A 57,671-nucleotide genomic window follows, 5' to 3' on the forward strand; every position below is an offset into this window, starting at 1 on the left:
AGCAGCGCCCCTCCTCCGGGTGGGGCACGGTCGAGCAGATCACCGACCCCGAGTACTCCACCACCGCCTTCCTGAAGGGTTTGAAGCAGGTGGAGGGCTGGCAGGAACTGCCGTTGACCGAGGCCGCGCAGAAGGTCCAGGTGTCGGCGTACCCGTTCCACTACGCCCAGTGGGAGACCCAGGCCGCCGACCTGGTGGCCGAGCACTGGACCAGCTGACCCCACCACAGCACCACAAACCCCCACCCGAAGACCTGACCCACACAAGGGGGGAAAGAAACTGTTGGTCGGCACCCGAACCGGGTGCCGGCCAACAGCCGTCTCCGGATGCCCTGGACAGCTAACTACTGCCCCCTGCGCCCATCGATGCACTCGCGAAGAAGGTCGGCGTGCCCCAGGTGGCGGGCGTACTCCTCGATCAGGTGGACCAGGACCTCACGTAGCTCCACATCGTCTTCCCCCCGGGCGTCCAGCTCCGTTCGCGCGACGAACTCATCGGCGGCATCGCACTGCCGTTGCCATTCCTGGAATGCCGCCTCGACGTCGGAGTCCGCGGGCATCGGAAAGCTGAACTCTTCGCTGTGCACCCCGTTGGGGCGGAAGGGGCGAGGACCGTTGTCGCCCTGCATCACCCGCTGAAACCACCCGTGCTCGACCGCGGCCAGGTGCCGGACAAGCCCCAACAACGTCAGCTCCGACGGCGGCACCACGGGGCTCGCAAGCTGCTCGGGTGTCAGCCCCGCACATTTGAGCCGCACCGTCTGCCGCTGAAAACTCAGGTAGCGGAGGAGCACGTCTCGCTCGCCATGGACGGTCTCCTGGTCCCGCGGGTCCTGGGCGGGCGGGACGAACATGTTCTGCCAGCCGAAGCCCTTCCCTGCCCATTGATCAGTCATGCAGGGAGTCTGCCGATTGGTCAGGGGCGGTGCAACGCGGTATGCCGAGCGCCCGTCCCCTCGGCTCGGCATGACCCTGTGCGCCACCGGCGTCAAGGTCAGGAGGTGGCGCGCTGGATGAGGGTCGCGGCCCCGGCTCCGGTGAGCTCGTCGGGGGCGACCGGCCGACCGGAGACCGCGAGCAGGAGAGCGAGGGCCGTCCCACGCACCTCGGATCCGACTCCACTGTCTACTGAAGCGTCCGAGGTAACCAGTCGCAGCCCACTCGCGCGCTCCCTGCCGCCGCCCAGCTGCACCGTCGTCCGTAGTTGGAAGGTCAGTGCCGCCGCCACCTGCTCGACCGGGTAGTCGCCGCTGAGCCCCACTGCCCGTCGGATGTCCTCGCCGTGGACGAACGCCTCGACGAGGCGGGTGACGATCGCGGCCGGTGGGGTGCTGGTGCGGGTCACGACCGCGCGGAGGGCGGCGAGGGTGTCCGCCGGGTCCGTGCGCCGCTCGCGGGCGAGACCCATCGCGTTCTGGCGGTCGAAGTCGAAGCGGGCGGTGACCATGTCTCGGACGAAGCTGAGCCGCGTCGTCTTCGCGGTGTCGACCAGGTGGGCCACGACGTCGTGGACATCCCACCCGGGGCAGGCGGTCGGAGCAGCCCACTGCTCGGGCCCCAGGGCCTCCAGGCCGCGCACGAGAGCCGCGCGCTCGTGGTGAACGACAGTCCACACCGCGGCGTGCCGACTATTCATGCCGCCACCCAAGCAGCAGGGACTGACACTGCGGGCCGGGCCGGCGGTCCTGGCGGTCGGCGAAGCTGAGGTGTGAGCGCCGGCCACCCCGGATGCGGGGTGGCCGGCGGGGTGTCAGCGCTCCACGGTCACCTGCTCGCCGATGGCCACGACCTGATCGGCGGTCATGAAGAGCGGCGCCTGCAGGTTGAACACCGAGCCGTCGGGCAGCGGGACCTGGCGGAACCAGATCTCGTCGGCCCGGACGAGGTGGGCCTCTCGGCCGTTGACCTGGACGGTACTCACCTCCTGGGCTCCCATAACGTTGCCGAGAAGGTCCGGCTGGGGCCGCTCGGCCAAATGCACGTTCATCGTGGCGTCCGAGTTCTCGTCCTTCAGGGTGAGGATCCGGTCGTCCTTGAAGGCGAACACCTCCCAGCCCGCGGGCGCGAGGCGAACCTGCAACGGCACCTCCTGTGGCCGCTCGACGACCGTGTCCGCGAGGGCCAGGACGGCCGCCTCGGTGCCGAACCGGCCTCGGCCCGTGACCCTCACCCACTGGCCCGGCTCCCGCTCCCACATCACTGACACACGGGTGGCTCCGTTTTGCGAACGCTCACCCGCAGCGGCACCCTGACCCAGCTGGTCCTCCCACAACTCGCCACGTTGGCCGTGCACGGTCACCAGTCTGGTGGTCTCGCGGGGATCGGGGCGCTGGTCATAAACGATCAAGCTCACACCGCTCTCCCCATCCGTCGCCCTATACCCGGCGAGGAAGCGACCGTCCAAATCAAAGAACGGAGCCGTCAGACCGGCCGGCACCGGATCGAGGGCGAGCGGGAAGACCGGCATCTGGAACGCGACGAGTGAGACAGCGACCGGCGTACGGTCCCGCGACTGCTCGGCCGATATCACACCGCCGACCACCACCGAGAAGACGAAAAGCGCACTGGCCGCGACGACAGTCATGGCCAGTACCCGGGCCCGCTGGAAACCGTGCTGGCGGTGCAGTCCCGCCCACCGCTGCCGGGGTTCGGTCGCGTCGGCGATCTCGGTCAGCAGCCGGTGGCGGGCAGAGTTCAGCACGCTCTTGGTGGCGGGTGCCGAATCGGGACCGTGTTCCTGCAGCAGAGTGATCTCGTTCATGCGCCTTCCTCGCTGGTGATCGTGATGCTGAGGGCCGCACGGGTCACCCGTCGCGCCCGGTTAAGGCGGGAGCGAACAGTGCCGACGGGGATGTCCAGCACCGCCGCGATCTCGTTGTACGACAGCTCCGCCCACGCGGACAGGAGCAGGACGTCGCGGTCGCCCCGCTTGAGCGCGGCCAGCGCGGCGGCCAGGTCCCGGCGCAGGGACTGGGCGTCCAGCCGCCCGAGCGCGTCGTCGGTGGCGTACGCCTCGGCACCGGGATCAGCTGGGACCCGGGCCAAGGCCCGGTACCGCCGCTTCTCCTGACGCGCGTGTCGGCGCAGCACGTTGGTGGCGATGCCGAACAGCCAGGGACGTACGTTGACGTGCAGCTTCCGGTACGCCGCTCGTCGGCGGAACGCGATCAGGAACGTCTCGGCCAACAGGTCGTCGGCGTCCGATCCGATCCGCCGGGCCAGATACCGGTGTACGGCGCTGGCGTGCCGGTCGAACAGCGGCCCGAACCGCTCCGCTACCAGCAGGGACTGCTGGATCAGCACCTCGTCGGGGGGCTGGTCGACCGAGGAGCCGGCCAGCACCTCGCCAGAGGGCAGATCGACCGAGGACCCGGCCAGCACCTCGTTGCGGGCATGGTCGGCCGGGCGGCCGTCGGCGGGTGACGGTCTTGCGGCATAGTCGGCCGGGGGTCCGTTGGCGGGCGACGGTCTGGCAGCCGCAGGGCTCCCCGGTTCACATTGACGGGTTTGCAACCCCGGTTTAGTGGTCACACTTCCTCATGCCCGATCAGCGTCCTGGGGTTCACGCTGAACATCGCGAGCCGGGACCGCGAGCACCGTCGCGGCGTCGCGGCGTCGCGGTGTCGCGGTGTCGCGGTGTCGCGGTGTCGCGGCGGACTCTCGCTCAGAACAAGACGGTGGCCAGGGTGCCCATCGGGCGGAAGCCGCAGCGCTCGTAGACCCGCCGGGCGGCCTCGTTGAAGTCGTTGACGTAGAGGCTCACCGTGGGCGCGAAGCGGTGCAGCGCGTCCCGGACGACCGCGGCCATCGCCGCCGCGGCGATCCCCCGGCCCCGCCACTCGGGGGCCACCCAGACCCCCTGCACCTGGGCGGTACGCCGGGTCACCACCGCCAGCTCGGCCTTGAAGACGACCTCGCCGTTGACGATGCGGACGTACGCCCGACCGGACCGCACCAGGTCCTGGACCCGACGGTAGTAGCCACGCCCGGCGTCCTCGGACAGCGGCGAGACACCGACCTCCTCGGTGTACATGGCCACCGCGGCCGGGAAGAGCAGGTCCACCTCGCCGCGGCGTACGTGGCGCACCTGCGGGTCCGGAGCCACGGTCGGCACGGTGTCGGTGGCGAGCAACGGCTGGTTGGGGCGGACGTCGCGGGCCGGGCCCCAGGTCGAGGCGAGCCGCTCCCAGAGGCCGAGCACCGCGTCGGCCCGGCCGACGATCGACGAGCAGAGCCGCTCCTGCCCGCCGAGTAGGTCGGCGTAGGCGGCGATGGCCGGCTCGGTCGCGAGCACCGGGGTGAGGTTGCCGCCCAGCCAGCACACAGATTCCAGACTTCGACGGGGGCCGTAGCCGAGGACCCGGCCCTCGGACCGCCACCAGCCGAGCCCGCGCGCGGCGACCCGCTCGGCGACCTGTGCGCCCGCGTACGGGTCGAGGTCGAGCAGCTGCTCAACTGCGCGACGCTCCGATTCCCCGAGTTGCCGTACCGGCGTCGTCAGCACGGTTTTCAGCCTGCCAGATCGGCGGAGTCGGCGTTGGCCGACCGGCCTACTCGCCGGCCGACCGCCGGGGAATGCCCCACGCCTGGCCGATCCCACCCGAATGGGTCAGTGCACGGTCACGGTGGCGCCGCCGGCCAGGCTCCGCAGCTCCTCGGGGAGTTCGGCGCCCATCTCCTCGGCGAGGCGGAGCGCCTCCTCGATGAGGGTCTCCACGATCTGGCCCTCCGGGACGGTCTTGATGACCTGGCCCTTGACGAAGATCTGGCCCTTGCCGTTGCCGGAGGCCACCCCCAGGTCGGCCTCCCGGGCCTCACCGGGGCCGTTGACGACGCAGCCCATCACGGCGACCCGCAGCGGCACCGGCAGCCCCTCCAGGCCGGCGGTGACCTCCTCGGCGAGCTTGTACACGTCGACCTGGGCCCGGCCGCAGGACGGGCAGGAGACGATCTCCAGGCCGCGCTCGCGCAGGCCGAGTGACTCCAGGATCGCGGCGCCGACCTTGATCTCCTCCACCGGTGGGGCGGAGAGCGACACCCGGATGGTGTCCCCGATCCCCTCGGCGAGCAGCGCGCCGAAGGCCACCGCCGACTTGATCGTGCCCTGGAACGCCGGCCCGGCCTCGGTGACCCCGAGGTGCAGCGGGTAGTCACACGCCTCGGCGAGCTGCCGGTAGGCCCGGACCATCACCACCGGGTCGTTGTGCTTCACCGAGATCTTGATGTCCCGGAAGCCGTGCTCCTCGAAGAGCGAGCACTCCCACAGCGCCGACTCGACCAGCGCCTCCGCGGTCGCCTTGCCGTGCTTGGCCAGCAGCCGCTTGTCCAGCGAGCCGGCGTTCACGCCGATCCGGATCGGTACGCCCGCGTCGCCGGCGGCCTTCGCGATCTCCTTGACCTTGTCGTCGAACTGCCGGATGTTGCCCGGGTTCACCCGCACCGCCGCGCAGCCCGCCTCGATCGCGGCGAAGACGTACCGGGGCTGGAAGTGGATGTCGGCGATCACCGGAAGCTGCGACTTGCGGGCGATCGCCGGCAGCGCCTCGACGTCGTCCTGGCTGGGTACGGCGACCCGGACGATCTGGCAGCCGGCGGCGGTCAGCTCGGCGATCTGCTGGAGCGTGGCGTTCACGTCGGCGGTGAGCGTGGTGGTCATCGACTGCACCGACACCGGTGCGCCCCCACCGACCGGCACCGAACCGACCATGATCTTGCGGCTCACGCGACGGGGCGCGAGCGGCGGCGGCGGTACGGCGGGGATACCGAGACTGACAGCGGTCACTTCAGGCACTCACCTTGTGAAGAGCGTGATCGGGTTGACGACGTCCGCGGTGACGGTCAGCAGCATGAACGCGCCGCCGATCAGAATCACCGCGTACGTCACGGGCATCAGCTTGAGATAGTCGACCCGGCCCGGGTCGGGGCGGCGCAGCCCGGTGTAGACCCAGGAGCGGGCCCGCTCGAACCAGGCGATGGCGATGTGGCCGCCGTCCAGCGGCAGCAGCGGCAGCAGGTTGAACACGCCGATGAAGAAGTTCAGCGAGACGAAGAGCATGAAGAAGAGCAGCCAGGCGTTGTTCTCCACCGCCTCGCCGCCGATCCGGCTCGCGCCGACCACGCTGATCGGGGTGTCGATGTCCCGCTCGCCACCGGTGATCGCCGTCCAGAGCGCCGGAACCTTCTGCGGGATCCGCTTCATCGCCTCGTACGTGTTCACCGCCATGGTGCCGGTGAACTCGGCGGTGCCGCCGACGGCGCCGATCGGGCCGTACTCGATCCGGCTGGGGGTGCTGGGGATGAGCCCGACGCCGAGCGCGGCGACCGGCCCGACGGTGCCCTCCGGGTCGTCCAGCGGCGGGCGTTGGGTCTGCCCGAGCGTCACGGTGGTGCTGCCCGGCTGGTCGTCCCGCAGGTACTCGACCTGCGCCGGCTGCCCCGGCTGCTGGGCGCGCAGGGCGACGAGCAGGTCACCGTAGCTGGTGACGGGGGTGCCGTTGACCGCGGTGATCTCGTCGCCGTCGCGCAGCTCGCCCTGTGCGGCCGGGCTGGCCGGATCGGCGTCGGTGCAGGCCCGGGCCTCGTTCTCCGGGACGACGCAGTTGGCGAGCTGGATGACCGCCGGCTCCTGCCGGACCTGCGCCAGGGTGCTGGGGAAGTTCGGGTTGGGCAGACCGGCGGTGATCGCGATGATCCAGAGCGCGATCAGGGCCAGCGCGAAGTGCGTGATCGAGCCGGCGGACATCACGATCGTCCGCTTCCAGACCGGGAACCGCCACATCGCCCGCGGCTGGTCGGCCGGGTCGACGTCGTCGTCCTGCGGGGTCATCCCGACGATCTTGCAGAAGCCGCCGAGCGGGATGCCCTTGAGGCCGTACTCCGTCTCGCCCCGCCGGAACGACCAGAGGGTCGGCCCGAAGCCGACGAAGTAGCGGGTCACCTTCATGCCGAAGGCCTTCGCCGTCAGCAGGTGCCCCGCTTCGTGCAGACTCACCGAGATCAGGATGGCGAGGGCGAAGAGCGTCACCCCGAGCAGGTAGGCCATCAACTTCCTTCCACTGACTTCTCGATGATTGTCTGCGCGTGCCCGCGCGCCCACGACTCGGCCGCGAGCACGTCCTCGACGGTACCTGGTTCACCGAAGTCAGGAGCCTCGGCCAGCACCTGCTCCAGGGTGTCGACGATGCCGAGGAAGGGCAGCCGTCCGGCGACGAACGCCGCGACGCACTCCTCGTTGGCCGCGTTGTAGATCGCCGGTCGGCAGCACCCGGCCTCGCCGGCCGCCTTGGCGAGCGCGACCGCCGGGAACGCGTCGTCATCCAGCGGTGCGAACTCCCAGGTGTGGCTGGTCGTCCAGTCAACGGCGGGGGCGGCGTCGGCGACCCGGTCCGGCCAACCGAGGCCGAGCGCGATCGGCAGCCGCATGTCCGGCGGGCTGGCCTGGGCGATGGTGGAGCCGTCCACGAACTCGACCATCGAGTGGATCACCGAGGTCGGGTGGACCAGCACGGTGATGTCGGCGTACGGCACGTCGAAGAGCTCGTGCGCCTCGATCACCTCCAGCGCCTTGTTCACCATCGTGGCGGAGTTGATCGTGACGACCGGCCCCATGTTCCAGGTCGGGTGGGCGAGCGCCTGCTCCGGGGTGACCTGGGTCAACTCGTCGCGCCGCCGCCCCCGGAACGGGCCGCCGCTGGCGGTGACGAGCAACCGGCGTACCTCGGGGCGGGACCCGGAACGCAGACACTGGGCGAGCGCGGTGTGCTCGGAGTCGACCGGGACGATCTGCCCCGGACGGGTCACCGCGGCCCGGACCAGGGGGCCGCCGGCGACCAGCGATTCCTTGTTGGCCAGGGCGAGGGTACGCCCGGCGCGCAGCGCGGCCAGGGTCGGCGCGAGCCCGAGCGAGCCGACCACCCCGTTGAGCACCACGTCGCTATGCCACTGGGCCAGCTCGGTCATCGCCTCCGGCCCGGCGATGATCTTCGGCAGCCGGACCTCGCCGCGGTCCCAGCCGCGCCGGCTCGCCTCCGCGTAGAAGGCGAGCTGGAGATCCTGCGCGGCGGACGCCCGCGCCACGCCGACCGCCTCCACGCCGAGCTCCAGGGCCTGCGCGGCGAGCAACCCGACGTTGCCGCCGCCGGCGCCGAGCGCCACCACCCGGAAGCGGTCCGGGTTACGGCGCACGATGTCGATGGCCTGGGTGCCGATCGAACCGGTGGAGCCGAGCAGCACGACGTCGCGGGGAGAAGTCACCCCGCCATTGTTCCCCAGCCGGTTGCACGCCCGCCGGGAGCCTCAGCCGATCCGCCGAAGGCCGGTGCCGATGCCCCGCCGGGAGCCTCAGCCAACGCGCCGAAGGCCGGTGCCAGCACCCCGCCGACACCGGCCAACCGCAGCTCAGAGCTGGTGGTCGCGCTCACCAGCCGGGACGGCGGCGACAAACCGGGCCCAGGCCGCCGAGCCGAAGCTCAGCGCCGGACCCGGATCCTTACTGTCCCGTACAACGACAGCGCTACTCGGTGCGCCGGCCGTGGCGGCGGATGCCGCCACCTCGACGCAGTTACCCTCGCCACCGGACCGGGACGACCTATGCCACACCCCGTCACGCCTCATCGGTCATCTCCCTCGCAATCGCCGCGATCAACTCACGGGACTCGGCGACACCCCGCGTCCGCTCGCTGAGCGAGCGCCAGGCGTCCTCGTAGGTCTGGATCTCGTGGGCCTTGTCGAGGTAGACCGCCCCGCACGGCCCGTCCGTGTAGATGGTGGTCGGCTCCGGCTCCCGCACGTCGGTCGGGAACTCCAGCATGGTGAAGGTGCCCGCCTGCGACCAGCGGAACACCCCGGCGCTCAGCGGCAGCACCCGGAGGCCGACGTTGTGCCGCTCCCCGGTGACGAGCAGCGCCTCGAGTTGGCGCACCATCGCCGACCGGTCGCGCAGCGGCCGCCGCAGCACCGCCTCGTTCAGGACCACCTCGAGCTGGGGTGCCCGGGGGATCGCCCGCGTCAACAACCGCTGCCGGTGCAGGCGGACCTCCACCTTCGCCTGGCGCTCCGCCGCGCTGAGCTGCGGATGATCGGTGGCGATCACCTCGGTCATGTACTCCACGGTCTGCAACAAGCCCGGTACAAGGTTGACCTCATAGTGTCGGATCCGGGTCGCGGCGGCTTCCAGGCCGACGTACAGCTTGAACCAGTCCTTGATCGCCGAGCCGTAGCTGTGCCACCAGCCGTGCGCCTTGGTCTCCCGGGCCAGCGCCCGCATCGTCTCGATCGTCTCCCGGGCCGCCCCGTAGACCCGGCACATGGCCTCCACATCGTTGGGGTGCATGGGGACCTGGCCGGTCTCGTACCGCCAGATCCGGGGTGCCGACCACTCCAGTTCCTTCGCGGCGGCCGACACCGTGACATACGCGTTTTCCCGAAGCTCTCGCAGATATCTCCCGAGTTGCCTACGCGGAACGGTGCTCCCCGAGTCGTCCACGCCGTCTCCTTTACTGTCGTCGCGTTAGGCACCTCATCCCTTGGCCCGCATCCTCCCGCGAGACATTGCATCAGGCCAGGGTTGCAATAAATCTTGTCTGGGAACGGCCAAATATTGTTGGGTCGCCCCGGGGCGGGCGCCTCCCGCCACCTCATCCAGGTGCCCGCCCCGGCCTCGACAGCAACCAGAAGGAGCGCACCCACGGCGACCATCGACGATGGTTTGGTCGCGGGCCCGAAGGCGACCCAATGATGATCTACGCGAGCGAGGTCCGGCTACGCGCGTACCAGCTCCGCAGCGCCCTCTTCGACGTCCGCCGCAGGGCCTCGACCCGAAGCAGGTGCAAGAGCGCCTGAGCCGGGTCCTCCCCCGGCCCACCACACTCAGAACCAGGATGATGCGGTTGATCTGGCCATGGTGTTCCGCGACTCCCTCGCCCAAGCAATTTGGCGTGGAGCAATAGAACTCGCTATCGCACCATAATCGACAATGCCCACACATCGCCTACCGAGGCCGCTCCCGTGTTGGCTGCTCCGGACCCGGCGCCACCGGCAGGAATGTCGGCGGAATCGGGCAAATCCTGCGCCGTGGAAGGCGCCCCGGGAAACAACACGTACCCGAAAGCTGAGTTGTTATTTGTTTCGTACTGGTTAATGCTGGCGGCACAGTCAGCTCTCGATTGATCAGCCCGTACCACCGGAGGTGCCCCACCATGATCCGACGCCTCTTCGTCGTCCTGGCCTTCCTCGCGGCCGCCATCCTCGTCTCGCCCGCAGCACCCGCGCCGGCTCGCGCCTGCATATTCGGCCACGAGTGCTACACGACCTTCTACTCCAACCCGTCGCACACCACCGTGGTGGGAAGCCTCCACGAGGACTGCCAGGGTGAGCCCACGATGGTCGGCACCCGCAGCGCCTTCAAGACGTTCCAGGAGTACCCCTGCCCACGCTGACCCCTGTACGGACGGAGGCGCTGATCTCAGCTCAGTAGAAGACCGTGCGGGCCAGATCGTCGGGGGCGGCGCTTGCCTCGGCGAGCAGTTCCCCGGCAGCGGACCAGATGCCCGAGCGCCCGGACGTTCGGGCGAAGCCGCCACCGGTCGGACCGGCGAAGGCCGCCGTGGCCACCCAGACGCCGTGGTCCGCGGCGACCCGACGGGCCCGCTCGCCGTGCAGCTCGGCCTCGTCCTCGGCGTGGACGACTCCCGCCACGTAACCGTCGATCCCGAGCGCGGCCGTCTGCGCGGCGTGCTCCGGGACGCCGGTGTCGCGGCAGACGGCGAGCCCCAGCCGCCACCCGTCCACGTCGAGCACGGTCGGCTCGCCGGGAACGAAGTGGAGAGCTTCCCGACCGTGCAGGTGGACCTTCCGGTAGGCCACCCGCGCGCCCTCCCCGTCCACCGCCAGCACGCCGATGCCCGGTCCGGGCACTGGGGCGCCGACGAGTGCGAGCGCCCCGGTGTCGGCACAGGCGTTGACGATGGGGGTCAGCCGTTCATCGGTGGGGGCGACCGGCAGCGCGTCCAGCTCGTAGCCGGTCAGCGACAGCTCGGGAAACACCACCACCCGCGCGTCCGCCGCCCGGACGGCCGCCTCGTGCGCCGCCGCGTTGGCCAGCACGTCGTACGCGATGCATCGTGGCTGTGCCACCGCGATGCGCAACGGCCGCCCCATCGTGTCTCCCCCCTCCGCCTCGCCTAGCTCTTGCGGGTGAGCGCGGCGAGTGCGCCCTGGATCGCGGCCTCCGTCCCTTCCTTGTCCAGGCCGAGGCCGGTGAGCACGCCGTCGCCGTCCTCCTCCTCGAGCAGGGCAAGCAGGATGTGCTCGGTACCGATGTAATTGTGGCCGAGCCGAAGCCCCTCCCGGAAGGTGAGCTCCAGCGCCTTCTTACCCCGTGCGTCGTACGGGATCAGGTCCGGGACCTGCGCGACGCGGGGCGGCAGGGTCGCCGCGACCGCGTCCCGGAGCCGGTCCAGGGACACCCCGCGCGCCTTGATCAGTTGCGGGGCGAGCGCGTCCGGGTCGACCAGCAGACCCAACGCCAGGTGCGCCGGACCGATCTCGGCGTTACCGGCGGCGCGCGCCTCCTCCTGGGAGGCGACGACGACGTTACGGGCCCGGGTGGTGAACCGGCTGAAGCCGCCATCCGACTCCAGCGCCGCGGCCGTCGCCACCTTCGCCGCCGAACGCTTCTGGGCGGCCTGCTTGCTGACGCCCATGCTGCGGCCGATCTCGGTCCACGAGGCGCCCGAGCGTCGGGCCTGGTCGACGAAGTGACCGATCAGATGGTCGGCCACCTCGCCGAGGTGCTCGCCGGCCAGGACCGCGTCGGCGAGTTGGTCCAGCGCGCTGTTGCGCCCCTGCTTGATGTGGTCGATCAGCTCGTCGAGGCGTACCGGGTGGGTCATCATCAATGGTTCAGTCATGCGTCAACCATAGGTTGACGCACTCGGATCGTCAACCGGAAGTTGACGCTCACTCCGGAATCCGGCGCCCTTCGATGAATCACACCAGCCAGAGTGGATTGCGCGTGTAGATACCGCGTATATATGGTCCCGGACGTGGACAACACGACAACCCTCCTCGGCCTCCTCGGCACCGGTGCGAGCTACGGCTACGACCTGAAAAGCCGGTACGACCGCTGGTTCGGGCTGAAGAAACCACTGGCGTTCGGGCAGGTCTACACCACCCTGACCCGGCTGATGCGCAACGGCTGGATCGTGGCGATCGGCGCCGAGGCGGGCGCCGGCCCGGAGCGCAAGCGCTACGGGATCACCCCCGCCGGCCGCGCCCGGGTGCTGGAGTGGATCTTCACCCCCGAGGTGCCGTCGGAGACCCTGCAGAGCGACCTCTTCGCCAAGACAATCATCGCGCTGCTCCTCGGCGACGACGCCGGCCGACTGCTGGACCTGCAACGAAGCCGGCACATGGCGCGCATGCGGGAGCTGACCAACGAAAAGCGGGGAGCTGGCCTCGCCGTCGTCCTCGCCTGCGACCACGCCCTGTTCCACATCGAGGCGGACCTGCGCTGGATCGACCTGACCGCTGCCCGCCTGTCCCAGCTACAAGCCGAGGTAAAAAAGTGAACAAGGTGGAGACCATCAGCATGTCGGCGTCCGCCCCCGAGGACGGGTCGGCTCCCCTCCTTTCGGCGCGGGGGCTGCGGCTCGCGTTCGGGCTGACCGAAGCCCTGCGCGGCGTCGACCTGGACTGCCACGCTGGCGAGATCATCGCGGTGACCGGCCCCTCCGGGTCCGGAAAATCCACCCTCCTGCACGTACTCGCCGGGGTCCTGGTCCCGGACGAGGGCACCGTGGACTACGACACCGTTCGCCTCACCGACCTCGACGAGGCGGGCCGGTCGCGACTCCGCCTGGACAAATTCGGATTCGTCTTTCAATACGGGCAGCTCCTGCCCGACCTGAACGCGGTGGACAACGTGACGATTCCCCTCCTGCTTGCCGGCGTCACACGCCGCGAAGCCCGCCGCCGGGCTGACGCCTGGCTCGACCGGCTCGACCTGGGCGAGTGCTCCCGGAAACTACCGGCGCAGCTCTCCGGCGGGCAGGCGCAGCGGGTCGCCATCGCCCGTGCCCTGGCCACCAAGCCGACCCTGCTCTTCACCGACGAGCCGACCGGATCGCTGGACTCACTCGCCGCCGAGACGGTGATGCTCGCCCTCACCGAGGCGGCACGCGACGCCAACACCGCCGTCATCCTCACCACCCACGACCCACGTACGGCCGCCTACGCCGACCGGGAGGTCGTCGTCCGCGATGGACAGATCACGATCGGAGGGGCGTACGGATGAGGCTGTTCACCCTGACCAGACTCGTCACGGCGGAGGGCCGTGGGGCATCCGGGCGGCTGATCGGCATGGCCGGCGGCATCGCGGTCGGGGTCGCCCTACTGCTGTTGCTCCTGGGCGGCTACGACGGAGTCACCTCCCGCTCCGAACGCCTCAGCTGGCCCTCCCTGTCCCATGGAGAGTCGACCGAGCTCCGGGACCCCGCTGCCGCCGCGCCAACCGACGAGTCCGTGCTGGCGGCGACCAACCTGGAGCACTTCGACGGGCAAGAGATCATCAGGGTCGACATCGTCGCGACCCCGGACTCGACCGTGGTCGTACCCGGAGTCGGGAGGCCCCCGGCGGCCGGCACCTACCACGCCTCCCCCGCGCTGATCGCCCTCATCGAGGCGAACCCCACCGACACCCTCGGTTCCCGGTACGGCACCCGGGCCGGCGTCATTGACACCGCAGGCCTGGCGGGCCCGGACTCGCTGGTTGTCGTGACCGGAACGACGACCGAGAACCTGCGCCCATCGATTGGCATGGTGGGAAGCGTCTTCCTCAGTGGAAACGTCTGGTCGGTCACGGAGTTCCGCGGGGTTTCCTATCCAAGCAGCAACTACCGCGCCATCACCATCATCGGCGCCATCGCGATTCTGCTGCCCGTCCTGATCCTGGTCGGGATCGTCACCCGCCTCGGCGCAGCCACCCGCGCCGAACGCTTCGCCGCCCTACGCCTCATCGGCGCCACCCCCCGCCGGGTCGCCGCCATCGCCGCCACCGAGACCGGGGTGACCAGCCTCGTGGGCGCCCTGGCCGGGGTGGCCCTGGCATGGCTACTCATCCCGGTCGCCGCCCTGGTCGAGGTGGAGGACGGCCGGTTCTTCCGCGCCGACCTGACCGTGCCGCCGAGCACCGTGCTCATCGTCGTCGCGGGTGTCGTGGCCGGCTGCACCGCCGTCGCCGGATGGCGCACCAGCCGGGCCAGAATCGGTCCCCTCGGTGGCAGCCGCGAGCGTACCGAGCGTCGCCCCTCCGCCCTCGGCGTGGTGCCGCTCATCGCCGGTGTGGTGGTGCTGCTGGGCGCCACGACCGCCGCCCTGCGGCACGGCCCGCTCCCCCGCACCGACCGGATCCTCATCGCCGGATTCCTCCTGCTCCTGGTCGGGCTGATCGCCGCCGGGCCGGTGCTCACCTACTGGATCGCTCGGATCGCGGCCCGCCGCGCGCACCGCACCGCCGGGGTTATCGCGATGAACCGCATCCAACAACACCCACGGGCCACGTTCCGCGCGGTCAGCGGCCTGGTCGCCGCCGTCTTCCTGGTCTCGTTCTTCTCCGCCGGGATCACCACCCTCGCCGAGGAATCCCCCACTGAAGACTCCGAGTATCTCGCGCCTTCCACCCTGATCGCCTGGCTCGACCCGCCACCACCGGACGATGCCGGCACAGCGGCGTCCGGCACCACCGCGGTCACCGCCGCGACATCCCGGATCGCCCGCACCGACGGGGTCACCGCGACCGCGATCGGCTACTCCCACCCCGAGGCCGGAGCCGTCTTCGCCGCCGCTGACGCCACCCGAGCCGGCCTTCCCACCCCCGACGGCGCCAGCCATATCCAGGTCACCGGCAGCGCCTTCGGCGACGGCTCGCTGGTCACCCGCCCAGCGACCGCACCGGGCACCACGCCGGAAATCCTGCTCGTCGCCACCGACGGCACGACGCACTCGGTCGAACGTGCCCGCACCGCCATCCTCGGCAGCGAACTGCGCCTGTCATTCCCGCCCATGACCCAGTCCGACCACGAGAGCGCCCGGTGGCGAACCTGGGCCGACCGCTACGCCAACCTCGGCCACCTGGCCGTGCTCGTGGCCACCCTGATCTCCGCGGTCTCCCTCGCCGTCTCCAGCATCGCCGCCATCCTGGACCGCAAACGGGTACTCGGCCTGCTCCGCCTCATGGGAATGCCCGCATCGACGGTGCGTCGCGTCATCGTCGCCGAAGCAGCCCTGCCGCTCGCCACGGTCTTCGCACTCTGCGTCGGGCTCGGGATCCTCACCGCCTGGTGCATCGTCGCCGGCCTCACCGAAGGCGAACGAACGATCAACTGGCTACCTCCGTCGTACTACCTGATCCTCGCCACGAGCCTCGCGCTCGCCGCGACCGCGGTGATCGCCACCTTCCGTACGGCGCGGACGAGCACCACCATCGAAGCGACCCGGATCGGATAGGTGCCCGCTGTCGTCCCCGCCCGGCCGGTAGGCAGACCAGCCTAGCCATCGACGATCAGGCATGGACGGAGTGCCACCGTCGGGCTAGCCTGGGGCCGAGCGGGCGGGGACAACATCCACTTCTGCGAGGTGACGATCACCATGACAGAGACTGCCTCGATCACTACGCCGGAGGCTTCCTCGACTGCTACGTCAGGGCCCGGCTCCGGCGAGGTCACCGACGCCGAATTTCCTGTCGAACGTGGATGTCCCTTCAGCACACCCGCCGAATACGAACAGATCAGGGAACACTCCCCGCTCGCCAAGGTCCGCCTGACGACCGGCCGCGAAGCATGGTGGATCGCGGGTCACGAGCTGGCCCGCGCCGTCCTGGCCGACCGGCGGTTCTCCTCCGACCGCCGCCGGGACAACTTCCCGTTCGTCAGCACCGACCCGGAGACCAGAAAACAACTGCAGGACCAGCCCACCTCCATGCTCGGCATGGACGGCGCCGAGCACGCCCAGGCGCGGCGAGCCCTGATGGGCGAGTTCACCGTCCGGCGGATGGCCGAGCTGCGGCCACGGATCCAGCAGATCGTCGACCAGCACATCGACGAGATGCTGTCTTCCGAGCAACGTTCCGCCGATTTGGTCGAAGCGCTGTCGCTGCCGGTGCCGTCGTTGGTCATCTGCGAGCTACTCGGCGTCCCCTACGCCGACCACGACTTCTTCCAGGCGCGCAGCGGCCCCCTGGTCCGGCACCACACACCATCGAAGGTCCGGGTCCGCATCCAGGAGGAGCTGAACACCTACCTCGGCGGGCTGATCGACCGCAAGGTCACCGACCCCACCGACGACCTGCTCAGCCGGCAGATCGCCAAACAGCACGCGGCCGGCACCTTCGACCGCACGAGCCTGGTCAGTATGGCCTTCCTCCTGCTCATCGCCGGCCACGAGACCACCGCGAACATGATCTCCCTCGGCGTTGTGGGGCTACTCCAACACCCCGACCAGCTAGCCATGATCAAAGATGACCCGGAGAAGACACCACCGGCCGTCGAGGAACTACTGCGCTACTTCACCATCACCGACACCGTCACCGCCCGCGTGGCCACCGAGGACGTACAGCTCGGCGACACCACCATCAACGCCGGCGACGGAATCGTCATCTCCGGGCTGGCCGCCGACCACGACCCCACGGTCTTCACCGACCCAGACCGGATCGACCTCGAACGCGGCGCGCGCCACCACGTCGCCTTCGGCTTCGGCCCACACCAGTGCATCGGCCAAACCCTGGCCCGCATCGAGCTGCAAATCGTCTTCGACACCCTGTTCCGCCGCATCCCCACCCTCCGCCTGGCCGCACCGCTCGACGACATCCCGTTCAAGTCCGATGCGATCATCTACGGCGCCGAAGAACTCCCCGTCGCCTGGTAATGGAGGACCACATGCGAATCGAGGCGAACACCGACGTCTGCATCGGGGCCGGCCAGTGCGTACTGACCGACCCGACCGTGTTCGACCAGCACGACGACGGCATCGTCCTGCTCATCACCAAACACCCCGAAGGCGAAGCCGCCCACCGAGCCCGCGACGCCGTCGAACTCTGCCCATCAGGCGCACTCTCCCTAATCGAGGAACCAGGCGACAGCTAGCAGAACCCCGTTTGCCCGCATATCTCCACTGTATTGGTGGAGCTGTCCCGCGGGGGTCAACCAGGCTCTTACCTTGCACCTGCGCGTCGACCAGTTCCGCGTTGGACGCCTCAACCCACCGACCCATTACCGTCCGCCCGCAAGACAGCCGACTCTACGGCGCGGCCTCCATGACCGCCCAACGCGCACTACGCGAACTTCAACACCGATGAATTACCTACAGCGTCGCCGGCAAGGCACCTCCGTGCAGTCCGACGTCTTCGACCTCCGATGCCCCAGCAACGACGAGCAGGCCTCGCCTACCAACCGTAGCCGTATCATCAACCCAGGAATCGCAGGAGGCCCTCACCCAACCACGGGCCTTCAGGGCACCCACACAAATTGACGCCTGCACGTAGTCGCGAAGAGGCTACTACACGTTTTATAATATGTTTCACTGCAGCGCTGCGAGAGCGCGCTTCGTCCGGCTTAACGCAAACTCGCCGAAACTATCCGCAGCGTGTTCCAGGATAGAGCCAGGAACCGAGCCCCCCGGTTCCCAGAGCACGACTGGAGCCTCGCCTTCTTCATTCAGGGAAGCGGTGTCCAATGCATACATACCACCCATGCCATCAAACATAAACGCAATCAAGGAATCGGGCATTGCGCTCGTTCGGCGAGCTTCCAAGGTCATCCGCACCGCCCCGAAGAGAACATCTCGTTCGCCATCACGTGCCCAAACGCCGTAGAATTCCTCACCGGCAACATCGCATTCACCGAGTTGTCGCAGGAACTCGCGATAGGTGGGCGGCAGGCTGAGGCCAAGCTGAGCCTCAGCCCGTGCGATCAAGTCTTCGTCACAGCTGCCAGCAATATTGGCAACCTGCGAGCTAGCCCGAACAAGCCGAATAAACGCCTCGGCGTCCTCATAGGCACTCACTTCACTGACCTCCTCCTACTGGAATCCGGCCGCACGACCCTTCCAGTATGCAGTCTTCCACACGGCGAACGCCTTGCGGTCGATACCACTTGGAATATTAGTTCCGACGTTAATATGAAGTTCCCGGAACCAGCCCTGATGCATTGATTGAGTCAGTTCGGCGAGCGGGCCATCCTGGGTCTGCAGCATGTGGTGAAGAACCATCGGTTTACCGTCCGGTCCCATCGGCGCGAGGCCTTGTTGCATCCGCTTCAAATTTGTCCTGCCATATCTATCGGCCGGCGAAGTGAACTTCGGATCAACCAAATCGTCGCGCTGATAGACGCGCTGCCCATCGATCTCCGTTGGCTGCCAGTTTCCGCCGCAATTGTGTACGAGGACCGGCGTGTTGCCGGCCACTACATAGTACGTGTGGATGTTGGCGACGGTGAGGTTGTGGACGGTGGCCTGCAGGACGTCCCAGCGGTCGATCGCCGTGATCTGCACGTACGTGCCGGAGCTGGTCCGCAGCCACTGGCCGGAGCGCAGGTCGGTGGCGTCGATCCACTCGCCCAGCTCCGGCACCCAGAACGGGTGGCCGTCGGTCGCGGTGATCTCGGCGGTCTCCGTACCACGGTCGCCGTCGGTGTCGATGGTGACCTTCACCAGCTTTTTGACGCCGTCGCCCTTGATGGCCGCGGTGACCGTCTCGGTCACGGTCTCGCCCGTCTCCGGGTCGGTGACCAGGACTTCGTCGCCCGGCTGCACATCCTCCACCGGCTTGGTGGAGCCGTCGGCCATCAGGACTCTGGTGCCAGGAACGAAGCTGTTACCGGGGTCTGGGCAGGACCCGCCGCTTGAGCCGCCGTTGCCGCGCGCCGTCGCGCCGGAGTCCCCGCCGCCCTTGGAGTCACCCTTGCCGGAGCCACCACCGGATTTGCCGGAGCCACCACCGGACTTCCCGGAGCCGCCACCGGACTTGCCGGATTTTCCGGCGCCGCTGGAGGCCGCTGAGGAGCCCTTCGGGTTGGATTTCGCCTGGGCGTTCTTTTGGGCTGAGTTGCCGGTCTTCTTTGTGGCGTTGACCGCCTTATTGCTCGTTGTTTGCGCTTTTTGAGCGGCTTTCTTCTTCGCGGCCTGGGCGGCCTTTTTCGCCTTCTCGATGGCCAGCTTCTTGGCGTTGAGCGCCGCTGTCTCCGCCGCCTTGGCGGCGCGTAGCACCCCTTCAGCGACACGCTTCGCCGTACGCCATGCTTGGATCGCGGAGATTGTCCGGTTTACTGCCTTGAGCACGCCCGGGATCTTGGCGACCTTCGTCCAGGGAATCGCCCCGACGATGAGGCTGCCGCACGCCCACATGTCACCGCCGAAGCAGTTCATGGCGTCGTTGATGCCGATGAACTCCTTCAGCATGTACCAGGCCGAGTCGAGGATCACCGACATCAGCGAGCGGCCCATCGTGGCCTGGGCCTGGGCGACCTGCGCCGCCGACAGGCCCGCGCCCTCGAGCGCCGCCGCCCTCTCCGAGGGGGTCAACGACACCGACAGGCCCGTCGGGTCGGAGTGGGTCACCGGGTTGTTGTGGGCGTACGCGTACCCGTTGGACTGCATCGGGTCGGCGATGTCCAGCACCGGGTCGGCGGAGAGGAACCGGCCCACCACTGGGTCGTAGAGCCGCGCGCCGAGCGGGATGAAGCCGGAGGCGTCGTCCCGCTGGGCACCGAGGAACCCGGTGTGGGTCTGCATGTTGACGCCGAGAGGCACGGCGCCACGCTGGTTACCGAACGGGTCCTGCTTACGGACTCGCACCGGCATCTCGCCCTGGAGGCCGACCTCAGCGTACGGGCTGCCCTGGTGGTCACCGGCGAGCGCGACAAGTCCGGTGCTGCTGGTGGCGAGATGCAGGTACCGCATCACGACACCACCCGGTGTCGGGTAGGAACGCTGGGTGTTGACCAGCGTCCCGCCTCGCTGCACGGTCAGCACCGACTCGCCGAGGTGCAGCGTCGCCTGCTGGTCCTGGAAGGTGAGCAGACGGCTGCCGTCGGGTCCGTAGAGGTGCCGGGTCTCGTTCTGTGCCTCCCACTGCTGGGCGGCGGAGTCCGCGTCACAGGCCACGAGCACCAGCGGAGTGAGGTCGTCGGTGGCCTCGTCCTCTACCGCGAGGCACAGGCCGGAGGCGGGGTGCTTGAGCTGCCCGGTGGAGAGGCGCTCCAGGTGCTGTTCGGTCGACCCGGAGCATTCCTGCGTCGCGATGGCCGACCCGGCGGTGTTGCCGTCGGGCTGGACACACCAGTCGTCATACACGGACAGGGTGCCCAGGTTCGCGTCAGCCTGACCGGGTACGGGAGCGAACGTCCACTTCTGCGCGATCGTGCCGTTACACGAGAACAACTGGAGCGAGTTGCCCGGGACTGCCTCGCCCAGGTCGATGCACTTGTCGGCCAACCCGACGTAGGCGGTCTTGCCCCGGCTGCCCGCGCCGGTGATCCGGTCGACCTTGCCGTCGTAGGTCCAGGAGAGCACCTGCTGGTCGCCGTTCTCCACGGAGGTGACGACCTTGGTTTCGCCGGTCATTTCATACAGGCGCTCGGCGACGGCGGTGATCTCCGCGCCGTCCGGGGTGACGTAGTCCTTGGTGACCTTGGTGAGGGTGCGCGGCTGCGTGCCGTCGGCCTTGCCGTAGTCGTAGCTGGTGGTGGCGTCCTTGTCGGTGTCGCCGGTGAGGTCCTTTTCCACCAGCTTCGTGCGGTTGCCGAGCAGGTCGTACTCGTACTCCTGCCAGTAGCCGGTGCCGTCGGTGCCGGCGGTGACGGTGTCGCCGGCCGGGCTGGCGGCGCAGGACTCCTGATCGGTCGCCGTCCACGCCGTGTTCAGCTGGCCGATCGGGTCGTAGGTGAAGCACTGCCGTTCCTCGAGGCCGAGGGAACGCTCACGGATCGAGGTGACGTTGCCGGCGTCGTCGTAGCCGTAGGAGCGGTGCGACACCAGGTTGGCGGCGACGATGCTCTGGTCATCGGTCTGCTCGCGGTGGACCTGCTGGTCGGTGAGGGCGCCGCTGGCGTTGTCGTAGGAGGCGGTGGTCCACACCCGGTAGGGCTGGGCGCCGAGGGTGGAGCGCAGCACCTGCCCGTACGGCGAGTAGACGGTTTCGGCGCCGTACCAGTCCTTACCCGACACCGACAGGGGCAGCCCGTCCCTGGTGTAGCGGGTCAGCAGCTTCTCAGCCGGGAGGGATCCGACGGCCGGCAGCGTGGTCGACTCGGGTAGGCCGGTGTCGGTGTAGGTGTAGTCGTACCGGTAGGAGGTTTCCAGGCCCCAGGTGTCGGCGATGGACTCCGGTAGCGTCAGGGTGGTGGAGGTGGGCTGGTAGTCGTCGGTGTATCCGCCGATCGCCTGGGCGTACGCCAGTCCGTCGGTGTAGCGGGTGGCGGTCGCCGGCAGCCCCTTGCCGCCCGGGAAGTCGTCACCGTCGCGGACATCGACCTCGACAGCACACCCGATCTGCTCTGGCGAAACCTGGACAACGGCAACATGTACGTCCGCCACGGAAGCCGGGCGCAGTAGCCGGCAGCGTCGATCTGGATTCGATCAAACTCGCGGCGAACTCCCAGAATGGTGACGTCCCCTACGGCACCAACTGGACCGAAACCAACATCAACGCGGTGATCGGTATCCCGGACGTGAACGGGGACAGCGTCCCGGACCTGTGGGCCCGTTTCGGGGAGGACGGCATGATGCGGATCTACCATCCGTCCACCACCGACACCAAAGGCCCCGTGAAGATCGTGCTGGGGAACGACTGGAACAGCGTCAAGGCCTTCGGCTGAACGCGTCGCGCGGGCCCGGCAGTCGCCGACCGGGCCCGCGCGACCCCATCCCCAACCCGCGCCCCACCACCCGCGGTGCTGGGGTAGCCCAGGGGCAGATCGACAGTTATCTTCGCTGCATGGATCGGCAGGCGACCTCCACATCACGGGATCGACCGCAGACCACGCTCCCGCGGCGGGTGGACGTCGCCGTCGTCGGCGCCGGACACAACGGGCTGGTGTCGGCGATCCTGCTGGCCCGAGCCGGGCTGGACGTGCTGGTGCTGGAGGCGGCCGACGTGGTCGGCGGCGCGGCCCGCACCGAGACGCCGTTTCCCCGGGTGCCGGGGCTGCGCCACTCCACCGGGTCGTACCTGCTCGGGCTGATGCCCCCGGAGCTGCTCGCCCGGCTCGACGTCCACATCCCGGTGCTGCGACGCGACCCGCACTACTTCCTACCCACCCCCGGTGGGCCCGGCTCGCCGTACCTGCTCTTCGGTGCCGACCCGACCGCGACCCGGCGGCAGTTCACCGAGTTCTTCTCCCCCGCCGATGTCGCCGCCGACGCCGCACTCCAGGCCGAGCTGACGGCGCTGCGCGCGGACCTGGCGCCGGCCTGGCTGGCCGAACCGCTGCCGGTCGGGGAGACCGCCGAACGGTACGTCCGGCCGGCGCTGCGCCAGATCTTCGTCGACCTGGTTCGCGGCTCGGTCGTCGACTATCTGGCCCGCTTCGACTTCCACTCCGAGCTGCTGATCAGCATGTACGCGGTGACCGACGGCCTCTCCGGGGTCAATGCCGGCCCGGACGACCCTGGCACCGGGCACAACTTTCTGGTTCACAACATGTGCCGGCTCCCCGGCTCCGACGGCACCTGGATGATCGCCAAGGGGGGCATGGGCACCGTCTCCCGGACCTTCGCCGACGCCGCGCGCGCCGCCGGCGCCACCATCCGCACCGGTACACCGGTCAACGCGATCACCCTCGACGGGGGTGCCGCCTCCGGTGTCCGGCTCGCCGACGGGCAGACCGTTGCCGCGTCCGTGGTGCTGGGGGCCTGCGACCCGTACCGGCTGATGGAACTGCTCCCCGACGGCGCGCTGCCGGCGTCGCTGACCGACCGGATGACGGCGGTCCGCCGCCCCGGCACCACGCTCAAGCTCAACCTGGCGCTGACCGGGTTGCCGCGCTTCTCCTGCCTGCCGGAAGGCGCCCCCAGCCCGTTCGGGTCCACCATCCACCTGCTGCCCGGCTCCGACCCCGGCGCCGCTCGGGACACGCCGCTGGCGGGGCTACGCGCGATGTGGGCCGACGTGCGGGCCGGGCGGCTGCCACCGGAGCCGACGATCGAGTGGTACCTGCACACCACCGTCGACCCGACGCTCTCCGACGCTGCCGGGCACCACTCGTCGGCGCTCTTCGTGCAGTCGGTGCCGTACGAGTTGGCGGGCACCACCTGGGACGAGGCGCTACCCGGGTACGTGGCGCGGCTGGTGGCGATCTGCGAGCGGTACGCCCCCGGCACCGGTGCCCTGATCGCCGACGCCGTACCGCTGGCCCCACCCGGCATCGAGGCGCACTTCGGCATCACCGGCGGGCACATCCACCACGTGGACAACACGGTCTCGTTCACCGACCGGATGCCGTACGCCACCGGGATCGACGGCGTGTACGCGGGCAGCGCCGGCTGTCACCCCGCCGGCAGCGTCATCGGCGCCTCCGGGCACAACGCCGCCCGGCGCATCCTCACCGACCTCGGTCGGTGAGGATGCGCCGGCGGAACAGCCGCCGCGCAGCCGGAGCTGTACGGGACCGGTGCTCTTCATTGAACGGGTGCGGGCGGGGATCAGGTCGTCGTCTCGACGACCGGGGCGGGGGTCTGCTCGTCGGCGCGCTCGGCGCGGATCTTGTGGCCGACGCTGGTCAGGCACCGCCCGCTGGCCAGGTCGAAGCGCCAGCCGTGCAGCTGGCAGGTGAGCTGGTCGTCCGCCACGATGCCGAACCGGCTCAGGTCCGCCTTGAGGTGCGGGCAGCGCCGCTGCACCACCCAGTCGCCGAGGGTGATGTCCTCCGCGTCGACCGCCCGCTCGTGCTCGTCGTACCAGCCCTCGGCGTACTGCAACCGCTCCTGGGAGAGGCACTTGAAGAAGGCGTAGACGAACTCGTTGTACTGGCCGATCCGCGCCGCGGAGAACCGGCAGGACAGGAAGAGCGAGTTGACCCAGTCCACCTCGCCGATGTGCAGTAGGTGCTCGATCAGCGCCCGCTCGGTGCGGAACCGGTAGCGCACCTTCTCGTCGGCGTACGGGCGGACCTGCTTGCCGGGGAAGTCCACCACGATCGACTCGACGGTCTCCGTACCCGCGTCGTCAACATCGACCAGGTCGAAGCGGACCGGGCCACCGACCCCCTTGGCCAGATAGATCGACTCGTTCAGCAACGGCTCGATGCGGCGCTGCATCTCCCCCAGGACGTCCACCTCCGGGTGCCGCCAGGACGCCTTCTCCGCCGCGATGATCGGCCGCTTGCGCTCCCGCATCTCCTCGAGGTGGGCGACCTTGTTGGCGAAGAACTCCGCCACGGGCATCGGGTGGGTGGTCTCGCAGCCGTCGGCGGTGACCTCGGCGACGCTGCCCGGCAGCAACACCACCCCGTTGGTGCCACCGACCTTGGCGTACTCGTCCAGGAACACCGACTGGTCGGGGAAGATGTTGCCCTCGTCGCCGTGAATGTCGTTGAACTGCCACAGCCCGTCGTCGAGGAAGCACGGCGGGCCGGCGATCGGGAAGACGTGGTCGGCCTTCAGGTCGTCGATGTAGCGCCAGGTCCGGTCGAACTGCCGGTCCCGCTTCTGCTTGCCGAACGCGGTCTTGGCGGCGTTCGGCAGCTCGTAGACCATCGGATACCAGATCGCACCGGAGAACTGGAGCATGTGCGCGTGCACGTGGCCCAGCTCGGTGAAGACGCTGAGGTCGGTGGGGCGGGCGTCGTTCTGGTTGAGCAGCCGGACCCCGTCGTGCTCCACCCACAGCGACGAGTCCCCGATCGGACCGTCGGTCGGGCTGGTCAGCGCCTGGATCATGACCTTAAGGCCGCCGCCCAGGTCGACGACCTCCTCGTTCGGCGCCTTCAGGAACTGGGTGAAGCCCAGCTCCCGCAGCTCGTCTTCCATCTCCGAGGTCGGGAAGGCGGGCAGCAGTACGGTGGCCCGCTTCGACACGTACCGCTTGAGGTGCGCCGCGTCGAAGTGGTCGCGGTGCAGGTGCGAGACGTAGAGGTAGTCAACGTCGCCCAGCGCCGCCCAGTCGAGTTGGGAGTTGTCGGGGAACGGAAACCACGAGGCGAAGTACGCCGGGTTGACCCACGGGTCGCACAGGATGCTCCCCGCGGGAGTGTCGATCCGCATGCTGGCGTGCCCGGTACCGGTCACTCGCACCGTAGTTCCCCCTTTAGCAGACATAACAAGGTTCACGTCCGAACCTACCGGAGCCACTCTCACCATCACGCCGCGACGCCGGTAGTGCCGTCCATGGGCGACAACGCTCTCCGTTCCGGCCGGCACGGGGCTCCCGGCCTCCCAACGAACCGGCCCGGGAGATGGTCGGACCCAGCGCCGGGGCCGGTACCAGGCGTGCCAGACTTGACCGCGGATCAGATCACGAGGGAAGGACCGACAGTGGCAGGAAGCGAGCCGGTTACGTCTCCGGACCAACACAAGCCCGGGCACCGCAGGTCCGGCCGGATCGGCGCGGTGGTTGTTGCGCTGTCGCTGCTGGCAATGATCTGCGGTAACCACGAGGGCAGGATCGAGGACCTCTGGCTGATCGGCCTCGCCGTTCTGTTGCTGGCCATCGTCGTCGGCGACATCGTGCTCCGGCGCAACGGGCTTCGCCCGTAGCGCGCACCCTCAGCCACAACACTGTGGCCCGCTCCCCGGAGTCAGGGAGCGGGCCACAGTGTTGTTCCGGGTCAACCCGGCGTTGTCCGGAGTCAACGACCGAGCAGAACGTCCTGCACATTCTTCAGGGCGGCGTCAACTTCCTCCTCGAAGTAGCCGCCCTGTACCAGGCCGAAGCGGAGCGTACCCAGGTCGTGTGGGTTCACCGGCATCGGATTCCGCCCCTGCATTCCACCGAGCAGGCTCTCGAAGAAACGGTCGACCTGGTCCGGGTCGTACCCGCTGCCGAAGCGGCGAACCTGGAAACTACGGCGAATCTGGTCAACCCGGTAGAGGTCGCTGCCCGGCGGCCCAGCCATCGGCGGCCCACCCAGAGGCGGCCCCGCCATCGGCGGCCCCGGCACAGGCGGCCCCGGCACAGGCGGCCCAGCCGCAGGTGGCCCCGCCATCGGTGGCCCTCCCCTTGATGGATCAACCCCCCTGGGCGGAGGCGCCATCGGCGGCCCGGAGACCTCCGGTGAGCCGGCGAAGCCGGGCTGCGGCGCCGGCAAACCACCCATCTCTCGCCCGCGCTCCGGCATTCGCATCTCGGTGGTCATATCGGCACGCCCGTGTCGGCCGGCCTCGAATCCGTCAAACCGCGGCTCGTCGGGGCCGTAGCCACCGGTAGCTGGGCCCCGCGGCGGGCCACCGGGACCGTGCGGGCCACCGGGACCGTGCGGGCCACCGGGACCGTGCGGGCCACCGGGACCGTGCGGGCCACCGGGACCGTGCGGGGCGGCCGGGCCGCGTGGCGGTTCATACCCGCCGCGGGGGGCATCGTGGCCACCGGAGAAGGACCCGGTGGTGTCGTCGTACCGGCTGTACGGAGTACCGGGTGGCGCCGGCACGAACCGGGGCGGCATCGGCTGCTGCTCCGGGGCGATGCCCCGCTCGTCGGGTGGACCCATCCGCCCCGGCGGGCCGAACTGTTCCGGCGGGCCCATCCGATCGGGCGGGCCGAACTGTTCCGGCGGACCCATCCGATCCGCTGGACCCATCCGCCCCGGCGGGCCGAACTGTTCCGGCGGGCCCATCCGATCGGGCGGACCCATCCGATCCGCTGGACGCTCGGGCAGGTGGGGGTCAGCGGCCGGAGCCGGGCGGCCGCCCTGTTCCTCCACGTCGGCGAGCTGCCGTTCCACCCGGTCGAGGTGAAGATCGACCTGCCACTCGTCATAGCCGTTGAATCGGACCCGGAAGACGACGTCGTGGACCTCCTGCGCGGACACGGGCGCGCCCACCGGCTGCCCCTCCAGCGTAGCCTCGACCCGGTCGAGGAAGGCGTCCACCTCGTCAACCTTGTATCCCCGGCGCAGCGACTTACGCCGGAAACGCTGACCCTGACTCGCCACTATGTCTCCTGGTCTCGTTCGCTCCGCCGGGTCGCTCTCCCCGGCCCCCACGCTCTCATTGCCCCTCGGCCGCGGCGAGCTGACCACACGCTCCGTCGATCTCACGCCCCCGGGTGTCCCGCACTGTCGTGGAGACCCCGGCGGCGCGCAACCGCCGGACGAACTCCCGCTCAACCGGCTTCGGGCTCGCATCCCAGCGGCTACCCGGAGTGGGGTTGAGCGGGATCAGGTTCACATGGGCCAACCGGCCGGCCAGCAGCCGCCCCAGCAGGTCGGCTCGCCACGGCTGGTCGTTCACGTCCTTGATCATTGCGTATTCGATCGACACGCGACGTCTCGTGTGGGCCGCGTACTCCCAGGCCGCCTCCAGCACCTCGGACACCTTCCAGCGCTGGTTCACGGGCACGAGTTCGTCGCGCAGCTCATCATCGGGCGCGTGCAGCGACAACGCAAGGGTCACGGAGAGGTCTTCGCTGGCCAGTCGACGGATAGCCGGGACCAGACCCACCGTGGAAACGGTGATGTGCCGCTGGGACAGCCCCAGCCCCTCTGGCGCGGGCGCCACCAGCCGGCGAATCGCCGCCACCACCCGGTTGTAGTTGGCCAACGGCTCCCCCATCCCCATGAACACCACGCGAGACAGCCGCGGTGGGGACCCGGCGACGGCGCCAGAGGCGGCCACACCGGCCAGGTAGACCGCCTGGTCGACGATCTCAGCGGTGGAGAGGTTGCGGGTCAGGCCCGCCTGGCCGGTCGCGCAGAAGGGGCAGGCCATCCCGCACCCCGCCTGGCTGGAGAGACAGACCGTCACCCGGTCCGGATAGCCCATCAGCACACTCTCGACCAGCGAGCCGTCATGCAGCCGCCAGAGCGCCTTGTGGGTCGCACCGTCGTCACACGCCAGTTCCCGCACCGGTGTCAACAGCGTGGGCAGCAACTGGCCGGCCAGCTTCTCCCGGGTCGCCGACGGCAGATCCGTCATCTGCTCCGGATCGCGGACCAGGCGGCCGAAGTAGTGAGTCGACACCTGCCGGGCCCGGAACCCCGGCTCGCCCAGTTCCTCGGCCAGAGCCTGGCGGCCGGCGAGATCGAAGTCGGCGAGATGCCGCGGGGGCATCGCCGCGCGGCGGGCGGGGGCGTCGGGGTTGACCGGGGTCAAGGGCAGGTTCGTCATGACCCACCCAGTCTGTCACGCCCGGCCCGGACCACGCCGTTGCGGATCCGCCGGCCTCGCACCGGACCCGCCGGCAACGGTGGTGGAGGCGGGGCGTGCCCGGCGGTGGGCACCGGGTAACCCACGCCTCAGCCCGTCACCGGAACGAAGAGCGCAAGCAGCAGGTACGCCGTCGGGAGGGCGAAGAGAACCGAGTCGAGCCGGTCCATCAGGCCCCCATGCCCCGGCAGCAGGTTGCTCATGTCCTTCACCCCGAGGTCTCGTTTGATCATGGACTCGGCCAGATCGCCCAGGACGGCCGCGGCGGAGACAGCAACTCCGAAGAGCGCCCCCCACCAGGGCGCTACATCGAAGAGCAGCCAGATCAACAGGGCGCCGCCGAGGGCCGCCGCGCTGAGCGAACCCGCCAGCCCCTCCCAGGACTTCTTCGGGCTGATCGTCGGAGCCATCGGATGCCGACCGAAGTTCGCTCCGGCCGCGTACCCCCCGGTGTCGGAGAGCACCACCGCTGCCAGTGTCACCAACACCCGCAGCGCCCCGTCCTCCGGCGCCGCCAGTAACGCGGCGAACCCACCGAGGAACGGTACGTAGACAGCGATCAGGGTGGCCGCGAGGGCGTCCCGACGGTATCCGGCCAGCCCGTCGCCCAGTCGCCACACCAGGGCACCGAGCACCGTGACGGCCACACCGAGGGTCAACGCATCGGGCCCGGCGAACCAGGCCAGCCCGGACACCAGCACACTGCCCGCGGCCAGCGGGACCAGCGGCGGGTGGACGCCCGCGCGACCGACCGCCCGGGTCATCTCCCAACAACCGACCACCAGCGCCCCCGCGACGACCACCACGAAGGCGAACGGGTAGAGAAAGAGAGGCACGAGGATGAGGGCACCAAGGCCAACCCCAACGCCGATGGCCGCCGGCAGGTTACGGCCGGCCTTGCCGGCCGACCGCGGGCGGGCAGCGGCGCCGGAGGTACGACGCCGTCCCGCCCGACGCCGCCCCCGCGGTCGCGGCTGCGTGGCCGGATCGTCGTCCCGGACCGGCTGAAGCTGGGCTGTCGGATGCTCGGACCCGACCGGGGCGTCCGGGACCGGGTTCTGTCGCGCGGTCGGGTAGTCCCGGTCGTCGGCGGGGGCTTGGTGGCCGTTACCCGGGATTCGGCCAGGCCCACCCATCGACTCCGCTGGCGACCGGCCACGCTGGCCGGGATCGCCATGGTCGGAACCAGGGGTTTCCCAATGCCGAACCGTTGCACCGACGTCGCGGGGTACCGCACCGGAATCCGCCTGCGGAACGCCACGCGATTCGGCGGGCCGTTCCCAGCCGTGCGGTTCGGCGCTGCGGTGCGGGTCAACGGGGGACATCACGCACCTGGAGGGAAGACGAAACCGACGACCAGACGCACAACCACAACCATGTCCCCTACCCGAATGATGTTCCCTCTGGTTGACCGACGGATCGGCCAGTCGATCCCCGCCATTCACCGCCGGGTGCCCGAGAATCGAGCCGAGCCTACTGCACCCGCTACCCCGGCATCCGAAACCGCCTCCGCCGGCCCGACCAGCACCGCCAGGACGACCAGCACCGCCAGGACGGCCGGTACGCGCCGGTGCGGCCGGTACGCGCCGGTGCGGCCGGTACGCGCCGGTGCGGCCGGTGCGGCCGGTGCGGCCGGTGCGGCCGGTGCGGCAACGAGCCGCGGCAGAAAGGCGGCACCGGCGGCCCCGAAAGGGCGTGGTCGCCGGTGCCGCGTCAGCAGTCGGGCAGCGAGGTCAGACCTCGAGCAGCTCGGCTTCCTTGTGCTTGATCAGCTCGTCCACGGTGCCGACGAAGCGCTGAGTCAGATCGTCCAGCTCCTTCTCGGCACGGCGCCCGTCGTCCTCACCGACCTCACCGGCCTTGACCAGCCGGTCCAGCTCCTCCTTGGCCTTGCGGCGGATGTTGCGGACCGCCACCTTGGCCTCCTCCCCCTTGTGCCGAGCCACCTTGATCATCTCGCGGCGGCGCTCCTCGGTCATCTGCGGGAGCAGAATGCGCAGCTGGTTACCCTCATTGTTGGGGTTTACCCCGAGGTCGGAGTCGCGGATCGCCTTTTCCATCGCGTTGGTCTGCGAGGTGTCGTACGGCTTGATGATGACCATACGGGGCTCCGGCACCCCGATCGACGCCATCTGCGGCAGCGGGGTCGGGCTGCCGTAGTAGTCAATTATGATCTTGGAGAACATGGCGGCGTTGGCACGGCCCGTACGGATCGCCCCGAACTCCTCCTTGGCGTGCTCGATGGCACGCTCCATCTTCTCCTCGGCCTCGAGGAGGGTTTCGTCGATCACCGTTCTCCTCGCCTCCTTCTATGCTCGTCGTGGCTGGTCAGGTCGGAGGACCGTCGAGGTCGAACCGCTCAGGTGGTGATCAGGGTACCGATCTTGTCGCCGCCCACAGCCCGAGTGATGGTGTCGTCGCCCTGGGCGCCGAAGACCAACATCGGCAGGCCGTTCTCCATGCAGAGGCTGAACGCGGCGGCGTCGGCGACCCGCAGGTTTCGACGAAGCACCTCGGAGAAGGTGATCGAGTCGAACTTGCTGGCGGTCGAGTCGACGCGCGGATCCGCCGTGTAGACGCCGTCCACCCCGTTCTTGCTCATCAGCACCACATCTGCCCGAATCTCCAACGCACGCTGCGCGGCGACAGTGTCGGTGGAGAAGTAGGGCATGCCAGCACCGGCCCCGAAGATCACCACTCGCCCCTTCTCGAGGTGCCGGATGGCGCGCAGCGGAATGTAGGACTCGGCGACCTGGGCCATCGTGATGGCGCTCTGCACCCGGGTCTCAATGCCCTCCTTCTCCAGAAAATCCTGGAGGGCAAGGCAGTTCATTACCGTACCGAGCATGCCCATGTAGTCGGCCCGGGCCCGGTCCATCCCCCGCTTCTGCAACTCGGCGCCCCGGAAGAAGTTGCCTCCACCGACCACCACCGAGACCTGCACACCGCGCCGGACCACGGTCGCGATCTGCTGGGCGATGGCCTGAACAACATCGGGATCGACACCGATCGCGCCACCGCCGAACACCTCGCCGGAGAGCTTCAGCACCACCCGCCGCGCGCGGCCAGGAGGTGGCGCCGTCGGATCCTCCGCCAGCAGACTCCGGTCACTCACAACCTGTGTCATCCTCCCCGCCCTTCACCATGCGTACGCCGCACACGCCGCAAATTGCCGCCACCGACCCTATGTGACGAGGAGGCCGCGGTGCTTGACACGTACACCGGCGACCTCCTCGTCCATGTTCCCGTCCCGAGCGCCGGCAAGCGCTCGGGATCGGCTCAGGCCTGGCCGACCTCGAACCGAACGAAGCGGGTGACCTCAACACCGGCCTCGGCCAGAACCTGCCGCACCGGCTTCTTGTTGTCGGTGACCGACGCCTGCTCCAGCAGGACGAAGTCCTTGAAGAAGGAGTTCACCCGGCCCTCAACGATCTTCGGCAGCGCCGCCTCGGGCTTGTTCTCCTCCCGGGCGGTCTGCTCGGCGATGCGCCGCTCGGACTCGACGACCTCCGCCGGCACCTCGTCCCGGCTCAGGTACTGCGGGCGCATCGCGGCGATCTGCATCGCCACACCGCGCGCGTCGGCGTCCGCAGCCTCGTCGGTCTTGCCGGTGTACTGCACCAGCACGCCGACGGCCGGCGGCAGATCCTGCGCCTTACGGTGCAGGTAGACCGCGACGGTGCCGTCCAGCTTCGCGAACCGGTTCAGCACCAGCTTCTCGCCGATCTTGGCGGACTGCTCCTGGACCAGCTCGGCGACGCCCTTGCCATCGATCTCGCTGGCCAGCAGTTCCTCGGCGTTGCTGACGCCGGTGCGCTCGCCGTGCTCGACCAGCTGCTGGGCCAGCGCGACGACCTTGTCGGTCTTGGCGACGAAGTCCGTCTCGCAGTTCAGCTCCAGCAGGGCGTTGCCGGAGTGCGCGACCAAGCCGTTGGCGGCGGTCCGGCCGGCCCGCTTGCCGACGTCCTTGGCGCCCTTGACGCGCAGAACCTCGACAGCCTTGTCGAAGTCGCCCTCGGCCTCGGTCAACGCCTTCTTGCTGTCCATCATGCCGGCGCCGGTGAGGTCGCGGAGCTTCTTGACATCCGCGGCGGTGAAGTTGGACATGACTCTCTCTTCAGTGGTGAGACTGCGGGTGGGTGGTCGGTCTGGATGACGATGTACCCGGAGCCCCGGCCGCACGGCCGGGGCTGGGCGGGCGGTCACTCCGCGGCGGCTGCCGCCGGCTGCTCGTCAGCCTTCGCCGGCTGCTCGTCAGCCTTCGCCGGCTGCTCGTCAGCCTTCACCGGCTGCTCGTCAGCCTTCACCGGCTGCTCTTCGGCCTTCGCCGGCTGCTCGTCAGCCTTCTTCGGCTCCTCGAGCAGCTCGCGCTCCCACTCGGCCAGCGGCTCGTCGGCGGCGACCCCCGCCTCCGGCTTCTCGTCGGTGCCCCGACGGCGGCCGGAACGGGCGATCAGGCCATCGGCGACGGCAGCGGCCACAACCTTGGTCAGCAGCTCCGCCGAGCGGATCGCGTCGTCGTTACCCGGAATCGGGTAGTCAACCTCGTCCGGGTCACAGTTGGTGTCGAGCACCGCGATGACCGGAATGCCCAGCTTGCGTGCCTCGTCAACGGCGATGTGCTCCTTCTTCGTGTCGACCACCCAGATCGCGGCCGGGAGCTTCTGCATGTCCCGCAGCCCCCCGAGGGTACGCGACAGCTTCCCCTTCTCCCGGTTGAGCTGCAGCGTCTCCTTCTTGGTGTAGCCGGCGGCGGTGCCGCTCAGGTCACCGAGGGCCTCCAGCTCCTTCATCCGCTGGAGCCGCTTGTACACCGTCTGGAAGTTGGTCAACATGCCACCGAGCCAGCGGTGGTTGACGAACGGCTGACCGACCCGGGTCGCCTGCTCGGCGATCGCCTCCTGCGCCTGCTTCTTGGTCCCGACGAAGAGGATGCTGCCCCCCTCGGCGACCGTCCCGCGCACGAACTCGTACGCCTTCTCGATGTAGTCGAGGGTCTGGCGCAGGTCGATGATGTAGATACCGTTGCGCTCGGTGAAGATGAAGCGCTTCATCTTCGGGTTCCAGCGCCGGGTCTGGTGCCCGAAGTGGACACCACTCTCGAGCAGCTGGCGCATGGTCACGACGGCCATGGTTACTCCTTGCGTCCCTGGTTGTTCCGCCCGGCCGGCGGCTGGGCGGCCTGGCGCCCGGTCGTCGGCCGTGGTGGGCCCGACCCAGCGGTCGGGACCAGGGAGCCGCCGCCCCACGGCAAGCCGCGGGGAGGGCGCGCGAGGTCGACCGCGCAAGGCGGTCGCCAGTCGACCAGTGTACGCCACCTCCCACCAACCCCGCGTTCGGGAGCAAGAGCCGCAACACCGGGATTGTCGTGGGCCCCAACAGCCGCCGGACCGGAGTTGGCCGACCGCCAGACCAGGGTTGGCCAGCCCCGACCGGCAGATCAGCCGACCGCGAGCGCCGCCGCCACGAGAAGCACCAGGCCGGCGGTGAGATAGGCCGTCGGCGGGCGCAGCCAGCCGCGACCATCCGGCAACGACAACCCACCGGCACGCAGCCCGTACAGGCCAACGGCGAAGATCGGCACCCCGCTGACGAGGAACATCCCGGCCAGCACGTTCGCCGCCGTCAGCCCCCCGGTCAGCCCGTCCAGCAGCACCAGCAGTGCCGGCACCTCGAAGGCCAGCACCAGGACGGCGAAGATCACCGCCAACGCCGGGCGCCGCGTCCGATAGACACCGTCGCTCGCCGGGGGCGCCGGCGTCGCCGCCGACGAAAGATCACCACGTGGCCCGACCGGCGGCATCGCTCCGGTCGGCAGTTCCAACGGGTTCACCGCCTCCTCGGCGGGGCGGTTCGGCTCCACGATCGGATACCCGCCCAACGCGCTCGGCCGCCCCGGCTCCGCGGCCGAGTCGGCCGCACCGAACACGTCCGCGCTGGAGGCCGAGAGTTGGTCACGTGCCTCCCGTGAGCGCCGCCCCGGCCGGTCAGCGGTGGAATCACCGGTACGCTCCGGGTCAGTCTCGGCCCACCGGGCCCGATAGCCCTCGGTCTCGGACCGAGCGTCGCCGTACGCACCCGTGGCGCTGAAACGCCCGGAGTCGTCCTCGCTGATCCGAAATGCACCGGAGTCCTCCGGTTTAACGAGCCCGCCCCGCCCATCGCCAAAACCGTCGTACCGGTGGCCCCCACCACCCTGCTCGGGGCCCCGGAGATCCTCCTCGCCGTAGTGACTCTCCCCCCGCCATGTCGGCTCCCCATAACCCCGCTCCCGGTCACCGGGGTACCAACGCGACTCCTGATCTTCAGTGAAACTCCGTCGTCCGTCCACGTCGGCACCGTATGCGACCGACTGCGCGGACGCCATTCGCCGGGCAGTCCGCCCTCGGCCTGCACCAACCCACCAACCTCGGTTATCCGGACATCACTCTCCGTACTCAACGAGGTGCTCCGGTCCGCCATCACGCCGGTGGTAGGCCAACGATCGTCGGTGGTGGGCCACGATCGCGCTGCCGAAGGCGGTGTCCTTAGCACGGTGAGAGCTTGATCGTCCGTTCGTCCACCGGTGGGCTCGTCGTCCACAGGCCCGCACCGCCCGAACCACGCCCCGGAGCCGGCCCCGGCACCGTGCCGGGTATGAGCAGACACAACCAGTCGGTGGGCGCATACGGGGAACGCTGCGCCCTCCGACACCTGATCACGGCGGGGCTACGGCCGGTGGCCCGCAACTGGCGCTGCCCGCACGGCGAGATCGACATCATCGCCTGGGACGGCCCGGTCCTCGCCATCTGCGAGGTCAAGACCCGGCGCACCGACACCTTCGGCACCCCCACCGCAGCCGTAACCGGCACCAAGGCCCGCCGGCTACGCCTCCTCGCCGCCCGCTGGCTCGCCGAGACCGGCACCCGGGCCGACGAGGTCCGCTTCGACGTGCTCTCCATCCGCCTCACCGGTGGCCCGCCTCATATCGAGCACCTGAAAGGTGCGTTCTGACATGAGAGCACACCGATGAGCTACGCCCGGGTCCGCTGCGTCGGCCTGGTCGGCGTTACCGGGCATGTGCTGCAGGTCGAAGCCGACCTCGCTCCCGGCCTGCCCACCGTGGCGATCACCGGCCTACCGGACACCGCCCTACACGAGGCGCGCGACCGCGTCCGCGCCGCTGTGGTCAACTCCGGTCGGACCTGGCCCAACCGCCGGATCACCATCAACCTGCTCCCCGCCACCCTGCCCAAACACGGCTCCAGCCTCGACCTCGCGATCGCGGTAGCGGTGCTGGGCAGCGCCGGGGAACTACCCCTGGCCCCCCTGGATCAGATGGTGCTCCTCGGCGAGTTGGGCCTGGACGGCACCGTCCGCCCCGTCCGCGGTGCCCTACCCATGGTCGCCGCGGCTGCCCGCGCCGGGCACCACCGGGTGGTCGTTCCCCTCGACAACGCCACCGAGGCGGGCATGATCCCCGGCATCCAGGTCCATGCCGTCCGCAGCCTCCGCCAGTTGGCCGCCTTCCTCACCGACGGCGCCCCGCTGCCGCAGCCGCCCCCGGTCACCCCGGCGGACCCCACCCCCACCCTCGACCTGGCCGACATCGCCGGCCAGAGCCTGGGCCGGCGGGCCCTGGAGATCGCCGCCGCCGGCGGACACCACCTCGCCCTGCTCGGCCCACCGGGCGCTGGCAAGAGCATGCTCGCCGAACGGCTCCCGTCGGTCCTACCCGAACTGCCCGACGACGCCGCGATGGAGGTGACCTCGCTGCACTCGATTGCCGGCCTGCTGCCCTGCGGTGGGCAGTTGATCCGACGACCACCGTTCCAGGCGCCGCACCACACTGCCACCGTTTCGGCGTTGGTCGGTGGTGGCTCCGGCCTCGCCCGCCCCGGCGCGGTATCCCTGGCCCACCGGGGGGTGCTGCTGCTAGATGAAGCTCCCGAGTTCCAGCGGCGCGCTCTGGACGCCCTCCGGCAGCCGCTCGAGCACGGCCGGGTCCGGTTGGCCCGCTCCCGCGGCACCGCCGAATACCCGGCCCAGGTCCAGCTGGTCCTGGCCGCCAATCCCTGCCCCTGCGCCAAACCAGCGGGCGACGTCTCCTGCGACTGCACCCCGCTCGCCCGCCGCCGCTACCTCGGCCGCCTCTCCGGCCCGCTCCTCGACCGGGTCGACATCCAGGTGACCGTGCGGCCGGTACGCGCCGCCGAGCTGGTGCAGGTGAGCTCGGGCGGCGAGCCCTCCAGCGCGGTGGCCGGCCGGGTCGCGACGGCCCGTGCGGCGGCCCGCGAACGCTGGTCCCGCCTCGGCCAGCAAAGTAACGCCGACCTACCCGGCCCGGTGCTGCGGCGGCCACCCTGGTGCCTGCCCGGCCCGGTCATCCGGGAGCTACGTGCCCGGCTCGACCGGGGATCGCTCTCGGCCCGGGGCTTCGACCGGGTCCTCCGGTTGGCGTGGACGATCGCCGACCTCGACGGTCGGCAGCGCCCCGACGCCGAAGACGTCCGAGAGGCGATCGGCCTGCGCACCGGGGAGGCACTGTGACCACCTGGGGAGAGGCACTGTGACCGCCCGGGGAGAGGCCGGCGCCGGCTTCGGGCCAGCGGGAAATCCGGTACGGGCCGGGATGAGGCACCCGACGAGTGACCCGCGAGCGGCGGCGGCACTCGACGCCGACCGCCTCGCCCGGGTGGCGCTGACCTGGATCGCGGAGCCGGGTAACCGGTCCGTCTTCAGGTTGGTCCAGCAGCACGGCGCGGCTGGCACGCTGACCCTGCTGCGGGAGGGCGGCGCCCCCGAGGAGGCCCTGCGGCAGACCGTGGCAGCCCGGCTCTCGGCCGGAGACCCGCTGGCAGTAGCCACGGAGGCGATGGAGCGCGCCGACCGCCTCGGCGCCCGGCTGGTGACGCCGGTCGATGCCGAGTGGCCACTGCCCGTTGACGACCTACACCGCCTCGTCCTGGCGGGTTCGACCCGCCGGGTCGACCGGGAGACCGCCCCACCGCTCTGCTTCTGGGTGCGGGGTGGGCACTCCCTGGCCGAGACGCTGGACCGGTCGGTGGCGCTGGTGGGCGCCCGGGCCGCGACCGGCTACGGCATCCACGTGGGCACCGAGCTGGCGTACGGACTGGCCGAGCGGGGTTGGACGGTCGTCTCGGGCGGGGCGTTCGGCATCGACGCCGCCGCGCACCGGGGAGCACTGACCGCCGGTGGGTTGACCGTCTCCGTACTCGCCTGCGGCCTGGACCGGCCGTACCCGGTGGGCAATGCCGCCCTCTTCGAGCGGATCGCCGACACCGGACTGCTGGTCAGCGAGTGGATACCAGGGGCGGATCCGCTGCGGCCCCGGTTCCTGATCCGCAACCGGGTGATCGCCGCGGCGACCCGGGGCAGCGTGCTGGTCGAGGCCGCCGCCCGCAGCGGAGCGACCCAGACGATGCACCGGGCCCTGGCGATCGCCCGGCCGGCGATGGTGGTGCCCGGCCCGGTCACCTCCACCATGTCCGTCGGGGCACACGAGCTGCTCCGGCAGTACCCGGAAGCCCGCCTGGTCGTCTCCCCCGCGCAGGTGCTCGAGGAGGTGGGTCGCATCGGTGGGGACCTGGCACCGCAGGTCCGGGGTCCCGTGCGGGTCCAAGACCAACTCGACGACGAGTCCGCGATGGTGTTGGAGGCGCTGCCCCGGCGAGGCGTACGCGGAGTTGACGACATCGCCGGCCGGTCCGGCGTCGGGGCCCGGACAGCGCTACGCAAGCTGGCCCTCCTTGAGGAACTGGGCCTGGTCAGCCGACGCGGCGACGGGTACGCGCTCTCGCCCCCGTTGACGCCGCCGGAGCCGTCGGGGCCATAAGAGCCCCGTCGAGATCTCAGGAGCCGTCGGGACCGCGGAAGCCCGCGAGGCGCCCGTAGGCTGATCGGGTGCGCCGACAAGCAGCTCACCATCGGTGCGCCGGGCCGGCTCACCAGCTGACCCGAGGCCAGGCAGTGAAGCGAGGTCAGGCAGTGAAGCGAGGCGAAGCGACCCGGGCCCGGCACGCGGCGCTCCCCGCGCCGCTACGCGAGGCGGCAGACGACTTCGCGGCCCAGCTGGCCCAGGTCCAGAACCGCTCCGCCCACACCGTCCGGGCATACGTGGCCGATGTCATCAGTCTGCTCGACCACGCCGTACGGGCGGGAGCCCAGACCCCCGCTGACCTCACGCTGGCACAGATCCGCAGCTGGTTGGCCCGGCAGCGCACGACGGGAGTCGCCCGGTCCACACTGGCCCGGCGGGCCGCCGCGGCCCGCACCTTCAGCGTCTGGGCGCACCGCGACGGCCGGCTACCGACCGACGTCGCCGCCGGCCTGGCCAGTCCCCGCGCCCACCGGGAGCTACCCGCCGTACTCCCGGTTGATCAGGCCGCCGCCCTGTTGGAGGCGGCGCACGCGGCACCCCAGGCGCAGCCGACCGACGACGTCCAGCCGGAAGCCGCCGACCCGGTCCGGCTGCGAGACCAACTGCTGCTGGAGCTGCTGTACGCGACCGGGGTCCGGGTCAGTGAGGCGTGCGGGCTCAACGTCGCGGACGTGGACCCGGGCCGGCGGGTGCTCCGGGTGTTCGGCAAAGGGGGCCGGGAACGCAGCGTGCCCTACGGAGTCCCGGCGCAACGGGCGCTCGACGCGTGGCTACGCGACGGCCGCCCCCGGCTGGTCGGCGCTCGGTCGGCGAACGCACTGCTGCTCGGGGCGCGGGGCGGCCGGCTCAACCCGACCACCGCGCGGGGGATCGTCGGCCGGTACGCGACCGCCGCGGGCCTACCCCGGACCAGCCCGCACGGGCTGCGGCACGCGGCGGCGACCCACCTGTTGGAGGGGGGCGCTGACCTGCGGGCGGTGCAGGAACTCCTCGGGCACTCCTCCCTGGCCAGTACCCAGATCTACACCCACGTGTCGGTCGAGCGGCTGCGGTCCGCATACCGGCAGGCCCACCCCCGGGCATGAGCTGGCGGGCCCGCCGCGGTGTTCGCACGCCGATCCTGCAAGGTGCGCCAGGGCGGACACCCGCCACGACGCCCCCGCCGTCACAGCCACCAACCACTGACGCGAACGGGCTACGTACCCAGCCGCTCGGCGTGGGGACGTAGCCCGTGCTTGGCAGGTTCCCGCTACTGCGGTACAACACCCCCCTCATTCCAGGTGGTGCCCTCCTCGGTGGGAGGTGCCCACTCCTCAGTCCGTAGGAGCCCCTCCTCGGTCGGGAGCGACCAGTCTTCGGTCCACAGCGGCCCGTGGTCGGTCGGTCCAGCCCACTCGTCGGCCCCCAGCGGCCCGTTGCCGGTCGGCGCAGCCCAGTCTTCGGTCCACAGCGGTCCGGTGTCGTTCGGCACGGCCCACTCGTCGGTCCACAGCGGTCCGGTGGTCGCTGCGGACCACTCGTCGGTCCGCAGCGGCCCCTCCTCGTTCAGAAGGACATCCCGGTCGGTCCACCCCACTCCGCCGACGGCCTGAAGAATCGCATGCTGGTAGCGGCCTGCCGCCTCCCTACTCGTGAAACCCGTGCACGAGGTGACCTGCCGGGTTTCGGTGATCTCAGGCGAGAACCAGTCGTAGATATCTGTTTCTCCGGCCTCCGCTGTCGCGGGCGATCCGGTCTTCAGTCGATAACCCGCCTGCTGACACACCTGATCCTGCGGCCGAATCAGATGCCATACGGCGGCGGCGTCAAAAATCGGGTACGCGGGGCCGAAGTCTATCTCCTTCAGCAACTCCAGGCGCGGCATCGACGACTCGCCGTAGAAACGCGCGAGCGGGTCCGTACTGATGGCCAGCCGCTCCAACTCCGGGATCGGGATCGGCGCCAGCGAGGAGAGGTCAAAGGTAATGGCCGTGAAAGGGATGTTCGTTTCGTCTAGGATAATCTGCTCGGCACGCGGGTCCATGATGTAGTTGAAGTCAACCAGCGGGGTGCCGAAAATCTCGAACACTGTCGTCGGCTTACTGCCGACGAGGGCGACGATCCGGGAAATGAGGGAGGCCTCTTCCGGAAAGTTCATGGTCAGGCATGCCACGTCGGTCAACGGACCGATCGCCAGGATCGTCAGCCCGCCGGTCTCCCGCAGCTGGTCGGCCATGAACCGGACGCCATCGTTGACACAGGTACTGGTCAGATCCGCGCCACCGGTGGTCTGTTGGGCCTCGACCGGCAACCAGACCTCCGCCCCCTGCACCACGGGTATATCCGCACCGAGTGCGTCAACCGTCGCCTGGGCGGTGACCACAGTGGGCTGGGCCATCGAGTTACCCATGGTCACCACAACCCCCCGCACATCAACCCCGTGAGCCAACGCAAGGGCGAGCGCGTACGAGTCGTCAATATCCGGAGCCGAGGTGGACATACCATTACGGGAACCCGTGGTCAGCCCCATTGACATATCGGTAGAAAAGAGCACTGGCTCACGTTGCCGATCGCCCCGATGCTGAGGCTCCACGGAAGGGGGAACCGACGGAACATAACCGCTACGATCGGGGGCAGCCCGACCATCATTCTGCACTGTCGGGGAGCTCTCCGGCGCTAACGGCGACGTGGGATCCGCGAGCGCGTGCGGCATACTGCCTGCGACACCGACAGCCACGGTGCAGGCAAGGGCCCCGGCAGCGATCGTGGACGCGCGCCTTTTCGTCGGACGTACCATTTTCCACATCAGCATCACTTCCTGGGTGTAGATATCTTGCGCCGGCCGGAACCCCCTTGCTTCCGGCCGGCGCAGCGGACTCGAACCTCCGCCGGCACCAAGCCAACCGGCAGCGCCCACCCGGACGAGCCCCGAGCCAGATGCAACAGCCCATGCAAGGTTTGTTCACGATCACCGTCGGTTGTGACGTTATCGAACACTTCGGGAGTAATCTGGATTTATCTCAGTTTTGACCGGATCGGGTAAAATCTGGGTACTATCCAGCCAAATCTGACATAGCTGGAGTCGGGCGGTATGTATGACCAACACCAGGACGGGCTTTATAGCGGTCAGTTCGGCGAGTTGGCCGGCGCTGCCGGCAGCGGGACACGTAGCCATCGAACACCTCGCACCCAGCCGAACGGAGCTCAGGAGGCCGACGAACAGCTGCGACACCGCGATCGGGTCTGCTGCAACGGCAGATGACAGGTGTAGTCACGCGGCCTGACTGGCCGGTGGATGCATGATGGTCTCGAGTTCAATGGGGGTGGTGGTTGAGGCCTCGGACGAATTTCCTGGACCAGAATTGGGATCCGCGGTCGGCGTGCAGGATGCAGCCGGCCAGGTCACCGCGCCTGGCGACGGCGTTGTCCAGTGGGGCCACGGCCAGGCGGGACTTCATCCGCGAGTCGATGGAGTAGCCGACGATCCGGTGAGACCAGACGTCCTTGGTCGCACACCGGTAGAGTTTGCCCTCGTCGGTGTGGTGCTCGGTGATGTCTGCCAGCCACAGCCGGTTCGGGCCGTCGGCGCTGAAGTCCCGCTGGACCAGGTCGTCATGCACTGATGGGCCTGGCTTACCGAAGGCGCTCCGCCAGCCGTTGCCGGAGCAGATCCGCCACGCGGTGCGATCGGCCACCGGTTGCCCTGCGTCGCGGGCCCCGTCGACAAGCAACCGGTAGCCGAACTCCGGATCGTCACGTGGCGTCGAACAACGCGTTAGCCCGACACGCCGCCACCTCCTCGACGCTGGTGACGGGTCGGGCCAGCCACCGGTAGTAGGGCTGGCGAGCGATGTTCAAACCCGGCACGTCACCGCCACGGGGATCCCATCGGCGGCCAACTCACACACAAGTGGGTAGAGCCTTTTCCTGGCAGATGCGCCTGCGACAAGTAGGCCGCCACCTGCCGCAGAACCTCGTTCTCCTGCTCCAACAACCTGATCCGCTTGCGCGCCTCGCGTAGCTCGGCGGACTCACTGCTGGCCGTCCCGGGCGTTGCCCCCGCGTCGGCCTGGCGCAACCCCTTGAACAACGTCATCGGGTGCACCCCGAAGTCCTTCGCGATTTGCTCGACCGTCACTCCCGCCTCGCGGTCACGAGCAACACACACGACGTCATCACGGAACTTTCGGGGTAAGGCTTGGGCACAGCGGCATCCTCCAGCCAGCCCACAGGGCAAGCCATCTCAGATGTCACCTATCGGTGCAGCAGACTTAAGGCGCAGGTCAAGGCATCAAACCCGACCCGACACCCACGGCTACAACCGGCCCCTACGCGGTCTGCGCCAGCAAGGCGAACACGGCTTCGCGATCCTGGCCGGAAGCGGTAAACGCCGCACCAACGTCAGCCCTCGACGGATCGGAGACATTGCCACCGCCGCACTACACCTGACCCACTTCGAGCACAAACACCTCCCGCAAAAGTCACTAAACCTCCTCAACGTACATGCTATTTGAGGCCGAAAATATCAGCTACAAAATTACGAAGGTACGGGATTTGTGCATCAATACTTCTCATTGCACCCACTTCCCGTAACGCCTGTGACACTTTCGGCATCGTGATCATCCCTAGAATTACAGCACCACCTCCCACAGTTACCGTCACGGCTACCAGTGACCTGAACTGATCCAGCAACAATCCGGAGGCCCGAGCTAGAATCACGAGCAACCCAGCCGCGAATGAGATGAAGAATATTCGTATTAACCAAATATGAAGCCGATAGACAAAGCTCTGACGCAGCTTGCTGAATTCATGCGGATTTCTCACAAAATACCCACTCTTGACTAATCACTCCCAGTAAGCCAGGACCCAATTCCGAGAAAGCCCTGCTTCACCAAATGAGACACCCGGACCAGCGCCAAGCTCGCCGTTCGTCGTATGGATTCTACCATCTTCCGAGGTGGACCATCCGACGGTTGCGCCCACGGGGCGCGGCAGGCCCGCTTGACCGTATACCGATGTGCCAGCTTGGTCCTTGACCCCTCCGTTGGAGGCATGAAAGCCGCCCGACACACCAGCAGCGACACCCGGACCCATTCCCGTCTTTCCACCAGCATAGATGCCACCACCGCGATCGTCCCATCCGATACACAGCGACACGCCTACGGAACCGCCTAGCTGCGCACTAGCACCGACGCAAAACGCGATCATATCCTTTCCGTCCTCGTAGCAAGGCTCGCGAGAGGTATTGCGACGTTCTTTGGCCGGGGTCGGAGCCGGTGGTGCTGGCTGCGGCGGCGGTTGTGGTACCCAGGGCGTGTCCGGCATTAAAACCTTTGGACGTTGTCGATCGTAAAAGGGGGACCAGGGGGGGACGTAGAGGGGGATGTAGCCTTTTCGAGGGCGATTAACAACCTTCCACTTATTTCTTTGGGTGTCATATACGAGCTTCTTGTTTTGCTTTTTCCAATAGGCCTCCTCTTCAGCTCCACCGCCGGTAGCAAGGGGGATGAGCCCGGTGGGGTCCGAGAATGTCGCGGGACTATTGTTGGAATAGGCGTAGGCGTTCCATTGTTGGGGGTCAGTAAAGTTAACGACTGGGTCAACGGAGATGAACCGGCCGATAACCGGGTCGTACTCCCGGGCACCGATGTTGATCAGGTTGGTACTGGGGTCGATGATCCCGTTGACGAAGCCTCTCTCCGTCGGCCACTCCCCCGACTCGGCGCCGCGGACCTCGCCGTACGGCGTCGTCCGTCGGTGGATGATCACACCGGCCTCGTCGGCTACCGCCTGGCCGGTGCCGTGGTGGTCGTTGGCCACATATCGGATCCCGTCGACCTTGCGGACCAGGGTGCTTCCACCGGGCAGCGGATAGTATCGGGTCGCCTCCGTGGACCGGGATTGGTGGTCCAGCCGGATTTCCATTTCCGGCAGGTAGAGCGTAGTCGCGTCCGGCTCCTTGCGGAGCATCCGTGAACCGTCCACGTCGTAGAGGAAGCTGGTCTTCGTCCCGTCGGCGTCCGTGACCGATTCGAGGTTGCCCTCGGCGTCCCAGACCAGGGTTTGGTCCTCACCGGTCTTCGTGCGCTTCGTCGTGTTACCGGTCGCGTCGTACTCGTAGGAGTGCAGCCCGTCGCCCTGCGCAGTCTTCTCCGTCATCTCCCGGAGCGTGTGCGGCTGCTCTTCGCCGGCGGCCGGGTAGCTGTAGCTGCGCTCGATCAGTGAGGTGCCGCTGGTCGAGTACTGGGTCTCGGTCGCGCGGTTACCGGTCGCGTCGAAGGTGTAGGCGTGGTGGTAAGGGGCTACACCGCCCACTCCGGTTGCTGACGGACCACCCTCGCACGGGTCTTCCGCGGTGCTCGCCGACGTCCATGCCTGCTCCATCCGGCGCAGGTAGTCGTAGGTGAAGCACTGCGTGTCCCGGGTGCCGGACGGGTTGTTGGCGATACTCGAAATGTTGCCGGCCGGGTCATACGTGTAGCGGGCGTCGATGTCGACGACCGGGGCCATGGCACGGTCCAGCCGTTGGCGGGTGAGCCGCTTGGAGCCCTGCTCGTACTCGTAGGTCGACCACACCTTTCGGCTACCCACCACCGCCTCGGTCTGCAGAACCTCGCCGGTGCTGGCGTAGTCGACGTCGGTCACGTAGGCGGCGTCACCCGTCATCGCGGTCACGCGTCGTATCTCGTCGTAGGTGTAGATGATCGGTTCGAAGGGCAGGCCGCCCCCATCGGACCAGGACCTCGACTGGACGGTGCCGTCGGAGTTGTACTCGGTGCCGAAGGTGTAGAGGCCGGCGAGTTCCGCGCCGGCGTGCTCCGGCACGGAGATGTAGGTGCCGGCGGGACGGTAGAACTCGTCGTAGATCGAGTAGTAGGTGGCGTACTCGTGCCCCTCGACCCACCGACTTGCCGACGAGATGTGACCCAGCATCTCCAGGTCGTAGGTCCAGCTACTCAGCAGCTCACCGGTCTCGGCCGAGCCCTGGTAGACGGCGCTCTTGCGACCGATCTGGTCGTAGGTGGTGCTGATCGTCTGGTCCAGGGCGTTGGTGGTGCTGGTGATCCGGTCCAGATCGTCATAGGTGAACGTCGACCTGCCCGAGTCCGGGTCGACCGAGCTGGCCTTCCGGCCAAGTTGGTCATACTCGTGCGTCCAGACGTTCCCGGCCGGACCGGTAACCGTCTCAAGCCGACCAGCATCGTCATAGACGTAACTGGTTGCGTCGAAGTCGCCCGACGGTTCGCTGCCCTTGTACTGCCGCAGCTCGGTGGTCTTGCCCAGCGCGTTCGTGACAGTGGTGGTGGGTGTGTCCCCAGCCGGCGGGTCCACCGACACCCGGTCACCACCGTAGGTGGTCGTGGTGCGCCACTTCTCATTGCCCGCCACGGCGAAGATCTTGGCCTTTACCCGGTCAGCGCCGTCGTAGACGTAAAGGGTCTGGCCGTTCACGTCACCGTTGACGGCGGGATAGATTTCGTCCGCGGGCTCACCTGCCACAGTGTAAGTTGCATACGTCTTCGCGAGTTCGCCGGTCGCGGTGTAAAAAGTATCCTCGATCGCGCGGGTGCCGTCCGGACCCTCCGACTGCACCTGCCGAGGCCGAAGCAGGCCGTCATGCAGCTGGTACTCGACGCGGTAGGAGCCATCGGCCTGCCACCGCTCGATCTTGACGGCGACCGGCTTGTCGGTGCGGACCAGATAGGTGAAACGCATACTCGGTTCGAGTCCGCTGAGACCCGAACGGTCCGGCAACCAGACCTTTGTCAGCCGACCCAACCCATCGTATTCCAGCTCAGTTTCCAAACCGTTCGCGTCCACCTGACTCACCGCTAGCCCCCAGGCAGGGGTGTATTCGGTGGTGGTGATGTGCTGCAGCGGGTTGGTCTCCTTGACCATAGTGGTCAGGCCGTCCGAATCGGTGTACTCCGTGGTCGTGACCGCTCCCAGAGCGTCGACCGCTGTCAGTGGACGGCCGTACTCGTCGAAGGTGCCCTCAGACGCACGGATGTAGGTCGCCGACGTGCCGTCGTGGCTCTTGAGCCGCTCGGTGCGGGTCGGGCTACCCAACGTCGGCGGTTCACCGAAGGCCTTGCCGTCGTAGCTGGTCCGGGTGTCGGAAATAACCTGCTCACTGCGGTCGGGGGTGACGGAGCACCTCACCGACACTGACTCGACGCGCGAAACTAGGCTGTGCAGGTGACGCGTGGGGTTGTCGCCATATGTGGTGCGGCTGCACGACTCGTCCCCGGTGACGGCGACATCGCCCTCGTCATCGGTCTGGGTCACCCGGCCGAAGCTCGTGTCGAAGGTCGACGTCTCCTTCGTCTCCCGCCAGCCGCCAGCCGCCAGCGCGACCAAGCTCCGGGCCGTGGTGGTGTTGACAAACCAGGCCTTCTTACTGCCCCAGCTGTGGGTCTCCGTCGCGGTGTTGTGCCGCCATGGAGTCGCGATCTCCTTGCTCACCGCCTCGGCACCGTCATAGACGATGCTCTCCACCTGGTGGCCGGCGAACTCGTCGTGGTCGGTATGGGTGCCGCCCGTCGAGTCGGTCACGGTGACCGTGCGAGTGCCACCGTCCGGATCCTTGTCGCCGTGCATGCCCCGCAGGTAGCGGTACTCCGTCTTGGTCGTCTGGACCTGGCCGTCACCGGAGGTAGCGACCACCCGGCCGTAGCCGCGCCAGTTATTCCAGGTCAGGTCCTTTGGATCGGTGATCCCGTCTGGGTCCGCGTGCCGCCACGCCGCCCCGTCCAGGTACTGGTAGCGGGTCACCATGTCCGGCGCTCCACCGGTGCGGTCGGTCTCGACGACCTGCTCGACCACATACTTGTGGAACCAGTCGGTGATCGGGTCGCCGCTACCGAGTGGGTTCCACCGCACCGGGTAGCAGCGGCGGGTGCTGTTGCCCGGAGTGGGGAGGTTGGACAGGGTGCAGTCCGGGGTGGCGTAGTTGACGTCGATCTGGCCACCGGTTTCGGTCCAGACCGTGGCCAGTCGGAAGCGCACCAGTGGGGCGATGTGGTCGCCATCGCGGTCGATTCGGTTGGGCAGTTGCAGACCCCCCAGTTCCACCGATGGCATGGCGATATCCACGCCAGGACCGTAGAGACCCTTGTTAGTGATCTTGTGAAGCCAGAGGGTCCGGGAACCGTCGCCGTTGTCGGTGAGCAGGTGGTCGAGCTTCCAGTGATCCACCGCCGCCCAGCCGGTGCCCTCGCGGATCTCCGTGGTGATGCCGGTCAGCCGGGCCCGGGTCCAGAAACTCGGGGCAATCTGGTCCAGCGCGCACTTGGTGTTCGCGGCACAGTTGCGGTCGAACGGCACATCCGGCCAGTGCGACGCGGTATCGTCGGTCAGATCCTGCGGGTCACAGTCGATTTCCCCGCTCGGCAGGCACCGCTCCTTCGTGTCGAAACGGACCCGAGCCGGAGCATCGGTCGTATAGACCGCCTCGTGCCGCTGTCCGTAGTCGATGCGCTTGAGCCAACCCCCGCGCACGTACGGCACACCGTTGACATCAGTGCGTTTGCCCCGGGCGTAGTGGTTGATCTCCTGCTGGTAGAAGTAGGAACTGACATTGCCATAGCGATCCTTGACGTAGTCGAGGCTCCACCGCCACGCCTGGTCACAGTACGCCGAGGTGAAGTCCTCGTCGTAGCACGGCTCACCCTTGTCGTCGCCGTAGATCGGCATCGTCCACGTCGATTTGGTCTCCTCCTTGCCGGAGGTCCAGCCGGGCAGCCGGTTCATACCGAAGTAGTACTCGGTGCCATCGGTGGTGGTGACCTTCCAGTACTCACCGTTGTTGTCACCGTTGTCCGCGCCGGTGAGCCGCTCGACCTTCGACCCGTCGTCGTCCGCGAACCGCCAGGTGTCGCCGGACTTGACCAGCTCCGTCGACTGGTCGTTGAGCAAGATGGTCGCGTTGTCGTACGCCCAGCACTGGTCGGCGTACCGGTCGTGCCCGTCCTTCGAGCACGGCTTGTACCGACGCTGGATGTGGCCGGGCTCGTAGTTGAAGCCCTCACCGATCCACGAGCCCTGGTTGTTTGTCGCCGCCGTCCGACCATCAGTCGACTGTGACGAGTAGGCGAGCGTGATCGGCGGCCCGTCGCCACCCGGCACCGGCGGGGTACGTAGCGGATAGCTCCAGGAGAAGCCGCCCCCTGACTGGCCGACCGACCACTTGGCCGACGGCGCCAGCTTCGTCGCGCTGTAGTCCCCCTGCGACGAGGAGTCGTCGGCGACCATGGCGACCAGCGCGCCGGTGCGCACCTCGGCGGAGAGCGTCTTCGACGCGCTGTCGTTGGTCGTGGGCACGGGCGTGGCAGCGCACTGCGCCTGCTCGGGAGTGGTCAGGGCACACTCCGGCAGCTGGACCAACCGCAGCCGGGCTCCGAAATCACCGCCGTAGGCACCTGCGATGCCCGCGTAGCCGAGGCCGAGCCGGACCGTGCCGTCGCTGGACCGGCCGTCGTTTCGAGTGACGCGGACGAGCGGACCGTCGACCTTTGCTTCTTCGGTGGCGCCGCGGTCGAGCACCTCGACCCGCACCTTGCTGGGGGCGGGGTCGGTGCCACGGTCCCGGTGTGCCGATGCCTTGGGCTTCGCGTCGGTCGTCTCCGGTGCCGGCGTCACCGAAACCGGCAGTCCACCGATGTCGGCGGTTTCGGCCGGCGTGACAGCGGTCTCAGCCGAAATGCCGGCGCTGGCGGTGGCGCTGACCGCTGCGGTGGTCGGTACCTTGATGTCCGCGACCCCAGCTGCGGGCCAGCTGACTGCATCTGGTTCGGTGGCGGCCGCGATCACCGCCGGGTTCGCCGTACGTGGCTTGGCCGGCAGCGGATCCCGCGTCGGCAGGATCGTCCCCGGGTCGGTGGTGGCGGGACGGTTCAGTTTCGGCTCCGCCGCGGCAGGCGGCGTCCCGACCTGGATGAGGCTGGCCCCCATCACGCCGGCCATCGCCCAGGCGACCGGCCGCACGATGCGGCGGTGGAACGGGCCGCGCCGGACCAGATGTCGGGAGAACATCACCCCTCCAAGGGGTCGAGGAACATCGGAAGGAAGGCGTGAGCTGTGCTGGGTCCCCCCACAAAGGGCGGACCCAGCAACGGTCGTGTCAGAGCGCGAGCTGCTCGCGGGTCTGCACGTTGAGCCGCTGGATCAGTACCGGGTCAGCGACCCCGTCGTAGACCCGGACATCGTCGACGGCCCCCGAGAGGTGCTCCTGGAACGAGTCGTCGAGGAACGCCCGGCCCACCTGCACGCCACCGGTGGCGACAAACGGCGACACCAACTCGATCGCCGTCCGAAGCTCTCCGTTGACGTACAGCACCATCTCTCGGGTGTAGCCGTTGTAAACGAGCGCCAGGTGGTCACCCTTGCCGATCAACTTCGGCTTCGCTTCGGTGTCCCCAGTGATCCACTCCGGGCCCACCTCGTCGGTCTCGGTAACGGCCAGCTCCCACTCACCGGCCTCGTTGCAGCGCACCACCACCGAGCTACCGTGGCTGCCCTTCTGGGAGAAGGCCGTCATTGGAGTGCCTTCGCAGCTGCTGGTCAGCTTGACCCGGCCGCTGACCGAGAAGCTGCCCGCCATGTCGGCGTTGGTGGGCGTGGTGGCGTAGCTGTCCGCGCTACCGGTGAGCGCGAGGTGGCCCCCGCCGAGCAGCGCCAACACCGGATGCTTGAAGATCATCGCGCCGGTTCCGAGGGTCAGCCCCACTCCACCGCCGTGCTCCGGGCTGAGCATGTCGGTCTCCGCGTTCAGCCGCCAGTACGCCTTCCGGCTCGGTGGCGTCTTCTGCAGTGCGGTGACCTCGTCGTCGACGATCAGCCGGTCGAAGACGGCGATGTCGGCCATCGCACCCTGCCAGTAGTCGGCGTATCCGCTCTTGACGAGCCGGCGACCGAGCTGGAGTGAACCACGCGACTTCGTCAATGAACGGCGCTCGGCGACGTGCGGCGGGTTGGCCCCGACCTGGAGTGACATCTCCTTCTTGCCGCCGTCGAAGATCGCCGTGACGTAGGTCCAGTCGGTGGTGGCCGCTTCGGCGGTCACCTCCCACCGACCGAGCGAGTTGACCTCGGTGGTCGGTACCCAGAAGAACCAGGCTCCGCTTCGCACGCCCAGCGCGAAGCCCGGCTCACCGGTGCCGTCCTGGCTCACCGCCACCTGCTGACGGGAGGGATCATCGACCTTGAACCAGCCGCTGACGGCGAAACTGCTGGAGGTGTCGGTCAGCACGCTGCTCGCCGTGGTGAGATAGCCGGCGCTCGTCCCGTCGAGTTGGGCCGCCGTGTCGGAGGCGCCGCCCGGCCCCTCCACACCGAAGGTGACGCCACTACCGGCGGTCGCGTCGTTGCCGCCGAGCGCGTCGTCCGCCATGTCCTGTCCGGCGACCTCGCCGAGGGCCCAGGCAGCGGTCGGCGGCCGCTTACCCACCCGGAAGGTGCAGGAGGCGATGGTGCTCGACCGTCCGGCGCGGTCCACGGCCTGGACGTTGATCGTCCGCGGGCCCTCCTTGTCCGGGTACCAGTCGGTCAGTGTCACCGGCCCGCCGTCGGTCTCCGGCACCAGCACGTTCACTCCCGGCGCCGGGTTGGTGTTGAAGCCGTACCGGTACTCCACCACGTCGGTCGCGGCGGAGTCGAAGATGAAGCTGCCTGGGATACCGATCGAACCCAGCCACTCGTCGCTTTCGATGCACAGGGGGGCGTCTGGCGTCCCGTTGTCCGCTGCGTCCTGCGGCAGATACACGGCGGAGTCCACGTCCGGCGGGGTCGGGCTCGACTTGTCATACAAGAACTGACAGACATTGCGGGATCCGTCGCTGCTCCACGGACCCCAGCTGGTGTTGTCGCTAGCCCGTACCTCCCACGAGATCGGCACGTTCTGCGCGATGTCGCTCGGCACCGTGTACGAGAACACCGATCCGCTGGCCTTCAACGGTGTTGTGTAACTTCGCGACTGCGCCGTCCCACCGCTCGGCGTCCAGGTCACCTTGAACTGGGCCTTGATCTGCTCGGTGTGCGCCGAGGAGTGGTCCGGATCCCGCAGCACCGCGTTCAGCCGCGGCGGCACATCCACATAGGGTGCCGCCGCGCCATAGACGCACTGGCCTCCCGGAGACATGGTGAGCTCGTTCGCGTTCGCGATCAGGGGTGCCCGGTTGTACTGGACGGAGAGCACACCGTTGTCGCAGAACCGCTTCGTGTGCAACCCGCTGGTCTCGTTGACCGACCGCAGACCGAACGTCACCGTGCTCCACCCGTTCTTCGCCGCCAGCTCCACGGCGGCTTTCGCGTTCCACTCCGTGTTCTGGTTGGTGGACGTGCAGCTCGACTGGGTCTTGGTGGGAGAACTGGTGGCGAGGCGCGTCGCTCCGGACCACCCGGAGCCACCAGGCTGGTTGTTCCAGTTCGTGGCGGAGCTGATCCCGGCCGGCATCAGATACAGCGCGGCCGCTCGGGCCGTGCTGTTGTAGACGTGCTGCAAGGTCACCTTGAACTCCGCCTTCAGGATCGTTCGACCCGAGTACGGGGTGGCGAGCCGGTAGAACAGCCGCTTGACCTTGGAGTTGAAGCACGATTCGGGGCAGCGCCCGATCCGTTCGTGCCGCTTGCCGTCGAACTTCCAGTACTCCTCGTTGGGATACCCGCTGTCGACCATCGCCCAGCCACTGTTGGTGCTGCTCTGCCAGACCGGGTCGATATACAGCGGGAAGGACGCCGCCGGATCGGTCAACATGCCCTGATCCGGGGTCAGCGTCAGCACGTTCTCGACGTATTCCAGCTCGACCGGCGCCACTTTCGACGCGTCACCCGGGCCCTGCGCGGAAGCCGCACCAGGATCGGTCGAGGTGACGCTGGTGCCACTGGCGGAACGCAGGGCCTTGGCGGCCAACGCCCCACCGTCCTCCTGGGGTCCGCTATCCCACATCGTCGGCGCGTCGGCCTGAAGGACCGGGTTGTCGGTGGCCGGGTCCAGCGCCACCACGCCCCCCTCCGGGGTTTCCTCGATCGTCAACCCGACAGTGGTGACACCGAGCCGAAGGTCCTGCAGCTCTGGAAGCTCGGCCGCAGCCGGCGTCTTGACCACCAGTACGTGGGAGAAGCCCTCGACCGTAACGTTCGTGACCAGGTCCACGTCCGGGAGCACGTTCGGATACGTCGCCTCGCTGCCCACGACGACCGGCTCGGGTAGCGGACCGTGCGGCCAGGTCAGGGTCATACTCTTCTGATCCCGCGTCGCCACCGTCAGCGGCACGTCGCCGCCGGGCGAGAGCTGGATGCCGAGCAACGCCGCGCTCGGGCCGTACGAACCATCCGGCTGGACCACCAACGTCGCGTCGGCAGGAACCCAGTCATCCCCCTGCGTGACCCGGACCGGCTGGGTGTAGTCGTTGGCGATCAGCGTCCCGTCCGGCTGCGCGAACACGTCCCGGTACTCCGTGCGGAGCGCCAGCACCTCCACCGGCTGGTCAAGCTCCTTCGCCGCTACCAGCGCCTCCGCCTCGGTGTCCCGGACCGGCTCCTCCGCCAACGCGGCGGTCGGGACCAACGGCACCGCCTCATCCGGCTGCACGAACACCATCCCGGCCAACAGACCGAGCATGCCGGCCACCAGCCCGACCCTGAACAGCCCGTCCCGCCGACGCCTGCGACGAACCACCGTACGTTCCTCCCCCGGTGAACTCTGCGTTGTCATGTGTGCCATCACCCGATCGCCGCGCCGAAGGCGGTCCCACCGGCGGGAATTCCGCCCTGACCGGGCTGCCAGGTAGTACTCGGCGACGTCGCGCCGCCGGCCAGGCTGGACCACGCGAATCCGTATACCGCCGGATCGCGATACGGAGTACCGACGTACAGCTGTTGCGAGGTGGCCCCCAGACTGGCGCCGATCAACTCCTGTGTCACGGCGCTGCCGGGCAGGCTGGCGGCGTCGCGCTGGATCGTTGTCGGTGTGCCGATCGGGTCGGCCAGGGCGGGGAACACCAGTACGCGACCCGCGTCGAGCACGTCGCGCGCGTCCGCACCGGGAACGCCGACGGCCAGGAACATGGTGTCGTTCGTGCCGTCGCTGGCCGGCTCGGTGTTCACCAGCGCGACCTCCTCGCCCAGGTAGGCGCCATCCTCCAGAGCGTGGGTGAGCGCGGGCAGCTCCGTGAAGGTCGCGTCGGCGGTGACGTGGAACCGTTGTACCAGGCCCGCGTCTGCGACCACGGTGTTGGATTCATCAACGTTGATGTCCTCACCAGGGGCCCCGACCACCACCAACGAGTCCGCCTGGTCCGCCGCGGCACCAGCCGGCCGGTAGGGCGCGATCGAAATCGCTTTACCGAAGAGGTCGTTGGCCTCTGCCACGCCCGACACATTGGCGACGTTCTGGTGGAAATTTACCGCCAGTTTCGGCTTACCCTCGACCAATTCGTAGCTGCTGAACACGCCGACAGCTCCCGCGAACACCTCAGGACCGATCGCCTCACCCGGGGAGCCGATGGCGAAGTGATTGGACGAAGCCGCCACCGCGTAGCCCACGCGGTCGTCCTGCTCGACCACGCCCGGAATGAGCTCCCCGGCCTGGAAGAGCACGTTGAGACTTCCGCGGAAGTAGTGCGCCACACCGGCGTCAACCGAGTCGCCGATGTCCTCACCGGGAGCGCCGACCACAAGATAGGGCTCCCCGGTAAGAGAAACCGCACCAGCCACGGCGAACCCGAACTGGTCGTCGACCTCGGCCTGCTCGGGAGTGGCACCCCCGCCCTGGTGGAAGATCAACGACGCGGGCCCCTGCGCGAGTCCGTCCGGCGTGCCGAGCAGGACGTACGTGACGCCCGCATCCTCCGCGGTCGCCAGGTCCTCGAAGGGCACCCCGACCGCAAGGTCAGTACAGCCGTCGTTGTTCGCGTCATACGCCGACACGGAATACCCGAACTGGTCACCCGCCCCGACCGCGCCCGGCACCTGGGAGTTGCCCTCATGCAACGTGTCGACCGTGCCCGCGCCGCCGCCGTACACCAACCGGATGTGGCCCGCCTTCTCCTTGCCCTCGACGGTCGCTTCCGGATCGGCGATAGCGATGTCAGCTATGCCATCCCCGTTGAAGTCACTGTCGGTGCCGCCAACACAGCCGGTCACCGGGACGTCCGTGGTGTAGACCTGCATCTCGCAGAATGACGACCAGACATCGCTGCCGGATACGCCATCGGCGGCCTTCACCCGCCAGCGGTAGATGCCACCGTCCACGAAGTCGCCGGCCGGGACCGTCGTCGCCGCCGTGGCTCCGGACGCGACACTATTGAAGCTGACCGAGCCGACCGGACGGTCGGCATTCATCGCCCACCATTCGAAGGTGACCGCCATGGCCGTTCCATCCCCGTCCGAGACGGTCGCCTTGAACTGTGGGGTGAGCGTGTTCACCAGCGGACGATCGGAGCCGGTCACGCACGTGGTGGTGGGAACGGTTGACCGGGACTCCACCGTCGGCCACGAGTTGTAGGTCACCGACGCCTTCGGGTCCTGCGATGGGCTGGCGCCCTCCCGGGACCGGAACTGCTTGAAACCGGAGGTGCTCGTCTCGTCGGTCGCGCGGATCCCCATACCAGACCGGGTCTTGTTCGCCGTGGCGGCCCGCTGGAAGAAACTCCGACCGTCAATCGTCGCCCACGCATCACTGCAATCGGTCGACCCGTGCGTCTGCGTTGACGCGGCTTCCTTGGTAAACCACTCCGGCTGGTTTGTGAATGTGGTCGTATAGGTCGACGTGCCGGTCGTCCAAATCTCCCACGACGTGGGGGTGCAGGTGTGCGACCACCAGTTCCAGAACGACACCGTCGACGCAGTGATCTGCTTGCCGCCAAGCACCGTCGTGTCCCAGGTGATGAACGAGCGGGCAAGGGTCGCCGGGGTGGTAGCCAACAGCCCGATCTGCAGGTCACCCTGCTGATTCTGGTCAGAGGTAACGGTCTCCCGCACGTACGTGTCGAACGTCGTCCCCAACGGATCAACCGTTGGGTCGATAGTGACCGGATAGACCGTCGAGTCGCTGCGCAGCCAGTCCAGGTCCGGAGTCAGCGTTAGCTCGACCTGACCGCTCCGATTAACCACATCGGTGCGGACCGGCTCTTGATTGACCGGACTGCCAGCCACGTTCCGCTGCGCATCCCACATGAGTGGAGCGGGGATGCGTGCCGTCTGCTCGCCCGCACGGCTGGTCAGGAGGACCGAACCGTCAGCACCACGGGTTGAGGTATCCACACCAGAGCCGGAGAAGACGTAGTCAACCTCGGCTACGCTGGCCAGGGCAGCCCGGTTCTTGACTACCAGGAACTGCTCGAACCCGAGGCGGGTTGCCTCCACCACCAGGTCGACCCCGGGTCGGGCGTCCGGGTAGGTCGCGCGGGTGGTCTCCAACACCGGTGTCGGCAACGCCCCGGACCACCGCATTGCGACCCGACCCTCATCCAGGCCCACCGCGGCGAGCTCATGCTCGCCCGCGCCCTGGGCACCCGAGATCCAGAGATCGTTTGGATGGGCCACGGGCCGCACCGAGCCGTTCGGCCCCGCCTGCAGTGTGAGGTCCACTGGGACCCACTTCCCGTCCCGGCGGAAGCGTTGGATGCCGGCGGCGATGTCCGCCCGGAACTGACCGGTCGGCAGTGCGTACACCTCGGTTGTCTCCGAGGTCAGACTCTTCACCTGCACCGGCTCGCCGCTCTCGCGGGCAGCCCGCAGGGAGACCGCCTCGTCGGACCGACTCTCCACGCCACCTGTCACGCCATCCGGTCCCGCAGCCAGGAACTCCGCTGGTTCGCCCGACACGCTCGCCAACCCGGCCACCGTCAACACGGCGACACTCACTGCCAGGCACGAACGAACGGCGGCCGTCATCCGACGCGCCACAGACCCTCCCCGCATGATCTTCACGTTTGCGGAGAGGACCTTAAAGCATCTCTCCCCAAAGCGCAAGAACAACTACAAAGAGTGAGGATAGACAGTTCAAAACAGGCAATAATGTTCCTATTAACGACGCGTTGTAAGATCTACTTAAATCAAGAGTAACTAATTATTAAGGGACTTCCGGCTTTCACTGCATGGCTATACTCCAATAAGGTTCAATAATTACCAAAACTTGCTTACCTACCAAAACGGTTAATAACTCCTGAAGTATCCAGCTGCCGGGCTAACTGGTCGGGGTACCCGCTACCGAAGCGCACCGTCGAGTGGCAGCAGCCGCACCGGCCCCCGACCGAGCAGCGCCAACGGGTCCAGGTAGGTGCCTCCTCGGCGGAGACCCCAGTGCAGGCAGGCCGCAGCTCGGCAGCCCGGGTGCCCGGCCCGCAGCCGGCCGATCGGCACTCCGGCCAGGACCAGCGTGCCAACCTCGACATCGGAGTGCACCGGCTCATAGGTGGTCCGTAGGCCGGCGGCGTGGATCACGGTGAGCACCGGGCGGCCAGCCACGGCACCGGCGAAGGTGACCACGCCATCGCCCGCCGCCAACACTGGTGCGCCTGCGGTGGCTGCCAGGTCAACGCCGCGGTGGCCGGGCAACCAGGGCTGCGGTGGCGGATCGAACCGTCGCACGACCGGTGGCTCCCCGGGCAGCGGCCACTGGAAAGCCGGGAACGTCCCGGGCGATCGGGAGCCCGCCGCAGTCGGCGCGGCACCACCCCCAGGCGTGGACCCCACCATCGGCGACGAGGGCCCCACCAACGGCGAGCTAGACGCCGCCATCGGCGACGCGGGCACGGCGGGCGTGGTGACCAGCCCGGCGCTGAGCAGGATGGCGAGGATCGGGGACGGCTCCATGGCGGCAGCCTGCCCGGACAGCCAGTCGACGGCTACCCCCACCCCAGCTCACCTGTGGATAGCCACAACACTGTGGACAAGAGTGCGGGGAGCGCTTCGATCTGCTACACAAGGCCGGCCAGGGGATCCGGGGTGGCGGGCGGTCAGGACGGCGTGAATTCTCAGGTGGCGTGCGATCAGGGCGGCAGGAGCTGGGCCCGCCGGGGAAACGGGTCAGCGAGGTCCGGAGGTCAGTTGCCGAACCCGGAGTCGGCCGGCAGCGAGATATCCGGCTTCTCCAGCTCTTCCACATTGACATCTTTAAATGTCATCACACGGACATTCTTGACGAATCGGGCAGGACGGTACATGTCCCACACCCAGGCGTCATGCATCTCGACCTCGAAGTAGACCTCACCGTCCGAGTTACGCACGTGCAGGTCGACCTGGTTCGCCAGGTAGAACCGACGCTCGGTCTCCACGACGTAGGAGAACTGGCGGACGATGTCGCGGTACTCCCGGTAGAGCTGCAGCTCCATCTCCGTCTCGTACTTTTCGAGATCTTCCGCGCTCATCCCATCCCGCCTTCCATGGCCACATCATTCCCCACCAACGCCGCAGCCCAGGGCCGCTCGCCCAACGCCACGCCGACGGTACCCTCTACCGCC

At 68.6% G+C, this 57,671-nt stretch carries 43 protein-coding genes and 4 pseudogenes (1 of these 47 cut by a window edge); 14 read left to right on the top strand and 33 right to left on the bottom strand.

Features of this window, described 5'->3' with window-relative positions:
- Nucleotides 1-218, top strand: a pseudogene (locus tag H0524_RS24535) (hypothetical protein); the annotation flags it as partial.
- A gap of 125 nt (nucleotides 219-343) precedes the next feature.
- Here the strand turns inward: H0524_RS24535 and H0524_RS08225 are convergent.
- The 10 genes from H0524_RS08225 to H0524_RS08270 form a co-directional block, all read right to left on the bottom strand.
- A complete protein-coding gene (locus H0524_RS08225) occupies nucleotides 344-895 on the bottom strand; it encodes a DinB family protein (RefSeq protein ID WP_180198123.1) in 552 nt (183 codons plus the stop codon).
- 98 nt (nucleotides 896-993) lie between these two features.
- Nucleotides 994-1,635 carry a maleylpyruvate isomerase family mycothiol-dependent enzyme gene (locus tag H0524_RS08230; protein WP_180198124.1) on the bottom strand — a complete coding sequence of 214 codons (642 nt, stop codon included), beginning with the start codon at nucleotides 1,633-1,635 and terminating at the stop codon, nucleotides 994-996.
- A gap of 114 nt (nucleotides 1,636-1,749) precedes the next feature.
- A complete protein-coding gene (locus H0524_RS08235; protein WP_180198125.1) occupies nucleotides 1,750-2,760 on the bottom strand; it encodes a hypothetical protein in 1,011 nt (336 codons plus the stop codon).
- On the bottom strand, nucleotides 2,757-3,356 hold the full coding sequence (locus H0524_RS08240) for an RNA polymerase sigma factor (protein ID WP_218941678.1): 600 nt from the start codon (nucleotides 3,354-3,356) through the stop codon (nucleotides 2,757-2,759). Before H0524_RS08240 ends, H0524_RS08235 begins: the two co-directional genes overlap by 4 nt.
- Before the next feature lie 307 nt (nucleotides 3,357-3,663).
- Nucleotides 3,664-4,503, bottom strand: a complete 840-nt coding sequence (locus tag H0524_RS08245; RefSeq protein ID WP_180198126.1) for a DUF4081 domain-containing GNAT family N-acetyltransferase — start codon at nucleotides 4,501-4,503, stop codon at nucleotides 3,664-3,666.
- A 105-nt stretch (nucleotides 4,504-4,608) separates the two neighbouring features.
- The gene (ispG, locus tag H0524_RS08250; protein WP_018733602.1) at nucleotides 4,609-5,781 is read right to left on the bottom strand and encodes a flavodoxin-dependent (E)-4-hydroxy-3-methylbut-2-enyl-diphosphate synthase; all 1,173 of its coding nucleotides are present in this window, start codon (nucleotides 5,779-5,781) and stop codon (nucleotides 4,609-4,611) included.
- A gap of 9 nt (nucleotides 5,782-5,790) precedes the next feature.
- Nucleotides 5,791-7,041, bottom strand: coding sequence for an RIP metalloprotease (locus H0524_RS08255; RefSeq protein ID WP_180198127.1), 1,251 nt, complete (start codon nucleotides 7,039-7,041; stop codon nucleotides 5,791-5,793).
- Nucleotides 7,041-8,252, bottom strand: a complete 1,212-nt coding sequence (gene dxr / locus H0524_RS08260) for a 1-deoxy-D-xylulose-5-phosphate reductoisomerase (RefSeq protein ID WP_180198128.1) — start codon at nucleotides 8,250-8,252, stop codon at nucleotides 7,041-7,043. The genes H0524_RS08255 and dxr overlap by 1 nt, the downstream gene beginning before the upstream one ends.
- Nucleotides 8,253-8,396: 144 nt before the next feature.
- On the bottom strand, nucleotides 8,397-8,597 hold the full coding sequence (locus H0524_RS08265; RefSeq protein WP_180198435.1) for a DUF397 domain-containing protein: 201 nt from the start codon (nucleotides 8,595-8,597) through the stop codon (nucleotides 8,397-8,399).
- Between the two features lie 4 nt (nucleotides 8,598-8,601).
- On the bottom strand, nucleotides 8,602-9,483 hold the full coding sequence (locus tag H0524_RS08270) for a helix-turn-helix transcriptional regulator (protein ID WP_180198129.1): 882 nt from the start codon (nucleotides 9,481-9,483) through the stop codon (nucleotides 8,602-8,604).
- 712 nt (nucleotides 9,484-10,195) lie between these two features.
- Between H0524_RS08270 and H0524_RS08275 the strand changes: the two genes are divergently transcribed.
- The gene (locus H0524_RS08275; RefSeq protein WP_180198130.1) at nucleotides 10,196-10,435 is read left to right on the top strand and encodes a DUF6289 family protein; all 240 of its coding nucleotides are present in this window, start codon (nucleotides 10,196-10,198) and stop codon (nucleotides 10,433-10,435) included.
- 31 nt (nucleotides 10,436-10,466) lie between these two features.
- Here the strand turns inward: H0524_RS08275 and H0524_RS08280 are convergent, their stop codons facing one another.
- Both H0524_RS08280 and H0524_RS08285 read right to left on the bottom strand, forming a co-directional pair.
- A complete protein-coding gene (locus H0524_RS08280; protein ID WP_180198131.1) occupies nucleotides 10,467-11,156 on the bottom strand; it encodes a carbon-nitrogen hydrolase family protein in 690 nt (229 codons plus the stop codon).
- 23 nt (nucleotides 11,157-11,179) lie between these two features.
- Entirely contained in the window at nucleotides 11,180-11,908 is a 729-nt protein-coding gene (locus tag H0524_RS08285) for a Clp protease N-terminal domain-containing protein (RefSeq protein ID WP_180198132.1), read from the bottom strand.
- Nucleotides 11,909-12,043: 135 nt separating this feature from the next.
- Between H0524_RS08285 and H0524_RS08290 the strand changes: the two genes are divergently transcribed.
- The 5 genes from H0524_RS08290 to H0524_RS08310 all read left to right on the top strand — a co-directional run bounded on the left by H0524_RS08290 (nucleotide 12,044) and on the right by H0524_RS08310 (nucleotide 17,137).
- A complete protein-coding gene (locus H0524_RS08290) occupies nucleotides 12,044-12,568 on the top strand; it encodes a PadR family transcriptional regulator (protein WP_018218982.1) in 525 nt (174 codons plus the stop codon).
- Nucleotides 12,565-13,293, top strand: coding sequence for an ABC transporter ATP-binding protein (locus tag H0524_RS08295; protein ID WP_180198133.1), 729 nt, complete (start codon nucleotides 12,565-12,567; stop codon nucleotides 13,291-13,293). Before H0524_RS08290 ends, H0524_RS08295 begins: the two co-directional genes overlap by 4 nt.
- Entirely contained in the window at nucleotides 13,290-15,503 is a 2,214-nt protein-coding gene (locus H0524_RS08300) for an ABC transporter permease (RefSeq protein WP_180198134.1), read from the top strand. Before H0524_RS08295 ends, H0524_RS08300 begins: the two co-directional genes overlap by 4 nt.
- Before the next feature lie 141 nt (nucleotides 15,504-15,644).
- Nucleotides 15,645-16,919, top strand: coding sequence for a cytochrome P450 (locus H0524_RS08305; protein ID WP_180198135.1), 1,275 nt, complete (start codon nucleotides 15,645-15,647; stop codon nucleotides 16,917-16,919).
- Nucleotides 16,920-16,930: 11 nt separating this feature from the next.
- Complete coding sequence (locus tag H0524_RS08310; RefSeq protein WP_180198136.1) at nucleotides 16,931-17,137, top strand: (4Fe-4S)-binding protein; 207 nt, start codon at nucleotides 16,931-16,933, stop codon at nucleotides 17,135-17,137.
- 433 nt (nucleotides 17,138-17,570) lie between these two features.
- Here H0524_RS08310 and H0524_RS08315 read toward each other — a convergent pair whose 3' ends face one another.
- The 3 genes and pseudogenes from H0524_RS08315 to H0524_RS08320 all read right to left on the bottom strand — a co-directional run.
- Nucleotides 17,571-18,056, bottom strand: a complete 486-nt coding sequence (locus H0524_RS08315; protein ID WP_180198137.1) for an SMI1/KNR4 family protein — start codon at nucleotides 18,054-18,056, stop codon at nucleotides 17,571-17,573.
- A 15-nt stretch (nucleotides 18,057-18,071) separates the two neighbouring features.
- Complete coding sequence (locus H0524_RS24540) at nucleotides 18,072-18,362, bottom strand: HNH/ENDO VII family nuclease (protein ID WP_255435860.1); 291 nt, start codon at nucleotides 18,360-18,362, stop codon at nucleotides 18,072-18,074.
- Between the two features lie 51 nt (nucleotides 18,363-18,413).
- Nucleotides 18,414-21,503: pseudogene (locus H0524_RS08320) on the bottom strand (ricin-type beta-trefoil lectin domain protein); the annotation flags it as partial.
- On the opposite strand from H0524_RS08320, the pseudogene H0524_RS08325 reads away from it, so the two are divergent.
- Nucleotides 21,486-21,865, top strand: a pseudogene (locus tag H0524_RS08325) (hypothetical protein); the annotation flags it as partial. The pseudogenes H0524_RS08320 and H0524_RS08325 sit on opposite strands and share 18 nt — an antisense overlap.
- Before the next feature lie 119 nt (nucleotides 21,866-21,984).
- Nucleotides 21,985-23,610: an NAD(P)/FAD-dependent oxidoreductase gene (locus tag H0524_RS08330; protein ID WP_180198139.1), complete on the top strand. Its 1,626-nt coding sequence runs from the start codon at nucleotides 21,985-21,987 to the stop codon at nucleotides 23,608-23,610.
- Nucleotides 23,611-23,690: 80 nt separating this feature from the next.
- Here H0524_RS08330 and H0524_RS08335 read toward each other — a convergent pair whose 3' ends face one another.
- Nucleotides 23,691-25,280: a Rieske 2Fe-2S domain-containing protein gene (locus H0524_RS08335; protein ID WP_180198140.1), complete on the bottom strand. Its 1,590-nt coding sequence runs from the start codon at nucleotides 25,278-25,280 to the stop codon at nucleotides 23,691-23,693.
- A gap of 195 nt (nucleotides 25,281-25,475) precedes the next feature.
- Here H0524_RS08335 and H0524_RS08340 point away from each other — a divergent pair, with 195 nt between their 5' ends.
- Nucleotides 25,476-25,742 carry a DUF2631 domain-containing protein gene (locus H0524_RS08340; protein ID WP_026185340.1) on the top strand — a complete coding sequence of 89 codons (267 nt, stop codon included), beginning with the start codon at nucleotides 25,476-25,478 and terminating at the stop codon, nucleotides 25,740-25,742.
- Nucleotides 25,743-25,834: 92 nt separating this feature from the next.
- On the opposite strand, the gene H0524_RS08345 is transcribed toward H0524_RS08340, so the two are convergent.
- The 8 genes from H0524_RS08345 to H0524_RS08380 form a co-directional block, all read right to left on the bottom strand.
- Entirely contained in the window at nucleotides 25,835-27,136 is a 1,302-nt protein-coding gene (locus H0524_RS08345) for a DivIVA domain-containing protein (protein ID WP_180198141.1), read from the bottom strand.
- A gap of 55 nt (nucleotides 27,137-27,191) precedes the next feature.
- Entirely contained in the window at nucleotides 27,192-28,310 is a 1,119-nt protein-coding gene (gene rlmN / locus H0524_RS08350) for a 23S rRNA (adenine(2503)-C(2))-methyltransferase RlmN (protein ID WP_180198142.1), read from the bottom strand.
- A gap of 128 nt (nucleotides 28,311-28,438) precedes the next feature.
- Nucleotides 28,439-29,674, bottom strand: coding sequence for a phosphatidate cytidylyltransferase (locus H0524_RS08355; RefSeq protein ID WP_180198143.1), 1,236 nt, complete (start codon nucleotides 29,672-29,674; stop codon nucleotides 28,439-28,441).
- Nucleotides 29,675-30,082: 408 nt separating this feature from the next.
- On the bottom strand, nucleotides 30,083-30,640 hold the full coding sequence (gene frr / locus H0524_RS08360; protein ID WP_018722111.1) for a ribosome recycling factor: 558 nt from the start codon (nucleotides 30,638-30,640) through the stop codon (nucleotides 30,083-30,085).
- Nucleotides 30,641-30,708: 68 nt separating this feature from the next.
- Nucleotides 30,709-31,476: a UMP kinase gene (gene pyrH / locus H0524_RS08365; RefSeq protein ID WP_033660626.1), complete on the bottom strand. Its 768-nt coding sequence runs from the start codon at nucleotides 31,474-31,476 to the stop codon at nucleotides 30,709-30,711.
- Nucleotides 31,477-31,628: 152 nt separating this feature from the next.
- Entirely contained in the window at nucleotides 31,629-32,456 is an 828-nt protein-coding gene (tsf, locus tag H0524_RS08370) for a translation elongation factor Ts (RefSeq protein WP_180198144.1), read from the bottom strand.
- Nucleotides 32,457-32,551: 95 nt separating this feature from the next.
- Complete coding sequence (gene rpsB / locus H0524_RS08375; RefSeq protein WP_180198145.1) at nucleotides 32,552-33,481, bottom strand: 30S ribosomal protein S2; 930 nt, start codon at nucleotides 33,479-33,481, stop codon at nucleotides 32,552-32,554.
- 308 nt (nucleotides 33,482-33,789) lie between these two features.
- Entirely contained in the window at nucleotides 33,790-34,716 is a 927-nt protein-coding gene (locus tag H0524_RS08380) for a hypothetical protein (RefSeq protein ID WP_180198146.1), read from the bottom strand.
- A gap of 269 nt (nucleotides 34,717-34,985) precedes the next feature.
- Here H0524_RS08380 and H0524_RS08385 point away from each other — a divergent pair, with 269 nt between their 5' ends.
- The 4 genes from H0524_RS08385 (at nucleotide 34,986) to H0524_RS08400 (ending at nucleotide 39,314) form a co-directional block, all read left to right on the top strand.
- Entirely contained in the window at nucleotides 34,986-35,342 is a 357-nt protein-coding gene (locus tag H0524_RS08385; protein ID WP_018725974.1) for a YraN family protein, read from the top strand.
- A 15-nt stretch (nucleotides 35,343-35,357) separates the two neighbouring features.
- Nucleotides 35,358-36,878 carry a YifB family Mg chelatase-like AAA ATPase gene (locus H0524_RS08390; protein ID WP_180198147.1) on the top strand — a complete coding sequence of 507 codons (1,521 nt, stop codon included), beginning with the start codon at nucleotides 35,358-35,360 and terminating at the stop codon, nucleotides 36,876-36,878.
- Between the two features lie 19 nt (nucleotides 36,879-36,897).
- On the top strand, nucleotides 36,898-38,184 hold the full coding sequence (locus H0524_RS08395; protein WP_180198148.1) for a DNA-processing protein DprA: 1,287 nt from the start codon (nucleotides 36,898-36,900) through the stop codon (nucleotides 38,182-38,184).
- A gap of 152 nt (nucleotides 38,185-38,336) precedes the next feature.
- Complete coding sequence (locus H0524_RS08400) at nucleotides 38,337-39,314, top strand: tyrosine recombinase XerC (RefSeq protein WP_180198149.1); 978 nt, start codon at nucleotides 38,337-38,339, stop codon at nucleotides 39,312-39,314.
- 164 nt (nucleotides 39,315-39,478) lie between these two features.
- On the opposite strand, the gene H0524_RS08405 is transcribed toward H0524_RS08400, so the two are convergent.
- From H0524_RS08405 to H0524_RS08450, 9 genes and pseudogenes are all read right to left on the bottom strand, one after another.
- The gene (locus tag H0524_RS08405; RefSeq protein ID WP_180198437.1) at nucleotides 39,479-40,744 is read right to left on the bottom strand and encodes a nucleoside hydrolase; all 1,266 of its coding nucleotides are present in this window, start codon (nucleotides 40,742-40,744) and stop codon (nucleotides 39,479-39,481) included.
- Nucleotides 40,745-41,522: 778 nt separating this feature from the next.
- Nucleotides 41,523-41,903: a DDE-type integrase/transposase/recombinase gene (locus H0524_RS08410; protein WP_180198150.1), complete on the bottom strand. Its 381-nt coding sequence runs from the start codon at nucleotides 41,901-41,903 to the stop codon at nucleotides 41,523-41,525.
- 173 nt (nucleotides 41,904-42,076) lie between these two features.
- Entirely contained in the window at nucleotides 42,077-42,376 is a 300-nt protein-coding gene (locus H0524_RS08415; protein WP_309225044.1) for a transposase, read from the bottom strand.
- A gap of 1,211 nt (nucleotides 42,377-43,587) precedes the next feature.
- A pseudogene (locus H0524_RS08425) lies at nucleotides 43,588-49,242 on the bottom strand (RHS repeat-associated core domain-containing protein); the annotation flags it as partial.
- A gap of 88 nt (nucleotides 49,243-49,330) precedes the next feature.
- On the bottom strand, nucleotides 49,331-52,828 hold the full coding sequence (locus H0524_RS08430) for a LamG domain-containing protein (protein WP_180198440.1): 3,498 nt from the start codon (nucleotides 52,826-52,828) through the stop codon (nucleotides 49,331-49,333).
- Between the two features lie 101 nt (nucleotides 52,829-52,929).
- A complete protein-coding gene (locus H0524_RS08435) occupies nucleotides 52,930-56,103 on the bottom strand; it encodes a DNRLRE domain-containing protein (protein WP_255435845.1) in 3,174 nt (1,057 codons plus the stop codon).
- 312 nt (nucleotides 56,104-56,415) lie between these two features.
- On the bottom strand, nucleotides 56,416-57,024 hold the full coding sequence (locus H0524_RS08440) for a M23 family metallopeptidase (protein WP_180198441.1): 609 nt from the start codon (nucleotides 57,022-57,024) through the stop codon (nucleotides 56,416-56,418).
- 230 nt (nucleotides 57,025-57,254) lie between these two features.
- A complete protein-coding gene (locus tag H0524_RS08445) occupies nucleotides 57,255-57,578 on the bottom strand; it encodes a DUF2469 domain-containing protein (RefSeq protein WP_018218957.1) in 324 nt (107 codons plus the stop codon).
- Nucleotides 57,575-57,671 carry the end of a ribonuclease HII gene (locus H0524_RS08450; RefSeq protein ID WP_180198151.1) on the bottom strand. Its footprint extends 716 nt past the window's final position, so the window shows 97 of its 813 coding nt (coding positions 717-813); its start codon lies beyond the right edge, outside the window; its stop codon occupies nucleotides 57,575-57,577. Before H0524_RS08450 ends, H0524_RS08445 begins: the two co-directional genes overlap by 4 nt.

Origin of the sequence: Salinispora sp. H7-4, from assembly GCF_013416675.1 — a bacterium.
Lineage (GTDB): Bacteria > Actinomycetota > Actinomycetes > Mycobacteriales > Micromonosporaceae > Micromonospora > Micromonospora vitiensis.

Coding starts and splice junctions, on each gene's coding strand:
- H0524_RS08310 (WP_180198136.1), top strand. CDS start 16,931: ATGCGAATCGAGGCGAACACCGACGTCTGCATCGGGGCCGGCCAGTGC.
- H0524_RS08385 (WP_018725974.1), top strand. CDS start 34,986: ATGAGCAGACACAACCAGTCGGTGGGCGCATACGGGGAACGCTGCGCC.
- H0524_RS08430 (WP_180198440.1), bottom strand. CDS start 52,828: ATGCTCGGTCTGTTGGCCGGGATGGTGTTCGTGCAGCCGGATGAGGCG.
- H0524_RS08405 (WP_180198437.1), bottom strand. CDS start 40,744: ATGTCAATGGGGCTGACCACGGGTTCCCGTAATGGTATGTCCACCTCG.
- H0524_RS08380 (WP_180198146.1), bottom strand. CDS start 34,716: ATGGCGTCCGCGCAGTCGGTCGCATACGGTGCCGACGTGGACGGACGA.
- H0524_RS08390 (WP_180198147.1), top strand. CDS start 35,358: ATGAGCTACGCCCGGGTCCGCTGCGTCGGCCTGGTCGGCGTTACCGGG.
- H0524_RS08275 (WP_180198130.1), top strand. CDS start 10,196: ATGATCCGACGCCTCTTCGTCGTCCTGGCCTTCCTCGCGGCCGCCATC.
- H0524_RS08230 (WP_180198124.1), bottom strand. CDS start 1,635: ATGAATAGTCGGCACGCCGCGGTGTGGACTGTCGTTCACCACGAGCGC.
- H0524_RS08285 (WP_180198132.1), bottom strand. CDS start 11,908: ATGACTGAACCATTGATGATGACCCACCCGGTACGCCTCGACGAGCTG.
- H0524_RS08280 (WP_180198131.1), bottom strand. CDS start 11,156: ATGGGGCGGCCGTTGCGCATCGCGGTGGCACAGCCACGATGCATCGCG.
- H0524_RS08440 (WP_180198441.1), bottom strand. CDS start 57,024: ATGGAGCCGTCCCCGATCCTCGCCATCCTGCTCAGCGCCGGGCTGGTC.
- tsf (WP_180198144.1), bottom strand. CDS start 32,456: ATGTCCAACTTCACCGCCGCGGATGTCAAGAAGCTCCGCGACCTCACC.
- H0524_RS08235 (WP_180198125.1), bottom strand. CDS start 2,760: ATGAACGAGATCACTCTGCTGCAGGAACACGGTCCCGATTCGGCACCC.
- H0524_RS08435 (WP_255435845.1), bottom strand. CDS start 56,103: ATGACGGCCGCCGTTCGTTCGTGCCTGGCAGTGAGTGTCGCCGTGTTG.
- H0524_RS08225 (WP_180198123.1), bottom strand. CDS start 895: ATGACTGATCAATGGGCAGGGAAGGGCTTCGGCTGGCAGAACATGTTC.
- rlmN (WP_180198142.1), bottom strand. CDS start 28,310: ATGACGAACCTGCCCTTGACCCCGGTCAACCCCGACGCCCCCGCCCGC.
- H0524_RS08330 (WP_180198139.1), top strand. CDS start 21,985: ATGGATCGGCAGGCGACCTCCACATCACGGGATCGACCGCAGACCACG.
- H0524_RS08445 (WP_018218957.1), bottom strand. CDS start 57,578: ATGAGCGCGGAAGATCTCGAAAAGTACGAGACGGAGATGGAGCTGCAG.
- H0524_RS08300 (WP_180198134.1), top strand. CDS start 13,290: ATGAGGCTGTTCACCCTGACCAGACTCGTCACGGCGGAGGGCCGTGGG.
- H0524_RS08255 (WP_180198127.1), bottom strand. CDS start 7,041: ATGGCCTACCTGCTCGGGGTGACGCTCTTCGCCCTCGCCATCCTGATC.
- rpsB (WP_180198145.1), bottom strand. CDS start 33,481: ATGGCCGTCGTGACCATGCGCCAGCTGCTCGAGAGTGGTGTCCACTTC.
- pyrH (WP_033660626.1), bottom strand. CDS start 31,476: ATGACACAGGTTGTGAGTGACCGGAGTCTGCTGGCGGAGGATCCGACG.
- H0524_RS08305 (WP_180198135.1), top strand. CDS start 15,645: ATGACAGAGACTGCCTCGATCACTACGCCGGAGGCTTCCTCGACTGCT.
- H0524_RS08355 (WP_180198143.1), bottom strand. CDS start 29,674: ATGTCCCCCGTTGACCCGCACCGCAGCGCCGAACCGCACGGCTGGGAA.